The sequence below is a fragment of the Pseudoalteromonas sp. SR43-2 genome, assembly GCF_014163885.1.
In the GTDB taxonomy this organism is placed as follows: domain Bacteria; phylum Pseudomonadota; class Gammaproteobacteria; order Enterobacterales; family Alteromonadaceae; genus Pseudoalteromonas; species Pseudoalteromonas distincta.
Map to the genome: position 1 here is coordinate 1 of NZ_JACJED010000007.1, position 57,671 is coordinate 57,671.

Here is a 57,671-nt window from a genome sequence, read left to right on the forward strand (position 1 = left end):
GCCTGGTGATAACATCAAGATGACAGTAACTCTAATCGCACCAATCGCGATGGATGAAGGTCTTCGTTTTGCTATCCGTGAAGGTGGTCGTACTGTAGGTGCTGGTGTTGTAGCAACTATCGTAGAGTAATAATTAACTTTTAAGTTAATTGTTAGAAAAAGGTCACCCAGGTGGCCTTTTTTAATGCCTGAAGAAAAGTGATTTGCTCCTATATAGCTTTATTGCCGTAGCTTGGGTTGAGTTTTGCGAAGCCTGAGGAAAAAGGTTGCTGAAAATAACTGAGCTCTTAAATATAAGCACGGCTAGGCCGCGCTTATATTGAGTTAGCTCTTGGTCTTTTAGCCAATTACTAATATATGATAAAAGCTTTAGTGTTTCTTCGCGTACTCTTGCGCTTGCTTTAACACTCTTAATAAATTGCCACTTAAAATCTTTTTAATATCTTTGTCGCTATAATCTCTGTCCATTAAACCTTGAACAAGATTAGGGTAGCTAGATACATCTTTCAAGCCGATAGGTAATGAATCGCCAACTCCATCATAATCAGAGCCAATACCTACATAATCAATACCAATTAGCTCAACTACGTGATCAATATGGTCAAGTACTTGCTCAAGACTTGCAAATGGATACGGATTTTTAGCACGGTAAGCAGCATCAAAATCTTTACTTAACTTAGTGCCTTCTTTTTTAGCTGACTCTTTTGTACTTTTTAATTGCTTGCCCCAACTACCTGCTTTAGCGGTAACAAAGCTTGAGCCAAAATTGATTTGAATAACACCGCCATTTTCTTTAAGTGCTAATAACATATCGTCATTCATATTACGCTCAAAGCCAGGCGTGTATTTACGAAGTGATGAATGAGAGGCAATTACTGGTGTTTTAGAAAGCTCCATAACCTGATAAAACGCATCATCAGAAATATGCGATACGTCAATTAGCATGCCTATATTATTCATTTCAGTGACAAGCTTTTTACCAAATGGGCTTAAGCCTTTCCATTTACGGCGTATATCGTAAGACGAATCTGAAATATGGTTGCTTTGAGAGTGCGCTAGCGTGATGTAACGAATGCCGCGGTCGTAAAAGTGCTGAAGGTTTTTCATATCACCTTCGATTGGAGAGCCATTTTCCATACCCATGGCTATAGACAGCTTACCTTGTTTAAATTGCTCTTCAATATCAGAGCTTGAGCTCGCAATAGCAAACTTATCGGGTGCGCGCTGGACTATGGCTTCCATACTATCAATCATTTGATTGGCTAGCTGGTAGCTTTTTCCTTTACCTTCAAATTCCAAATGCGCAGGAATATAAATTGACATAAATGGGGCGTTTAAACCGCCTTTTACAGCGCGAGGATAGTCAAAATCGCCATCACTAGTTGCTTTGGTTACATCAACCCAGCTTTCGTGAATTCGATAAGGTACGTCAATATGGGTATCAATTAAAATGGTATCTTTAGCGAGTTTAATTGCCTTATCAGATGCTGTTATTGTTTGTTCTGCTTGGGCTTGGCTAGTTAAAGCTAGTGATATGGCTACCACTAGAGTGCTGAGTTTTATCATGTTTTGGCTCTTTGGGTAAAAAGCCATTGTGTACGTTCAATTCAAAAGTTACAAGTACTACGCCCTAATCAAACGACTGTGCTTGATGCTCTTCACTTTGCAGCGCTTTAAATTCACCTTTTGAAATTATAGTTACAGACTCGTGTAATTCTGAGAAAAACACCATCGCTTCGCCATTTTTAAGCTGCAGCTTTACTTGGTTAACTTTAGATTCGATGCTTGCTTCTACTTCACCATAATCGGTACCTTCGCGTAATACATAGCTTTCGATTAAGTTATAAAGAGTGTCTTGATCGAGTTGTTCAAAAGGGATAATCATTACTGCTTGTTACTCGCTTTATTTAATATGTGTTGGCCAAAATAATACGGCACGGCTTTCTCTAACCAAAATACAGGTTTAAAAGGGTTGTTACCGCTAATAAAACCTACATGGCCGCCTTTCTCTGAGACGCACAGCGTAACATGCTCACTGACATCTTGCCTACTCGGTACGGCTTTAATAGAGAGCATGGGGTCGTCTTTAGCGTGAATAATAAGCGTAGGAATAGCGATGTCTTTTAAATACGGCATAGCACTGGCTTTACGGTAGTAATCGTGTGCGTTTTCAAAACCGTGTAACGGTGCTGTAAGTTGGTTATCAAACTCTAATAAATCATCAATATTCATTAATTGATCGGTAGTTATAGGAATTTGCTGCTTAATTTGCGGCAATTTACGTTGCATCGACTTTTTCATTCGATCGAGCAGATATTTTTGGTAAATTTTACCTAAACTTTTACGAATAACATCACTTGATGACGACAAATCATAAGGCGCTGATACCACTGCAGCTGCATTGAGCGGGCAGTTTGTATTCTCTTCGCCTAAGTACTTAGCAAGCACATTACCACCAAGCGAAAAGCCTACGGCAACCATCGCTCTATTTGGGTATTGCTGCTTTAAATGATTAATAAAAAAAGCTAAATCGGCGGTATCACCACTGTGATAAGCACGTGGAAGGCGATTTACTTCAGTTGAGCAGTTTCTAAAGTGCATAAGCACAACTGCATAACCTTGTTTTTTTAAGGCCTTCATCATGCCTTTGGCATAAAAGCTATTTATATTGCCTTCGAGTCCGTGTAAAACAACGGCTAGTGGTGCGGTTTCGTTATGTGGAAGTGACCATGCAAGCTCAATAAAGTCACCATCAGGTGTATCAAGTTGCTCAAGTTCGTAGGACGTATTGTGAAATGGGCGGAAAAAACGCGGCATTATGGTCTGAACGTGACGATTGGTCATCCACCATGCTGGTTTGAACTGAGAGATCATGTTTGTACTACGCACTTTGTATTAAACGAAAAGCTAGTGTATCAAATTTTTCGCTTCAGAAAATAAAAAGCGCCTAACTAGTAAACTAATAAGGCGCTTTAGTGCGTCGTGCTTAATTTTGTTCGGGAATTTCTGCATCATGTATTTTTTTCAAAAAGAAAAAAGCAAAAAAGATACACAAAGAAACAACGATGGTTAAAAACCCAAAAGACATAAATAAAACTGGATCTGTAAAAAAGTCTCTAAAGAATACGCTCATGAGTTGCTCCCCTCGTTGTTGATGGGTTAATCATAGGCGGTGTTTGCAGGTCGCAACATGATCGAGATCAAGTTATTTTTCTAAGCAGGTGTAGGAGTGAAGCTAAGTTGATTTAGATCATGTTTTAAGGGTTGGTAAGTTATTACCACTGAGAGCTAAGAGAGTTTTTCCTTAAAAAGTAGTGAGTTGATCGTAACTCATTTTTCCACTTTATTTAAAAGCGTAGCGCTTTAAACATTTTTGAGTAAAACACTTAAAGATTTTTGCACAAAGAGAAAAAAAGAGAAGTAAACGAGGGGGAGAGCAATAAACTACTTGAGCCAAATAATTGCTCAATATTTATATTTTTACCTGGATAATCTAGTTTGTTTTCCTCTAAAAGCGAAACGCCTCTTAACCTCTTTGTGAGTAAATTACTTGAAGGTTTTTTGCATAAAGAAAAAAGAATGAGAAGTAAATGAGGGTAGATCAATGAACTACTTGATCTGACAGTTACCCATTTTTCATCTGGATAATTTAGTTTGTTTTCCTCTAAAAGCGAAGCGCCTCTTAACCTCTTTGTGAATAAATTACTTAAAGGTTTTTTGCACAAAGAAAATAAGAAGTGGAGGAGGGTATAAAAACTAATACCCTAAGTGGCTTTCACATATAGCTCAATGTTGTTTGGCTCTGAAAGCTTGACTAATTCAAGCTCATTTACTGTTTCAACCAACATATGTTGCTGCTGTTTTTCAAGCTTCAGCTCAGCGCTTAGCAACTCTGCGCGTATTGTGGCGTAATCACTAATCGCATTCTGGTTAGCTTTTAAATAGCTACGAGCGGCGCGCAGAGGTTGTAATGCGTGAGTATCAAACTCACTAACTACTTGCGTTAACTCATTTAGTTGTTGGGTATTAATACTTAAATTTAATGAGTCTAAATAAAGTAGCAATAAGCATAAATTAACGTTTTTTCCTTGCTGGTTTTGTAGTGCCAGCAAGGTGGTTTGTTGCTCAGGCTTTGCGTACAAGGTGCACGCAAACTGCCAAAAATGGTCACTATTGAGTAAGTTCATCGGCGAATGCCTGCTCTTTTTCTTCCATTTCTTCAAGTGCCATAAGTAACTCTTCTTCAACGTCGTTAAGTTTAGGCGTAAGGGTTGCTTGCTTGGCTAATAACTCTTTAAGCTTGGCTTTGTTGTCGTCGTTGTAGAGTTCGTTATCACCTAAGGTCACTTCAACTTCACTTAACTCGGCGGTGAATTTATCGAGTTGCTTTTCAAGCTTTTCAATTTGCTTTTTAAGTGGTTGAGTGGCCTTTCTAAACTCAGCCTCTAGGCGTTTTTGCTCTTTACGGTTAACACCTGGATTTGCTTTAGGCTCGTCGCTTTGCTGCGCTTTAACCGCTTCTTTATTGGCATTGAGTAACCACTGGTAATACGCATCTAAGTCGTAACCAAACTGGGTTACTTTGCCGTCATCTACTAAGTAAAACTCATCGGCGGTATTTTTAAGCATGTGGCGGTCGTGCGATACGGTAACCATAGCGCCTTCAAAGCCTTGCAGTGCCATAACAAGTGCATGGCGCATTTCTAAATCAAGGTGGTTTGTAGGCTCATCGAGTAGTAATAAATTTGGTTTTTGATACACCAACATGGCAAGTACTAAGCGTGCTTTTTCGCCGCCCGAAAATGGGGCTACAGGCTCAAGTGCTTTATCGCCAATAAAGGCGAAACCACCTAAAAAGTCACGTAGTGATTGCTCAGTGGCTTTTGGGTCGAGGCGTTGTAAGTGCATTATTGCACTGGCTTTTAAATCAAGAGATTCAAGTTGATGCTGCGCAAAGTAACCAATATTTAATCCGTGATGCTGAACAACTTCGCCCGCTTGCGGCTCTAAATCACCAGAAAGCAGTTTAATTAACGTTGATTTACCTGCGCCATTTCGACCTAATAAAGCAATTCGGCTACCTGGTACAAGGTTTAGCTCTATATTATTTAAAATAGTGACGTCACCATAACCCGCTTTGGCTTTATCTATTGTCATTAGTGGGTTTGGCAATGCTTTTGGCTCTGCAAACTCAAAGTTAAACGGCGAGTCGGCATGTGCTGGCGCTAGTTTTTCCATGCGTTCAAGTGCTTTCACACGGCTTTGTGCTTGTTTAGCTTTACTGGCTTTTGCTTTAAAGCGCGTTATAAACTGCTCAAGGTGAGCAATTTGATCTTGTTGCTTATCAAACATCGCTTGTTGTTGTAGCAAGCGCTCTGCTTTTTGGCGCTCAAACTGCGAGTAGTTACCTTTGTACACGTTAATAAGTTGCTTATCTACATGCCAAATTTGATCAACCACCGCATCTAAAAACTCACGGTCATGAGATATAAGTACAAGGGTGCCGGTATAAGCACGCAAAAAGCGTTCAAGCCAATAAACGGCATCTAAATCAAGGTGGTTTGTTGGCTCATCGAGTAGTAGTAAATCGGCGTCGCGTATTAATGCTTGGGCAAGGTTTAAACGCATACGCCAACCACCAGAGAACGAGCTAACTGGATTTTCTATAAGGTTATTGGCAAAGCCTAAGCCGTGTAATAGCTCACCTGCGGTTGATTCAATGCTATAGCCTTTAATGTTCTCAAGCTGAATATGTACTTTAGCTTGTGTGTCGCCATCGTTGTTTTTCTCGGCCTCACGCAGTGCTATACGCATTGCGTAGTATTCTGGGTGGCCTTGAAGTACATAATCAATCGCGCTTATTTCAAGGGCAGGTGTCTCTTGCTTAACAGAGGCGATAGACCAATCTTTTGGAATGCTGCAGTTACCGGCATCTAGTTGTAGTTCTGATTTTAGTAAACCAAATAACGTTGATTTTCCACAGCCATTAGCGCCAACAAGGCCGACTTTGTGTTCTGGAAATAACGTAGCTGATGCGTTTTTTAATAAGGCTTTACCGCCACGAAGTAGTTCTATTTCTGAGATTTGGATCATGAATGCGTTACTTTGCTGTGCCCTTGTTAAGTTGGCGCTATCATAACATAGAACTTAATGCTCTTATCAAGCGTATCAACAAGTGAAGTTATACGATAAAATAACGGCAGTTCAAACCACAGGAAAAATGTTGTGAGACAAAAGAAGCGATTTATTGCTGGTGCATCGTGCCCTGACTGCAAAGCCATGGATACCATGATGCTATACAGAGAACATGATGTTGAAAAAGTAGAGTGTGTTGAGTGTGGTCATAAAATGGCGCAACCCGATAACGCTGTTCAGGCGTCTACTCGCCAATTTGAACAAGTAATTGGTGTATTTAAACCGGGCGACTAACCCGGTTTTTTATTGCCTAATTTTTACCGGTTTTAGTAATGCGGTGGAGGCGGCTCAGGTACTTCAGACATCATAGACGATGATGACTGAGACTCTTTAATTTTTTCTGCTAGCAGCTCGGTTTGGCGTTTCATTTTTGCTAACAGCTGTTGGTGCACTTTTATTTCATCATTTAAGACTTCAATCGTTTCGTCTTGAAAAGCCACTTTGGCTTCAAGTTCCATTAAGCGATGTTCAATTGTGTTCATTATTCTCTCGTATAATAAATCGCTCTGCGATACCGCTGGAGCTTTCGGTTAACAACGACTTACCGTTATCTGTAAATGTCACATCTAGCACCACCGCCGATTTAGGCTTACTGCCTTCGCGCGGGGTAACCTGCCAAGTTTGAATTTTTTCACCGCTTGGTATTTGCCACAAATCTACACGCTTATTTGGCGAGCCGGTTGCAAGCAAAGTGCCTTGTTCGTTAAAACGCACAGCAGTAAAAATTTTCTGACGCGCAATATACTTCAGTTTACTCACAAGATCACCTGTAGTCAGCTTCCATACATTTGCTTGTGCCATACTATCGGCCGTAAACGCATAGCGACCTTGTGGATCGAGCGTTACTTGGGTAACACGCGTTGGGTGATTAAAACGATGAATTACTTGTCCGGTACGTGTATCCCAAAAGTAAGCAACATAATCGTTAGAACCACTTAAGGCAAAGCGTCCGTTAGGTGACAGGTCAACGGTGTTAACTTTATCTTGATGACCTAAAAACTCAATACGACGTCCGGTTTCTAGGTTTACAAATACGACAACGCCGTCGCTACGGCCATATAAAACACTACGGCCTTGATTGCTAATGGCAATATCGCGAATACTGGCTTTTTGTATTTTGTAATAACTTTTATTTTTGCCTGTGGTTATATCCCACACAGCAAATGTGGTTTTTTCGGCGGTAACAGCCACGCTGTTATCAAAAGCAATGGCAACAGCGTACACTAGGCTGTCTTGTGACTGCTGCTGAAACCATTGGTATTTTAGCACCTGCTGTTGATTATCCCACAGGGCGACCCCATGGTTGATAGAGGAGATCAAACTGTATTTACCATCGTTTGAAACTGTTGATGAAAACGCACCTTGTGCAGCATGTTCGTAACTTGCTACAGCGTGTTGTTTTTTATCGGTACAGGCGATGGCTAAAAAACAGCTAAATACGATTAAAAAAGTACGAAATATCGACATATTACAGGTATTTCCCCTTAACTCTTAGTGACTGAGAGGTTAGACTAGGACGCGTTAAATGCCTAGGTTGTTTGTCTAATCACTGGATATGTTTTTAGTTTAGCTAACAATATGGAATTTAGTCATTAAACAAGCAGCCTATCATGTGGGCCGTTAATCTTTAACTAGTAATAATACATTAAAATGACAACTGCAAAGTGTGTCGGAGATTTAAAATGAAAAAGACGATTAGATTGTCATTGATTGCAGCGTCAGTTTTAGCGCTTACAGCTTGTAATCAAGAAGCAAAAAAAGAACAAGCAGAAGTTAAATTAGACACTGTAGAACAGCAACAAGCATACGGTATTGGTGCATCTGTAGGTAACTTTTTAAATAAAGACCTAGCAGACAAAACAGAAATTGGTATTGAACTAGACCAAGCACTTTTAATTCGTGGTTTTGAAGATGCGCTTGCTGGCAATGCAAAAATTGACGAAGAAAAAATTCGCGAAGTATTAACTGCACTAGATACATCAGTACGTACTAAGCAAGAAGAAAAAGCTAAAGTAGAGTCTGAAAAAAGTAAAGAAGCAGGCGCTAAATACCTAGCTGACAACGCTAAAAAAGAAGGTGTTACAGTAACTGAGTCGGGTCTACAGTACGAAGTACTTAGCGAAGGCGATGGCGATGGCGAAAAGCCAGTGGCAACTGATGTAGTTAAAGTACACTACAAAGGGACTTTATTAGACGGTACTGAGTTTGATAGCTCATATGCACGTAACGAACCGACAACTTTCCCTCTTAACCGCGTAATTGCGGGTTGGACTGAAGGTTTACAACTTATGTCAGTGGGTTCTAAGTACAAGTTCACTATACCTTCAGAACTTGCTTACGGCGACCGTGACTTAGGTAAGATTCCAGCTAATTCAACACTTGTATTTGAAGTTGAATTACTTGAAATTCAAAATGAAGAAGCATCAGCACAATAATAAGCTTATTGTGTAAATGCAAAAAGGGACCTTAGGTCCCTTTTTTTAATACGTGTAAGTAACGTATTAATTCGTGTGATTAGAAAACAAGTTATCAATAAGCTCATCTTCAAGTGCAAAACGAGCTTCTAATGCCTCACCAATAACAGATAAGTCATTATCAAAGTCTTTCAATAAGTCTTCTTTGTCTACTTCTGCGTACTTATCATTAAAATCTAACGCCACATCGGTTGTGCTAGAAATACGCGGGTAAATAGAGTTTGCAAGCTCTTGGCTTTGTAAGCCCTTTTTTTCGCATGCTTTTGCTATATCGTCATATACTTCAAAATGGCCTGCAGATAGGTAATCCATTAAAAGCTGGCAAAATGATTCAATTAGTTTTGGCTCTGGCAATGCTTGATCTTGCTTTTCGTATGGCGTAAAGCCTGCAATTTTGCAGTAAAGTACAATAAGTTCTTGGCGTTCGTTTAGCCATTTATCAATTACTGTGTGGCTACCACCCCATTTTTGTTGAGCTTTTTCTACACGCGTCAGCATAACTGTTCTCCTAGCTGGGTTGGTTTTTAATTTAAATATAATAAGTTTATATACATCAAGATATATTTAATTTGCGCGTATATCAACAAGTAAAGTTAAGCTACTTTGAGGGGTGTACCTTTTTATATAAACCGAGGTGAGAGATTTTATTTTAGGCAAGAAAAAACCACCAGTTACGGTGGTCTAATTTCTTTCAGTGACTTGTTATAACAAGCTTTCTTATTTTTATGAGATGATTTTTATTGTTATTATTTTAAAACATTTATTTTTATTGTTTTAAGATTTTTATTATTGTTTTTGTTAACGCGGGACAAACAATAACAAGGTTTTTGCAATGTTGCAAACATATTAATAAAAAGTTTTAAATGTTATTTATTTTTGTTTATTTTATAGTCGAAAGGGATTAAAAAACTCCATTCTATTGATCTACCCCTAGGTAAAGCTGTTTTCGTCCCTAAGCAATAGAGGGTCGGAGAATATGGTGGTACAATCTTGCACAATTTATACAAGTCTTAGGATCATTTACGCCATGAGCGAATTAAAAAACGACCGTTATTTACGTGCACTTGCAAAACAACCTGTTGATGTAACTCCGGTATGGATGATGCGCCAAGCAGGACGCTATTTACCAGAGTATCGCGCTACACGTGCACAAGCGGGCGATTTTATGAGCCTGTGCCGTAATGCTGAGCTTGCATGTGAAGTTACACTGCAGCCTCTACGTCGTTACCCGTTAGATGCCGCTATATTATTTAGTGATATTTTAACGATTCCAGATGCGATGGGCTTAGGCTTGTACTTTGAAACTGGCGAAGGCCCTAAGTTTGAACGTCCTATTTCATCACTTGCTGATGTTAAAAAAATTCCAAAGCTAGACCCTACAGACGAGCTTGGCTACGTAATGAACGCAGTAAGCACTATTCGTCGTGAACTTAAGGGCGAAGTACCACTTATTGGTTTTTCTGGTTCACCTTGGACGCTAGCAACTTATATGGTTGAAGGCGGTAGCAGCAAAGTATTTGGTAAAATCAAAAAAATGGCGTTTGCAGAGCCGCAAACACTTCATTTATTACTCGATAAATTAGCTGATTCAGTAATTGATTACTTAAATGCTCAAATTAAAGCTGGCGCGCAATCGCTAATGGTATTTGACTCGTGGGGCGGTGTATTAAGTCCGCGCGATTACAACGAGTTTTCACTGCAATATATGCATAAAATTGTAGATGGTTTAATTCGTGAATACGATGGCCGTAAAGTTCCGGTTACTTTGTTCACTAAAAATGGTGGTCAATGGATTGAAGCAATTGCAGCAACAGGCTGTGATGCAGTAGGTCTAGATTGGACTATTAATATTAGCGATGCTAAACGCCGTGTAGGCGACAAAGTAGCACTACAAGGTAATATGGACCCGTCAATGCTTCACGGTACACCAGAGCGTATTCGCCAAGAGGTAGGTACTATTTTAGAAGACTTTGGTACAGGCAATGGCCACGTGTTTAACTTAGGCCACGGCATTACACCAGATGTAGACCCTGAAAATGCTGGCGTATTTATTAATGCAGTACATGAGCTAAGTGCTAAGTATCATAAGTAATAGTCACTTAAACGAGCTTTAAAACTGTTTAAAAGTAAAAAACCCGCTAAGTTGCGGGTTTTTTGTTACCTATTTATAAAGGCTTTTAAAACTACTTATTTAAGCGGTTATTTAAATAAGCGATTTAAGCCATTTAATGCCGCAACACGGTAGGCTTCAGCCATGGTTGGGTAGTTAAATGTGGTATTTACAAAGTAGTCGATATTATTGCCACCATTTTTTTGTTCCATAATAGCTTGGCCAATGTGAACAATTTCAGAGGCACGTTCGCCAAAACAATGTACGCCAAGTACTTCTTTGGTTTCGGTGTGGAATAATATTTTTAAACTACCTACTTCAGTACCAGCAATTTGCGCGCGAGCCAAATGCTTAAACTGAGCACGGCCTACTTCATACGGTACTTTAGCGGCTGTAAGCTCTTGCTCGGTTTTACCTACTGAGCTCATTTCTGGAATGGTATAAATACCAGCCGGAATATCAACAATCAGCCTGTCATCGCAGTTACCACATGCAATTGCATCAGCAGCTATACGACCTTGGTCAAACGCAGCACTTGCAAGGCTTGGATAGCCAATTACATCACCTACAGCGTAAACGTTATCAATTTCTGTTTGGTATGTTTCGTTAACTTTTAATTGGCCACGGCTATCGGCTTTTAAGCCAATGGCTTCAAGATTTAGTGTATCAGTGTTACCAGTACGACCATTAGCAAATAAAATACAGTCAGCTTTTACGCGTTTACCTGATTTTAGATGCATTATAACGCAGTCGTCACGCGTCTCAATTCGGTCAAACTCTTCGTTATGGCGAATAACAATACCGCTATTCCAAAAGTGATAGCTAAGTGCGTCAGATATTTCTGCATCCATAAAAGCAAGTAGTCGATCGCGTGTATTAACCAAATCAACTTTAGCGCCTAAACCTTTAAATATTGACGCGTACTCACAACCAATTACACCTGCACCATAAATCAGTACACGATGAGGGTCATGCTCAAGGCCAAGTATTGTGTCACTTTCGTAAATACGAGAATGCGTAAAATCTACCTCTGGTGGGCGATAAGGGCGTGAACCCGTTGCTATAACAATCGTTTTAGCAGTCAGTCGCTCAGTTGAACCATCATTTCGTTTTACTTCAATTGTGTGCTTATCTACAAAGCTCGCATCACCTTGAAACATATGAATGCGGTTACGATCGTAAAAGCTACTACGTAAATTAGATTGCTTAGAAATAACAGAACTTGCGTGACGTAAAATATCAGGAAATGTTAAGCGGCTAGGGCGCTCACCAACATTGAATAACGGATTTGCTTTGTATTCAATATAGCGGCTAACAGAGTGGCGAAGCGCTTTTGAAGGAATTGTTCCCCAATGTACACAACCGCCACCAACTGATTCTTGGCGTTCAATAACCGCTACTTTTTTATCGTTTTTTGAAAGGTTCATGGCGGTACCTTCACCGCCAGGACCCGTGCCAATAATTATTGCATCATATTGGTATGTCACGGGTACTTTTTTTTGTTCTGGTTGTTTGGCCACAGCCACTCCTAAATTAATTAAAAGAGGCTTTTAATAACCTCGCATTAAGTGCTAGCCATGCCTGTTTTTGATTTTCCCAGGCGGCTTCCAACTCATGGTATTGTGCCATTAATGCTGAGCGTTCACACTGCTTTGCCATGTTATTTTTTTTAACTTCTAACACTTGTTTTTGTAGTGAACAATAATTTTGCAGTTTTTTCAGCAGTAAATCGTACTCTTGTTGTAATAATGTAATCTTATCTTGTGCTAAAGGCAATTTTGCAAGACGCGTTTGCGTTTTGCTCATGAGCGTTTCGGCCTTCGCTTTTTCGATACGTTCAACAGGAGTACGCTTTAACTTATTGGCTAAACCAACAGCTGCTAAAGAGCGGATCATCCATTTTGTTGGATCGTAATGAAACCATTTAATACCGTTACGGTAGTCGCTTGCAAAAATATGGTGGAAGTTGTGATACCCCTCACCGTATGTAAATAACGCTAAAAAGCCGTTATCACGTGCCGTATTTTTTTCGGTGTATGGGCGAGAGCCCCAAATATGTGCAACTGAGTTTATAAAAAAGGTAAAGTGTTGACTCAGTACTAAGCGTAGTAAACCTGCAAGAATTAACATCCCCCACACATCACCAACCAATAAACCAAGTGCTAGAGGCAAGCCTACGTTCATAGCAATCACAAGCTTTAAGTAATGTTTGTGTTGCCACATAACTATTTTATTGCGCTGTAAATCACGACAATTACTATAATCACCGTAGCTATCGCCTTGGTAGTCACGTAACATCCATCCGATATGGCTATACCAAAAACCATTGGTCGCCGCGTAAGGGTCTTTTATTGGGTCGTCAACTTGACCGTGATGTATACGGTGATCGCTACTCCAATGCAAAGCACTGTTTTGTAGTGCAAAAGCACCGCCAAGCGCAAAAATAAATTCAACAGCAGGGTGTGCGTTATAGGTTTTATGTGCCCATAATCGATGGTAGCCGGCAGTAATTGATAAGCCCGCATAAAACATGCAGCCTACAAAAGCAATCCAATGCGCGCTGGTAAATCCGTAGCTAATGGCGTACCAAGGTACAAGTGTGGCAGCCGCCAAAAAGGTTAGGCTAAAAAATAGGACGTTTGTCCAAATAATCGGTGGTTTATTCATAATTCTCAATCTCAGCGTACAACTGTAAGCTAAAATAGTATTTCAAACTCTCGTCGTCAAGTATTAGACTGGACAATTGAGCTAATATCACTAAATATTCATATAAAATAATTCAGGGAGCTGTTGATGTCGGGTGTTAGAGCGCAACAGAAACAAAAAACACGACAGGCGTTAATTCAAGCGGCATTTAATCAGCTGAGTGCTGATCATAGTTTTTCGAATTTAAGTTTACGCGAAGTAGCACGAGAAGCCGGTATTGCCCCAACTTCTTTTTATCGTCATTTTAAAGACATGGATGAGCTAGGTTTAACCATGGTAGACGAAGCCGGCTTAACTCTTCGCCAACTTATGCGCCAAGCTCGCAGACGAATAGCGAACGATGGCGGCAGTGTTATAAATACCTCAGTGGTTACTTTTATGGAGTTTATTGATAACTCAAGTAACCAATTTAGGTTGTTGCTACGAGAACGCTCTGGGACTTCTAAAGCATTTAGAGCCGCAGTAGCACGCGAGGTAAAACATTTTATTTTAGAGCTGGCTCATTATTTAGAAAGTGAAACTAAGTGCAACGCTATGCATGCCTATATTCAGGCGGAATCTATGGTAACGCTCGTATTTAATGCGGGTGCAGAAGCGCTCGATATAGAAGGATTGCAACGCGACGAATTAATTGAGCGCGTTATTTGGCAGCTGCGTTATATTACTCGTGGAGCCGGGCATTACGTAAGAGAAACGAGTAAAGAAGCATAGCTTAAAAAAATTGTAAAAAGTTAATATAAGCACGGTATATTGCAGTGCTTATTAATTTAAGCGTCACTAGTCATGTATTTGTTATTTTAATTCTTAATAGGTGCCTTGGTTGAATTAAAAAACCCAATTGAATCGTTTTTAAATCTGTTTTGTGGAATTTTTATGCTTGCTTCCGTCGCTTTGTAATGTTAAAAATAGGCTTCACTGAACACACACACAAGAAAACAAGATGCATATTATTCGTTTAATTACACTAAAACTTAACCTCTTACTGCTATGGTCAGTGAGCGGGGATTAGTGTGTTTGCATCGAGTTGAACACTAAAAACCCCGCAATTGCGGGGTTTTTTTTATCTCGCGGCTGGGATTAATTGAAATTTGGGTAACATAGGAATGAGGGGCAGTTATGCAAGAGCAAGATAAAGTATGGATTTTTGATACCACCTTACGTGATGGTGAGCAGGCACTTAAAGCAAGCCTTACTGAAGATGATAAAATTCAATTAGCGCATACAATTAGCCGCTTGAATGTGGATGTGATGGAAGTGGGTTTTCCGGTTTCGAGCCCTGCTGATTTTCGCTCGGTGCAACGTATTGCAACCGAAGTAAAAGGTCCGATTATTTGTGGTTTGGCACGCTCTGTTGCCAAAGACATTGAAGCCTGTGGCGAAGCACTTCGCACAGCTCAGCAAAGCCGCATTCATACTTTTATCGCTACAAGCCCTTTGCACCTTGAACATAAATTACGTATGAGCTTAGACGATGCAACGGCAATGGCTGTTAAATCAATTAAATTAGCACGTAACTATACTGATGATGTTGAGTTTTCGTGTGAAGATGCCGGTCGTACGCCGCATTGGGATTTATGTAAAATTGTTGAGCAGGCAATTAACGCCGGAGCTTCAACTATTAACTTGCCAGATACCGTTGGTTTTGTAACGCCAGACGAATACGCCGCGATGATCCGCCATTTAATGAATAACGTGCCAAATATTGATAAAGCGCGTTTAAGTGTGCATTGCCACAACGATTTAGGTTTAGCAGTAGCAAACTCGGTGGCTGCAGTGCAAGCCGGTGCACGCCAAATTGAGTGTACTATCAATGGCATTGGTGAGCGGGCTGGTAACTGCTCGCTTGAAGAAGTGGCGATGATCATGAAAATGCGCAAAGACCATTTAAAAGTATACACAGATATTAAAAGTGAAGAAATTTACCGCGCATCTCGTCAAGTGGCTAAAATTTGTAATATGCCAGTACAACCAAATAAAGCGATTGTTGGCGAAAACGCCTTTGCACATAGTTCAGGCATTCACCAAGACGGTGTATTAAAAGCGCAAAATACTTATGAGATTATGTCGCCAGAAAGCGTTGGTGTGCCAAGTAACCAATTAAATATGACTTCGCGTTCGGGTCGCCATGTTATTGAGCATCGCCTAGAAGAGTTAGGCTATCAAAAATCTGATTACGATATGGATGGCTTATACAAAAGCTTTATTGAATTGGCTGACCAAAAGGGCACCGTATACGATTACGACCTTGAGGCGATGATTTACTTTAATCAAATTAACGACAAAGACGAAAAATACCAATTAGAATTTGTTAACTCAGCTTCTAACTCACAATCGGTAGCAAGCTCTACGATTGGAATGCGAATTGATGGCGAAGCTAAACAAGAAGCCGCGACAGGTAATGGCCCAGTTGAAGCTTCGTTTGCAGCCATTGAGCGCTTAACCGGTATGAGCGTTGAAATGATTGAATATAACTTAGAAGCGACAGGTCAAGGTGCAAGCTCATTAGGCCAAGTAAATATTATAGCTAAATACGATGGCCGACCTTACCACGGTGCGGGCATTGCAGCGGATGTGGTTGAAGCGTCGGTACGCGCCATGATCCGTGTTTATAACTTAATTTATCGTGCACAAAAAGTGTCTGATTTAAAACAACAAAGGAAAGCAGGATGAGTAAAACAAACTACAGCGTTGCCGTATTAGCTGGCGACGGTATTGGTCCAGAAGTGATGGCAGCAGCAGAACAAGTACTTGATGCTGTGAGCAATAAGTTTGGTTTTACCCTGAACCGTGAGCATTATGCAATTGGTGGCGCAGCCATTGATGAATTTGGTAAAGCATTACCAGAGAGCACACTTGCAGCGTGTGAAAACGCTGACGCTATTTTATTTGGTTCGGTAGGCGGTCCTAAATGGGAAAACCTACCACCAAACGAGCAGCCTGAGCGCGCATCGTTATTGCCGCTTCGTAAGCACTTTGGTTTGTTTTGTAACCTGCGCCCTGCACAGTTATTACCTGCATTAAGTGCAGCGTCACCACTTCGCGCTGATATTAGCGAAAAAGGTTTTGATATTTTATGTGTGCGCGAGCTAACCGGCGGCATTTATTTTGGCGAAAAAGGCCGTAGCGGCGAAGGCGCTGAAGAAGCTGCTTTTGATACGCAAACATACTCGCGTAAAGAAATTGAACGTATTGCTCGTTTTGCTTTTGAAGCTGCAAAATTACGTAGTAACCATGTTACCTCTGTTGATAAAGCAAACGTACTTGCATCAAGCGTACTATGGCGCGAAGTAGTCACCGAAGTAAGCAAAGACTACCCAGAAGTAAGCCTAGATTACATTTACGTAGATAACGCCGCTATGCAGTTAGTTAAACAGCCTAGCCAATTTGACGTACTACTTTGCGATAACTTATTTGGCGATATTTTGTCAGATGAGTGCGCCATGATCACAGGCTCTATGGGTTTATTACCTTCGGCAAGCTTGAATCAATCGGGTTTTGGATTGTACGAGCCAGCAGGCGGTTCAGCACCAGATATTGCAGGTAAAGGCGTTGCAAACCCAATAGCACAAATTTTAAGTGCCGCATTAATGTTACGTTACTCGCTAGGGCAAGACGAAGCTGCGCGCACCATTGAAAAAGCAGTAGCAGAAGCTGTAGAAGCAGGTGTAGGCACACCAGATATATATCCAAATGCCGGTTACAGCACAAGCGATGTGGCAGCAGCTATCGTTTCACGCATTTAATAACATATTAAAGTTGCAGCACCGTTATGCTGCAACTCAAACAGATTAGGGAATTAGCAAGTGGCCCAAACGTTATACGACAAAATTTGGCAAGCACATACCGTTGCCAGCATAAATGAGCAAACCGATTTACTTTATATTGACCGCCATTTAGTGCATGAAGTTACTTCTCCGCAGGCTTTTGCAGGTCTACGCGAAAAAAACCGTACTGTACGTTGCCCAGAAAAAACCTTTGCAACGATGGATCATAACGTATCGACTAAAAGCCGATCACTTGATGCCGCAAGCGAAGTATCTAAAAACCAATTAATGGCGCTTGATAAAAACTGTAAAGAGTTTGGTATTGTACTTTACGATTTAAACTCAATTAACCAAGGCATTGTGCACGTAATGGGGCCAGAGCAGGGTATTACTTTGCCAGGCACAACCATTGTATGTGGCGATAGCCATACTTCTACGCATGGTGCGTTTGGCGCATTAGCACACGGTATTGGTACGTCTGAGGTTGAGCACGTATTAGCAACGCAAACGCTACAGCAAAAAAAGGCGAAATCGTTAAAAATTCAAATTAACGGTGTATTGCGTCCAACGGTTACAGCTAAAGATTTAATTATGGCGGTAATTGGCAAGTTAGGTACTGCTGGTGGCACAGGCTATGTAGCAGAGTTTTGTGGTGTAGGCATTGAAGCGCTTTCAATGGAAGCCCGTATGACGCTATGTAATATGAGCATAGAAATGGGTGCAAAAGCGGGTTTAATTGCATCTGACCAAATTACTTATGATTATTTAAAAGGTCGTCCGTTTGCACCTAAAGGCACAGATTTTGATGCAGCCGTTGAATATTGGGAAACCTTAAAAACAGACGAAGGCGCACACTTTGATTTAGTTGTTGAGCTAAATGCTGACGACATTCAGCCACAAATTACCTGGGGCACAAGCCCAGAGCAAGTAATTGGTGTTGATGAGTGCATACCCGATCCAGATAAAGAGCCAGATTTAATTAAAGCCGATGCCATTCGCAGCGCACTTAAATACATGGGCTTAAAAGCGGGCGATAAATTATCAAGCGCAAAAGTAGACACGGTATTTATTGGCTCATGTACTAATAGCCGTATTGAAGACTTACGCGCAGCTGCAAAAATTGTTGAAGGCAAGCAAGTTGTAGCCGGCATAGAGGCGTTAATTGTACCGGGCTCTGGCTTAGTTAAAAAACAAGCTGAAGACGAAGGCTTAGCCGATATTTTTAAAGCGGCAGGTTTTGAATGGCGCGAGCCAGGCTGTTCAATGTGCTTAGCAATGAACGACGACCGCTTAGAAGCGGGCAAGCGTTGTGCATCTACTTCTAATCGTAACTTTGAAGGTCGCCAAGGTCGTGGCGGGCGTACCCATTTAGTTAGCCCTGCAATGGCTGCAGCCGCTGCAATACATGGTCACTTTGTTGATATTAGAGGAGAAGCATAATGAGCGTATTTTTTAGTGGCTTAATGGCTCCACTTGATAAAAACAATGTAGATACTGACCAAATTATTCCTAAGCAGTTTTTAACATCAACTAGCCGCGAAGGTTTTGATGCTGCCTTGTTTTATGATTGGCGTTACCTAGATAACGGTGAGCCAAACCCTGATTTTATTTTAAATCGCCCATGCTACCAAGGCGCACAAATATTATTAACGCGCGACAACTTTGGTTGTGGCTCATCTCGTGAGCACGCGCCATGGGCGCTGAAGCAATATGGCTTTGAAGTTATTTTAGCTGAAAGCTTTGCAGATATTTTCTTTAATAACTGTGGTAACAACCAAATGTTAGCCATAGCGTTACCTGCCGACACGCTTGAGCAATTGTTTGTACTTAGCGAGCAGCACGACGATATTAACATTGAAATCGACCTTGAAAATCAAACACTAACAAGCAGTAAGTTTGCACCAATTAGTTTTGATATTCGTAAAGACGTAAAAGAGCGCCTATTAAGTGGCTTAGATTTTATTGGTGTAACCGAAACACTAAGCCCACAGATTGATGCATTTGAAAAGCAACTAGCAGCTGAGCGCTCTTGGCAGTAATTGTTTAACTTGTATATAGTAAATTCACGTATTGAAAAGCACGGCAATTGCCGTGCTTTTTTGTGGGTAAATATTAGGTTCAGTACCTAAGGCTTAATGCCTAAAGTCAGCCATTAACGCAGGTATACCAGGTAACATGCCTACAATTGCCATTACAGTAGTAAGTAACACAAACATAATAAGTGGAATCACCCAGCGGCTCATTTTAGTTAGCTCTGCGCTGCGCTCTTTACAGCCAATAAGCCCTAGGTTATCAAGTAACATAGTAAGCGACCAACCAAAAGCCGGATTAACTAAGGTTGAGGCAAATACCACAATAGCGGCTGATTGCGTTGTTTTGCCTTCGCGCGTCATTTCCATGCCAGCTTCAAGTAGCGGAATAAACACACCTACAATAAGCGCTACACAAAGCACAGGTTGCCAAATGGCTAAATCCATAGGGTAACCCCATAAACCAGCAATAATACAAAATACGGCTGTTAAAATGGCGCCAGCCGGAATAGGGCGTTTAGCAATAGCAGCAGGTACAATGTAGGTTCCCCACGATGAGGTAAAGTTAGCACCACCGGCAAGTGAGCCAAATGTTTGTCTAACCGATGCGCTCAGCATGGTGTCGTCGATATTCATTTGTACTTTTTCAGTGCGTTGCGGATAGCTTATTTTTTGAAATACTTGATGACCTAAAAAATCAGGTGACCACATAGCAACGGCGAGCACTGCAAATGGGAGTACAACCACAAAGCTTTCAAGTGTTGGCAGGCCAAGCATCCAACCCGTGTTTTCGCCCCACCAGTAAGCAGGGTTCATATTTGGTAAACCGGGAGCTGTATGAAACTCAAACGGTGCACCTAAAGCAAAGGCAACCACGCCACCAATAAGGCAGCTTAACGGCACAGCTAACCAGCGCTTTTTAAAGTGCTCCAATAGCGCATACAATAAAATGGTGGCTAAAATAACAATAAACGCAATGTGTGCCATATCAATGGCCTCAGCCCAGGCAAACAGCTTTTTAACCTGCGAAATAGTACCAATAAAGCCTAAATAAATGAGTAGCCCGCCACATACACCTTTACTGGTTAGGCGCGCGAGCATACTTCCTCCTTTGGTTATGGCCAAAATAAAACCAAAGGCACCAATGAGTAAGCCAAACGCCATAGGGTGGCCGCCAGCTGCAACTACAATAGGAATTAACGGTATAAGCGGGCCATGAGTACCAGCCAAGTTAGCTGTTGGTAAAATAAAGCCTGAGAATAAGATGATAAAAATAGAAACAATGAGTAATTCGTAGCGCACGTTTTCTAAAACAAAGGCATCGCTTAATCCAAGAGGCGCTGCAAATGTTGCTGCAATAGCACCCACCATAACGACTTTACCAATAGTGCCCGCCATTGCAGGAATGGTGTCTTCAAATTCAAATCGGTAATCTCTAAACGGTAAATTAGGACGCCAGCGTTTAGGCTGCATAATCTGTAATTCATGTTCGAGATACTCGTCGCGAGTATTAAACTCTGAACTCGGTTTGTGAAGCTGCTCGTAGCTTTGAGCATTCTTGTGCGTGTTTGATGGTGCATCACCGGGTGGTGTAGTTTGCATGCGTTCTCCTGCAACATTGTTGCTTAATCAAATAAATACGGCTTTTGTTAAAGCAAATGAATATTGAATATGCAGGGTAAATCAGCTTTTAGGCTGGGATGTATAGGCAAAAGGTCGTGCATGGTTGTTTTTAATACAGTTAATAAAAAAACAGCTTTACACTAAAAGTTATGAAATTACAGAAGGTGATTAAAAGTTTTTATAAATCAAGCGTTTGGGTTTGTAATTAACGATGCGGAGCACTATTTACCTAATAGTATAGTGTTAACGGCAGGTTATTATCCTTTAGTCTTAGTGGCTGTGAAAGCCATTTTATTTCAAGCTATTTGCTTGCAGGAGCCGTTAATTTTGTTTTATTTGTGGTGGAATAATACTTCTGTTACTTTCTGATTGTTAATAACAATAAAGAATAGACATGCAACTCAACTCCCCTAAATCAATTGGTATTTTACTTGGTACGCTTTACGGCATATTTATGCGACTGTTTGTAGAGCTAGTCAATGCTTACAATTTAGGTAGCTTAGTCTCTATATCATTTATGTTTTTAGTGCCCGTTGCAATTGGTTATATTCGTGTTCACTTTGAGTACAATGAATCAAAAACATTAACTAAAAGGCAAATGGTCACGATTGCTTGGCAGCCTATTTTTGTTTTTTTATTTGTAAGTGTAATTACTTTACTTGAAGGCAGTATTTGTGTGGCTATGGCTTTGCCTGCTTTTATGTTTTTTGCCAGCATTGGTGGATTACTTGCGGGTTTTGTTAGAAAGCGTGAAATAAAAAAAGCGAATAGTTCTTTATTATCAATCGCGTTGTTACCTATATTGCTCTCACCTATTGAAGTTAATTTTTTAAATTTATCAAAAACATACGAAGTAACAAATTCAATAACTATTAACGCGCCCATCAATGCTGTGTGGCAACAGTTAGCTAATGTGAGTGATATAAAACCACAGGAAGTGCCTTTTTCACTCACTCAATTAATTGGTGTACCAAAGCCATTAAAGGCAAGTATGAATGCAAGCGGTATAGGCGCTGTTCGCACAAGTACTTGGCAAAAAGGGGTTATATTTAAAGAAGTTATTACGGATTGGCAACCAAATAAACAGATGCTTTATAGATTTGACATAGACCCAGATGCTATTCCCGATGACGCACTCGATAAACACGTAAAACTTGGCGGTGAATACTTTTCTCCACTTTACGGTGGTTATCAGCTAAGTGAAGATAAAAGCGGCAATACAATTTTAACTTTAAAAACGACCGTGCAAGACAATACAAATTTTGGTATTTATTCACGAATATGGGGAGAGATGATATTTCAAGATTTCCATCATTCACTTTTAGCGTTAATGAAAAACAGAGCTGAAAAGTCACTTATCGCAACTGTTTCTTATAATTAGCTTAAATCATCATATTTTTAAAAAAATATCACACACTAAAAGATAAAGCCTCTGCAATTGCAAAGGCTTATGTTTTAACTGCTAACTTTTACCAAATCATTTCTACAAATTCAGGATGGTCGATATACGGGTTACGATTACCTTGAAATTCAAAGGCTGCTTGGTTACGGTCAATTTCCATTTGGCTTACAGGATCACTGTTATGCCAGTTAAGCAGCATGGCTACTACCCAGCTTTCAAACACTTGGTTGCTTGAACCATTAAGCACTGCATTACTTGAGGTCGTTTTGGTTTGCCAAGTGCCTATTACATTTTCGTAGCGCGTTGCCATGTAAAAATAAGCGCGAGCAAAGTCACCTTTAAATTCGTCAATTGGCTCAAATACAGTACCTGAGTAATTTAATGAACTTGCGGCAGAGCCTAATTTACTTCCGTTGGTTGATGTAAATGAAGCGCTTGCTACTTCACCAAATGGGAAGTTACTACGCTTTGAGTTTACATAACCGTCGGTTGCGTAAATATGATGCACATCTGAGTTCATTGGCTCAATAGTGCCGCCAAACCAGCTTTTAGGAAATGAATGCTCACGGTTGTAACAGCCGCCTTCTCCACTATAGTTACCACATTGGTCACTCACCGCAGTATAATTGTAGCTATCTGAGCCGTTTGGTTTTTCGCTATACATATCTAAAATGCTGTTATCGTTTTCAAAGTATGTATCACGTGCGGATGAGTCGTAAAAATTCCAAATAGCTGAGTAACCCTGTGCATTATGATCTTTAATAATATTATAAAGCTCAGTTTTTAGTGCATAACCCGATAACCCTTGAGCAGTAACATAGTAGCCAGTGGGTGTTGGGTTGCTCCCGCCGCCATCACCAGAGCCACTACCTAGAGTAAATGCCGTGCTGTCTGTATTATTAAAACTTGCACCGCTAGCAAGTGTGGTAGAGCCTTGCTTAAGCGCATAACTGCCACTACCTATTGAACAACACATACCATCGCCGTAACTGTCGCTAATAACAAGTGTGTAAGTACCATCAGTTAGGCATATTTGCTCATCATACTGAGTGTTTGATTCGTAACCACTGCTGTTAGCAACAGCGCTACCTTGATTGTTATTAACGGCCCAGCTAGTTTCGCTACCGTAATTATCGGTGTTAAGCGTTAAGGTAAGGCTATTGTCGGTGCAACTTGTTGATGCGTTGCCATCAGTATTTGGTAAAAAGTTATCTACGTATACGGTTTCGCTGCCATCAAATCCACTTACATCGTAAAACCTAAGCCCAACACTAATTGTTTTATCACTGCTTGGCGTATAGCTATGGCTAATTGTTTGCCATTGGTTAGTTTGTGCTTGATTTGAATAGCCTTGATAGCCATCTACATATAAGCGCGCTTTAATTTTACCTTCGGTGTGGTAAACATCAGCCGAAAAGTTATAGGTTTTACCAGCTTCTACAGCAACCTGTTGTAGTAAATCAGTGTTACTTTGCGATCCTGTTGTTACATTGACAGCAGCAGAGCTACTACCGCTTTTAACTGTACTAGTTGAGCGCGTTAAGCTGATTCCGCTATCAATAGTGCTCCAAGAGCTAGGTGTATTACCTGACCATTGTTCAAATCCGCCATTAGCTACATTGGCCATTACAGGTAATGAGCCAAGTAACAAAGCAGTACTAAGTAGTTTATTTTTATATTTCCCGTGTAACATAGTTGTTCCTATTTTTATTTTGAATGAAGAATATACCCTACATTAGTTAGGTTACAAAATTGTTAATTTAAAATGCAGTAAAAGGCAATAATAAGTCTTTAATCTGTTTTTGAAGGTATTTTTATAAATTAATAACTAAATGGAATATCAAAGCAGATTCTATTCTTTTTTTATCTATGCTGAGCCCGTTATCCTACTAACTTAGAAAACCTCAACAGATACGCTCTGGATGAGGTAAAACTCATTTTTAACAATACACAAAGTGTATTGTGTTTAATTTTCAGGGTTATGGGGAATCGATTCATGTTGTTAGGTCAACTAAATGCTGCGGCAAGCCCGCTATCGCAAGATCAAGTACAAAAGCTGCAAGGTTTAGTGGCTGAACTTAATCCAATTCAACAAGCGTGGGTAAGTGGTTACTTAGCTGCAAATGCTAATTCGGCTGCGTTAGGTGCTCCTACGGCGGGCGTACCGGCTGCGGGTGATGCAGCAGCGCTAACTATTTTATATGGTTCGCAAACAGGTAACGCAAAAGGTGTAGCTACCAAAATGAAAGAGCAGGCTGAGTCGCGAGGCTTAGCAGTTAAGCTTGTGAGCATGTCAGATTACAAACCAACAGCCCTGAAAAAAGAAAAGTTTTTAACTATCGTTGTATCTACTTACGGCGAAGGTGAGCCACCAGAAGACGCAGAAACACTCCACGAATTTTTAGCCACTAAAAAAGCGCCAAAACTAGACGATGTGAAAATAGCGGTTATTGGCTTAGGTGATTCTAGCTATGAGTTTTTCTGCCAGACAGCAAAAGATTTTGAAGAGCGTTTAAATAAACTCGGTGCACAAACTATCTATCAACGTGCTGATTTAGATGTAGATTACGAAGATGAAGCCGCTACGTGGATCGCCGGTGCAGTTGATGCATTTGAACCTGATTTAAAAGCGCAGCAAGAGGCCGCTGGTGGTCAAGTTGTATCAATGCCATTTGGTGCTCCAACCGCTGCAGCAAGCCAATATACAAAACAAAATCCATTTGAAGCAGAGCTATTAACTGTTCAAAAAATTACCGGTCGCGACTCGACTAAAGATGTACGCCACGTTGAAATTTCGCTTGAAGGTTCTGACATTACTTACACGCCAGGTGATTCATTAGGTGTGTACTTTTTAAATGACGATGTATTAGTTGATGAAGTACTTACACTTACTCAAATAGATGCAACAAGCATTGTAAAAGTAGGTGATGAAGAGCTAAGCGTACGCGATGCACTTATTGAAAAACTAGAGCTGACTCAGTCGTACCCAGGTTTTGTAGAAAAATACGCAACAGCAACAGGTACGCCTGAATTATTAAAGCTTGTAGAAGATAAAGCTGCAATGCGTGCGTATATTGAACCTCGCCAAATATTTGATGTGATTCGCCAAAATCCAGCAAAAATTGATGCGCAAACATTAGTAGATTGCCTACGTAAACTACAAGCTCGTTTGTACTCAATTGCATCTAGTCAAGCTGAGGTTGAAGATGAAGTACATTTAACACTAGGTCTAGTACAGTTTGATGCATTTGATAGCGAGCATTTAGGTGGCTGTACTGGTTACTTAACTCGTCGTGCAGAGGAAGGTTGTAAAGTTAAAGTATTTAGCGAACACAACGACAATTTCCGTCTACCAACTAACGATGATACACCTGTGATCATGGTAGGCCCAGGTACGGGGATTGCGCCGTTCCGTGCATTTTTACAAGAGCGTGATTCGCGTCAAGCACAAGGCAAAAACTGGTTGTTCTTTGGTAACCCACATTTCACTCAAGACTTTTTATACCAAGTAGAAATACAAGGTTATTTAAAATCGGGTTTACTTAACAAAGTAGATGTTGCATTTAGCCGCGATCAAGCAGAAAAAGTATACGTACAAGACAAATTACGCAGTAACAGTAAAGACGTGTTTGAGTGGTTAGAAGCCGGCGCTCACTTTTATATTTGTGGCGATGCAAATCGCATGGCAAAAGATGTACACAACGCCTTGGTTGATATCGTTAAAGAAAACACAGGCAAGAGCAATGAAGACGCAGAGCAATATTTAAAAGATTTGCGTAGCGCAAACCGCTATCAGAAAGACGTGTATTAATCACGTTTCTTATTTTATTTAACAGCTAGCAGCCGTCACTGTAACAAATTTAGGATTTAAAATGAGCGAACAAGATAAAAACGTAAAACTTTCTGATAACGAACGTTTGAAAAGAGAAAGTAACTTTTTACGTGGCACCATAGAGCAAGATTTAAAAGACGAAATTACCGGTGGTTTTACTGCCGATAACTTTCAGTTAATACGTTTTCATGGCATGTACCAACAAGATGACCGCGATATACGTGGTGAGCGCGCTAAGCAAAAGCTAGAGCCGCTACATAATGTAATGTTACGTGCACGTATGCCTGGCGGTATTATTAAGCCAGAGCAGTGGTTAGCAATTGATAAGTTTGCTGATGAAAAAACAAGCTACGGCAGCATTCGTCTAACTACGCGTCAAACGTTTCAGTTTCATGGTGTATTAAAGCCGAATATTAAAGGCATGCACCAAATGCTTAACAGCGTAGGTATAGACTCTATTGCTACAGCGGGTGACGTTAACCGTAACGTGCTTTGTACTACTAACCCTGTTGAGTCTGAGTTACACCAAGAAGCTTACGACTGGGCTGCAAAAATTTCTGAACATTTATTACCAAAAACGAAAGCGTATGCTGAAATTTGGCTAAATGGCGAAAAGGCAGAAACCACAGAAGAGCCAATTTTAGGATCTAACTACTTACCGCGTAAATTTAAAACAACGGTAACCATTCCGCCTAATAACGAAGTTGATGTGCATGCGAATGACTTAAACTTTGTGGCAATTGCTGATAACGGCAAGCTTGTTGGCTTTAACGTACTTGTTGGTGGTGGCCTTGCCATGACTCACGGTGATACGGCTACGTATCCGCGTAAGGCTGATGACTTTGGCTTTATTACGCTCGAAGATACCTTAAAAATTGCAGAGCATGTTGTATCTGTGCAGCGCGATTGGGGTAATCGTTCAAACCGTAAAAATGCAAAAACTAAATACACATTAGACCGTGTTGGCGTTGATGTATTTAAAGCAGAAGTAGAAAAACGCTCAGGCGTTACATTTGCACCAAGCCGCCCGTTTGAGTTTACTCACCGTGGCGATCGTATTGGTTGGGTTGAAGGCATTGATGGTAAGCACCACTTAACGCTATTTATTCAAAGTGGTCGTATTTTAGACTACCCAGGCAAGCCGCTTAAAACTGGTTGTCGTAAAATCGCAGAAGTTCACCAAGGTGACATGCGTATGACGGCAAACCAAAACCTAATTATTGCTGGCGTACCTGCAGATCAAAAAGCCGTGATTGAAGAAATTGCACGTAGCCACGGCCTGATTGACGACAAAGATTCGCAGCAGCGTAAAAATTCTATGGCGTGTGTTTCACTGCCAACGTGCCCACTTGCAATGGCCGAAGCAGAGCGTTACTTACCAAGCCTAGTAGAAAAAACTGAAGCATTACTTGCTAAGCACGGTATACCAGATGACAGCATTATTATGCGCGTTGTAGGTTGCCCTAACGGTTGTGGCCGCGCAATGCTTGCAGAAGCTGGTTTAGTGGGTAAAGGCCCAGGTAAGTACAACGTTTACCTAGGTGGTAATTTAGAAGGTACACGTATTCCTAAATTGTACCTTGAGAACGTAGGCGAAGACGTTTACCTAGAAGCATTCGATAAGCTCATTGGGCAATGGGCAAAAGAGCGTAACGATGGTGAGTGTTTTGGTGACTTTGTTATACGCAAAGGCATAGTTGCTGAAGTAAAAGTATCAGTAACCGATTTTCACGCTTAATTAAATACCAGCGCCAAAGCGCTGGTGAGGTTTGGAATTTACCATGAGTGAATTTAAAAACATTTTACAGCTAGATAAACAAAGCCAAGCGGCTATGTTAGCTGATGCTAATGGTTTGCTAGCGAATATGAGCGCAGAACAGCGTGTTGCATGGGCGCTTGATAACTTGCCTAATACGGCTTTTTTATCATCTAGCTTTGGTATTCAAGCGGCAGTAATGCTGCATTTAATGACCTCACAACGTCCAGATATTCCCGTTGTATTAACCGATACAGGCTATTTATTTCCTGAAACGTATCAGTTTATTGAACAAATGAGTGAGCGTTTATCACTTAACTTAAAGGTGTATAGAGCGCAGCTAAGCCCAGCATGGCAAGAAGCTAAGTTTGGCAAGTTGTGGGAGCAAGGCGAGGACGGCATTAAGCAATATAACCAGCTTAATAAAGTTGAGCCGATGACCCGCGCACTTAAAGAGATCGAAGCGGGCACGTGGTTTAGTGGTTTGCGTCGCGATCAATCATCTACACGTGCTGATAAACAGTTTGTAGAAATAAGCCGTGGTACCGTTAAAGTGTACCCGATTATTGAATGGTCTAACCGCGACGTGTATCAGTACCTGACTAAGCATGATTTACCTTACCACCCATTATGGGAACAAGGTTATGTGTCGATGGGTGACGTACATACAACACGTAAGTTAGAACCAGGAATGACAGAGGAAGAAACTCGCTTTTTTGGTTTAAACCGAGAATGTGGACTACACATGGATGGTGACGGTATTTAACGTTACTACGATGTAGTTAAATCGCAAATAAAAACGCAGCTTCGGCTGCGTTTTTATTTTCTTTTATTCGGGTACAAAAAATTGCCTAATTAAGTATTTTTTATTAGACTCAAGACATTAAAGGATTAATTAAAGCAGGAACGCTATGAAATACTTTACCTACTTAGCTATATCAATCATGGCTATTGCAGTCATCTCTTTGTTTTATTTAAAAAAGCCCGATGGTCAAACATGGCTTTCTGCATCATCAATTAGCAGTGAATCTCAGCAAATTAAAGAAAAAATGGTCGCGCTATCTAGCAATACTTTGGACCAAGCAGTGTTGGGCGTTAAGCAAGCTGGCGATAAAATTGCGAGCAGTATTTCTGATGAACCAATTGCTGCAAATGCTACCTCAAGTGGTAAAATTTTTAAGTGGCAAGACGAAACAGGCCAATGGCACTTTTCTGATACACCTAACCCACATGCAAAAAGTATTGAAGTAAAACTCGATCCTAAAGATATTACTGTTATTGCTGCAGAAGACACGTCTATTTTAAATACCTCTTCAACTCCAAACACAACGTCGGCTGCACCAGAGGGGATCAGTATTTTGAACCCAGATTCGGTTAAAAAGCTATTTAATGACGCCGAAAACGTAAAAGACAAACTAGAAAAACGTAATAAAGAAATTAATAATTTAAGTGCACTTTAATTATTTAGAGTGAGTGCTTTTATGGTTTTTTAAATAACGTTTTTCGGCTTCCATCAATAATACTGTTAAATATATTTTAGTGGGAAGCGACAGCAGCACGCCTACAACAATGCATGCCGCTGCTATAATTATTCCTTTAATACCATGCTCGACGGTAAAGTAGTTCGACACAATTAACGTATGGCCAGTCACGATAAGGCACAACCCAAGCACTATTGATGTTTTAAGCAGCCTAATTATCATTGTTTGCGACATAGTTACCTCACTAAGAGTAATGCCTAGTGTAGGCAAGCTTTAAATGCTTAGCATTGATTTAAGACAACAAACAGCACACATAAAAAAGCCCAGCTTAGTAGCTGGGCTTTTAAATGCACTAATTACAGCGCGTATTAATCAAGCATATTACGCAGTACATATTGTAAAATACCGCCGTGTTTGTAGTAATCCCACTCTTTAGGGGTATCAATACGTACGTCTGCACTCAAGGTTACTTTTTTACCTTCGGCATTTGTAGCAATAACGGTAACTTCATCGGTTTTATCGTACAGGCCATCAATATCAAATTGTTCTTGCCCTGTTAACCCGTGTGACTCGTAGCTTTCACCTTCTTTAAATTGCAGCGGTAATACACCCATACCAATTAAGTTAGAACGGTGAATACGCTCATAGCTTTGTGCTACAACGGCTTTTACACCAAGTAATAGTGAGCCTTTAGCGGCCCAGTCACGAGATGAACCTGTACCGTACTCTTTACCCGCTAAAATAATGAGTGGAGTATTATTTTTTTGATACTCCATAGCAGCATCGTAAATGCTTGCTAAATCGTTTTCTGGTTGCGTACGTGTTACGCCGCCTTCAGTACCAGGGGCAAGTAAGTTTTTAAGACGCACATTAGCGAACGTTCCACGCATCATTACTTCGTGATTACCACGGCGTGAGCCGTACGAGTTAAATTGCGCTTTATCTACACCTTTCTCTTGCAAGTATAAACCTGCTGGCGCTTCTGCTTTAATAGCACCCGCTGGAGAAATATGGTCAGTGGTTACTGAATCTCCAAGTTTAGCTAAACAACGTGCACCTTCAATAGAAGGAATGCCCGGTGGTTCTACTTTCATACCATCAAAAAAGGGTGCTTTTTTAATGTAGGTAGATGCATCATCCCAATCGTAAAGTTTGCCATCCGGTATTTTAATTTGCTGCCAACGGCTATCGCCTTCGTAAACGTTAGCGTAGCTTTTTTCAAACATTTCCTTAGTTACGGTTTCTTTAACTAAGTCACTTACTTCTTTAACGCTTGGCCAAATGTTTTTAAGGTAAATATCGTTACCGTTAGCATCTTGAGCAAGGGGTTCGTTGTATACGTCAATATCGGTTCTACCTGCAATGGCATAAGCTACGACAAGCGGAGGTGAGGCTAAAAAGTTCATTTTAACATCTTGGTGAATACGCCCTTCAAAGTTACGGTTACCCGATAAAATAGAGCTCACTACTAATTTATGTTTTTGAATCGCGTCTGATATTTCAGTTGCAAGTGGCCCTGAATTACCAATACACGTGGTACAGCCGTAGCCAACTAAGTTAAAGCCTAGGCTTTCTAGGTCATCCATCAGGCCTGCTTTTTCTAGGTAGTCGGTAACTACTTTTGAGCCTGGAGCAAGTGATGTTTTAACCCAAGGTTTTACATTAATGCCTAACTGTTTCGCTTTTTTAGCAACCAAACCAGCAGCTAAAATAACACTTGGATTAGAGGTGTTGGTACAGCTGGTAATCGCGGCAATAACACAAGCGCCATCGTTTAGCTCAAACTCTTGGCCTTTAAATTTAACCTTAGCGGCACCCATAAACTGCGCTTCGTTAACTGGCTCATCTGGATTTGTTGTCGGTCCTTCACTCTCAATACGAGCTTGTTCTTCATCGCTTTTATCACGACGAGCCATACGTTCGTCTTGGAAGCCTTTTAAATGATCGCCAATAACTTTGCCAGCTTCGTTTAAGGCAATTCTATCTTGTGGGCGTTTAGGGCCTGCAAGGCTTGGTACAACGTCATCTAATTTAAGCTCAAGTGTATCGGTATAATTAGCTTCGTCGCCATCGTTACGCCATAAGCCTTGATGCTTAGCGTAATCTTCAATTACTTTTAAGTGTTTTTCGTCGCGGTTTGTTAAGCGAAGGTAGTTAATGGTCTCATCATCAATTGGAAAAATACCACACGTAGCGCCGTATTCTGGTGCCATATTGGCTATGGTTGCTCTATCGGCAAGTGGTAGGTCGGCAAGGCCGTCACCATAAAATTCTACAAATTTACCCACTACGCCATGATTACGCAGTATTTCGGTTACTGTTAACACTAAATCGGTTGCGGTAGTACCTTCAGGTAAACGTCCACTTAGCTTCATACCCACTACTTGTGGAATGAGTAAGCTAATTGGCTGACCAAGCATGGCTGCTTCAGCTTCAATGCCGCCTACACCCCAACCAAGCACACCTAAGCCATTAATCATGGTGGTGTGAGAGTCAGTCCCTACAAGCGTATCTGGGTAAGCGAATTTTTTGCCGTCGCGCTCTTCATTAAAAACAACGCGCGCTAAGTATTCTAGGTTTACTTGGTGAACAATGCCGGTTGCTGGTGGCACTACTTTTAAATTATCAAAAGCGGTTTGCCCCCAACGTAAAAATTCGTAACGTTCTTTATTTCGGTCGTACTCAAGTTTTGCATTTAAATCAAATGCACCATCGTCTCCGTAGCCATCTACTTGTACCGAATGGTCAATCACAAGTTCAGCAGGCGATAACGGGTTTATTTTTGCAGGATCTCCACCTAGCTTTTCCATTGCGTCACGCATCGCGGCTAAATCTACAATAGCGGGTACGCCGGTAAAATCTTGCATAACAACACGGGCGGGAGTAAAGGCAACTTCAGATGCAGGCTTTGCTTGAGGATCCCAACTAAGAAGGGCTTGAATGTCTTGTTCTTTTATATTTACGCCATCTTCGTTACGAAGAAGGTTTTCAAGTAGTACTTTTAAGGAAAAGGGCAATCGTTTCGCTTTGTCGCCAAGTCCTTTTAGAGAATGAATATGATATTGCTCACCATTTATTGTGAGCTGATGTTGGGTATCGAAACTATTATTCATTATTTGCCCCTTTATGAATTATAAAAATGTTTTGAAGAGTGACCTCTGTAGTGTTCGAGTTGCAAAGTACATACCAGTGTAAAAAATCGCGTTTAGAGAACGAATTTTATACAGTTATTATAGTAGAGATGATGCTGAAAAATTTAATTTCAAGAGATGATTTAAAAGAAGAGATAGGGTCAAAAGTTATTTCGACCCTTATTAATTACTGTAACCAGCCTTGTTGCTTACCTTTAATACTCAAGCAAAGTAAAGCGATGGCAATAATGATTACAAAAATAGGCATAAATACCGCACTTGCGCCAAGTAGCTCAATACTATTTATGACCACAAAATTATAATATTGCTGAATTAAAATAGCGCCGAGCGATAGCGCAAAAGTAGGTGTTGCCAGCGCGTTTTTAGCAAGTAAAAACAGACAACCCAAAGTGCTTCCAAATACAGCTACAGCAAATGCAATGGTTGACCAGAGAGGGATGTTAGAGTAGGCAGCTTGTTGATCTAACGGAAGTTTACCTATCATTTCGGGTGTCATCATCATGTGCATAGCAAATGCAATAACGCCAAGTAAATTCCATACGAGTGCCGCCCATACAACGGGTTTAAACCAATTTTTAGGTGTGTTTACAGACATTTTATAACCTTGTTTTTATTATTAATTAGGTTATTAAAGAGTAAAAAGGCCAACTATACAAGTTGGCCTTTTTATATAAAAAGAGTGCTTTTAAATGCTTAACCAAATGAAATAGGACGACGACCTGTTTTATCATCTACTTTTGGTTTTTTAGTTCGCTTACGCTTACTTTTAGCTGGTTGATTTGTTGGTTGTGGTACAGCTAGCTTTGACTCTGCTTGAGTTTGTACCGCAGGTTTTTCTGCAAGGATTGCATCTTCACTTAGTGAGAGTTTAAAAAACTCACCATCAAACTCTAGTACATCACCACTGTATAATTTTTTCCGTTTAATTGTACAAATTTCATGGTTAACACCCACATAGCCTTCAGTAATTAGGTTTTTAGCTTGGCCGCCACCTTCAACTAAGTTTAGTACTTTTAATAATTTACAGAGCTCAATCGGCTCTTCTTCTAATTCTATTTCTATGTATTCTTCGTTCATATTTGCTCTCGGTGGGGTAACGCACAAGCTGTAGTATAAAGGCTTGCAGCTACTTTTGCACCAAAGCAAGTAACTTTAGCTAATTGTAATAGGGAAATAACGACGAAAGTTTTTATGTATTTTATCTGTCTTTAAAAAAACTGAAGCAATTGAAGAGTAATCTTTGCTGCAGTTAGTTTTACGTATGGCCTGCTAATTGCTAAAACTTTGGCGGAATAAATATTTTTCATTAAATGGAGTAGGAAATGGGCGTAAGATTAGCAATGAAAAAAGAGCTAATGGGATTAGATAATTCAGGTATGTTAACTGCTGACGATGTTAGAGAGCACCTTGCTAATTCTGTAAAAAAGCAAGCTGATCAAGATGAGCGCGGTTTTTCTGTAATTTCAAAATTCAATGATACCCATAGCCGTTTAGTTAGTGGTGATGCCACGAGAAAAACAAAACTTGAATTTGAACGTCATCGTTTGTTTAAAGAAGTTTTATATACTCGCAAAAGTGTTGATGCTTGGTTAAATAGCCAAACAAATTAAATTGCGATAAATAGTTACCTTTAATAGACTACAATTGTAATCAAAAAGGGGTAACTATGAAAAGTGGAATTTTAATATGTGTGTTGGCATTACTATTAGCTGCGTGCCAACAACCTACCGTGTATGTATTTAGTGAAAACTTGCAAGATGAACAGAGCAATCAGCTCGATGCTGCGCTAAAAGTACAATCGCTCCCTTATGAATATGTAGAGCTGGCAATCCCACCTGATTTTGGTGAAGCCACATTACTCTTATCAAGTGATAAGATTTATCCTAAAGAAACTGAGCAACTTGCGGCTATAATGCAAGAGCTAGGTTACAAGCCACAAGTTAACTACACGACTCGTTCAAATCACTTTTATGGTGATGGTAATATAGGCTTTTATTTAAAGAATATAGCAGCGGGTACTACCTTTGTTATGCCTAAAAAGTTACGAACAACCCAATGCAGCGAAGAGAAGTACAATGATTTACTTGTCACATTTACAGATAAATATGCTGACTTTAGCTTACCCAGTGGCGCTGTTATAAGGTTAGGTTGGGAGTTTTTATACGGTTACGTTGTAATTTATTATAAAACCTATTCGCAAACTTATAGTCACTCGCAACCACTTATAAATACGCCCTTTGGCGCCAAACCATCCGATACTTACAGGTTTACAGCTCACGTTAATAACCCCAGCTGGCTTGATTGCTCATTGCAAATTGTTTATATGGATTGAACTAACCGTGGATTTCTATATGCTCGCTTAATTTGGCAATGCGCAGGCTCATACCTTCAATAATTCGGTCTTTAATTTTTTCGCGGATAACATTAGGTAAGCGGGTGAGTGCTTCAGGGGTAATGGCAAGTACTATGGTGTCGGTTTTAGCGCGAGCACTGGTACTGCGCTCTCGGTTATTTATAAAGGCACCTTCACCTATAAATTCACCGGGCTCTATAGTGCCAAGTTCTAGCAAATGGTTATGCTTAAATACTAATAATGCGCCGCTAAGTACAATGTACAAGCGCTTGTCGTTATCGTATTGCTTAAATAAAAATTGATGCTGACTTACTAAATATAACAGGCCGAACGACTCCAATAAGACTTGGCGCTCGCTGAGCGTAAATTCTTTAAAAAAGTGTAGCCTGTTTATAATTTCCATTTGTTTGAATAATGGAATATGTTCGATTAGCTTCATCAATAACCAAATGTGTTAAAAGCGTTTAATCAGCTAATATTGCGCTCTTTTAATTTTCGGGTCAACGTGTTGCGTCCCCAACCAATTTTTATAGCAGCATCTTGCTTATGACCAGAACAATTAGCCAGGGCTGTTTTTATTAAGCGAGTTTCTAGTTGAGCTTGAATGTCAGGCCAAATATTTTCTTTGCCTTTTTTTAGCTCTTGATTAAGCCATTGTTGGAATGCATCGAGCCAATCACCTTCTTCTTGGGTTGGTGAAGCATCCAGAATCTCCGGCGGTAAATCTTGCTCGCTTACAAGCTCACCCGGTGCCATAACTGTCAGCCAGCGACACGTATTTTCTAATTGGCGTACATTGCCTGGCCAATTAAATAAGCGTAATTGCTCAGTTGCTTTAGGGCTGAGTACTTTGCTTTCTACTTGTAGCTCTTTAGCGCTTTTATGTAAAAAGTGTTGCGATAAGCTTTCTATATCTTCAGTACGCTCTCGAAGAGCGGGTAAACGTAGGCGCACAACATTAAGACGATGAAATAAATCATCCCTAAACTTGCCTTGTTTAACTAAATCTTCCAGGTTTTGGTGCGTAGCTGCAATAATGCGTACGTCCACTTTTATACTTTGATGGCCACCAACGCGATAAAACTCACCATCGGCAAGAACGCGTAATAAACGTGTTTGCACATCAAGTGGCATATCACCAATTTCATCTAAAAATAGTGTACCGCCATTGGCTTGCTCAAAGCGGCCTTTACGTACGCTATCGGCACCCGTAAACGCGCCTTTTTCGTGGCCAAATAACTCTGACTCAACAAGCTCTTTTGGAATGGCCGCCATGTTAAGTGCAATAAATTGATTTTCTTTACGTGGGCTATGGTTGTGCAGGGCGCTGGCGACAAGTTCTTTACCTGTGCCAGATTCACCATTTATTAATACGCTCATGCTAGAGGCCGATAGTTTACCTATCGCTCTAAACACTTCTTGCATAGCGGGTGCTTCACCAATAATGTGGGCACTTTTTGGTGGAGCTTGCTTTCGCTTAGTTTTTTTAGTGGAATTTGCTCTGCATGCGCTCTCGACTAGCGCCACTGCTTCGTTTAAATCAAACGGCTTAGCTAGGTATTCAAAAGCACCTTTTTGGAATGCATTAACTGCAGAATCCAAATCTGAGTGGGCAGTCATTATAATAACTGGCAGCCCAGGGTTTTGCTCTGCTATAAGCTCAAGCAACGCCATGCCATCCAAACCAGGCATTCGTACGTCCGAAACTAAAACAGTAGGTTGACTAAACTTTAATGCGCTTAATACATCTTGCGCATTAGCAAAGCTTTCTGCGTTAAACCCTGCACGGGTTAGTGCTTTTTCAAGTACAAATCGAATAGAAGCATCATCATCTACAAGCCAAACTGTTTTCATGCAAACTCCAAACATTAATCTGCAAAGGGCAGATAGATATTAAATTCAGTATGTCCAGGCCAGCTATCACATTCTATATAGCCATCATGTTGATCTATCAGCGTTTGCGCTATTGAGAGTCCTAACCCTGAGCCATCTTCTTTATTGGTGATCATAGGGTAGAACAGTGTTTCACGTACACTGGGATCAATACCTGGTCCGTTATCAGATATTTGAATCAACAAGGCTTTTTTAGGTGCTTTACCTGGGCGACGATGTTGATGATTAATGCGGGTTTTTATTGTTATTTCACCGCCATCTACAAGCGCCTGCTGAGCATTTCGAACAATGTTTAATACTACTTGCTGAATTTTACCTTGATCAATGTATACATCAGGAATGCTTGGGTCGTAATCCTTAACCAAGCTAATGTTAGAACAATTATCTAACGTACTTAGTCGTGCAACTGATTCAAGTGATTGATGTATATTGCCATACGATTTTTGCGGAAGCTGATTTGGCCCTAAAAGCCTATCTACTAATTCACGTAATCGGTCGGCTTGCTCAATGATAAGCTCAGCACATTGGTCTCTTTCTTGTTGATCAACCTCATACTGCAATAACTGCGCCGCTCCGCGAATTCCACCTAAAGGATTTTTAATTTCGTGAGCTAAGCCTCTAATTAGATTTCGGGCTGCTTGGTATTGATGCATTTGATTAGACGCTTGGTCGTGCTTAATTTCGTCATCAGTTTGGCGCCACTCAAATAAAATATAAAGTGAGCCATCAAACTTAATTTGTCGTGTACTTACGGCTACTTTTGCATGGCGAGAATCGCTAAAAACCACGTCAGCTCTGTGCTGCTGGCAATCTACACCTTCAACTAATGAGTATTGTTCTATACGCTGCAAATCGATTGAATGGTAATTAAAAAGACTATCGAAAGGCTGATCTAATAGGCGCTTGTTACCAAGGCCAAGCAGTTCGCTAGTACTGGTATTGGCATAGACAACGGTGAAGTTTTTATCAAGCAACATGATAGCGGTTGTTTGATTTTGCCAAATAGCATCGAGTAGCTCAGGGCTAAAGTTTTTATTATTAATCATAGCTGCACCATTTTAGTGCGTGAATGTTTACAAGCAAGTTATATAGTAAAATACACTGCTGCACGTTTAGTAATGCCCCAATTTAGTTACTTAGGTTTAGCCCTTTTCGGTGCATAAAAAATATGCAGGGCTCACTTATAGCAATAACTTGGTTTTTACTATTAAAAAGCTTTAATTGTAGTGTGTGCTCACCACGTTCTACATCTCTTATTGCAAAGGTTGAACTGTCACTGGCTGGGCCATGTGCTTTGCCATCAATAAAAAGTTGTATAGTAAAACCAGTTTCAAAGCGTGGTTTTATTCGGCTAGTAACATAAACAGTGCCGGTATTTTCACGAATAGTCTGGTTATGATCAGGTGAGGAAATGGCAATACTAAAGGCCGCTTGTTGGGGCTGGGGTTGCTCGTCAAAAATGTCAGTATTTGTTGCAGGCATATTAAGATCTTGGCTGGTAAGCTTTACCTCTTTAGCACCTTTATGAGGGGTGTCAGAGAACACTAATACGCCATTTTTATCTTTCCAAGCGTATATCTTTGTTTCACCAGCGTAACCATAATTGCTTAATCCTAAAGCAATTAATAGTAATAAAATCTTGTTGTTCACTCTGCAGCCCTGCATTTTTGTCGGTAACTTAACTTTAGTGGAGATTGATTAATTTTACCATTAAAAAAGCCCGCAAAGCGGGCTTGAGAACACACATATTTTATACAGCTAAATTAACAGCTGTAGTACATTTCAAACTCAACTGGGTGAGTTGTCATGTTAAGCTTTTCAACTTCTTTAGATTTAAGTTCGATGTAAGCATCGATTAAGTCGTCAGTGAATACACCACCTTGAGTTAAGAATTCACGGTCTGCGCTAAGTGCAGATAGTGCTTCGTCAAGTGATGCTGCAACAGTTGGGATTTCTGCTGCTTCTTCAGCTGGTAAGTCATATAAATCTTTATCCATAGCATCGCCAGGGTGGATCTTGTTTTTGATACCATCAAGGCCAGCCATAAGCATTGCTGAGAAAGCAAGGTATGGGTTAGCTGTTGGATCTGGGAAGCGTACTTCAATACGACGACCTTTTTCAGATGGAACCACTGGGATACGGATTGATGCAGAACGGTTACGTGCAGAGTATGCAAGCATAACTGGTGCTTCAAAACCTGGTACTAAACGTTTGTACGAGTTAGTAGAGGCGTTTGCAAAAGCGTTAATTGCTTTAGCATGCTTGATGATACCGCCGATGTAGTAAAGCGCATCTTCAGAAAGGCCGCCGTACTTATCACCAGCAAAAAGGTTTACACCATCTTTAGCAAGTGACTGGTGACAATGCATACCAGAACCGTTATCACCAACAACTGGCTTAGGCATAAACGTTGCTGTTTTACCGTATAAGTGAGCCATGTTATGGATAACATATTTCATTTCTTGGATTTCATCCGCTTTTAATACCATTGTATTAAAGCGAGTAGCAATCTCGTTTTGACCTGCTGTTGCAACTTCGTGGTGATGTGCTTCTACTACTTGGCCCATTTCTTCTAGAACTAGACACGTAGCTGAACGCCAATCTTGGAAGTCATCAACAGGAGCAACTGGGAAGTAACCGCCTTTAATACCTGGACGGTGACCTGTGTTGCCATCTGCATATTCTTTATCTGAGTTCCAAGCAGCTTGCTTAGAATCGATTTTGTACATAGAACCAGACATATCTGATTTGTATTTAACGTCGTCAAATACGAAAAATTCTGGCTCAGGGCCAAATAAAACTGTATCTGCAATACCTGTAGAGCGCATGTAATCTTCAGCACGCTTAGCAACAGAACGCGGGTCGCGCTCATAACCTTGAAGTGTTGAAGGCTCTACTACGTCACAACGTACGATTAATGTTGATTCTTCAGTGAAAGGGTCTAGTTTGATTGATTCAGCAACTGGCATTAATACCATGTCTGATTCGTTTATGCCTTTCCAGCCTGCAATTGAAGAACCGTCAAACATTTTACCGTCTTCAAAAAAGTCTTCATCAACTTGGTGATGAGGAATAGATACATGTTGTTCTTTACCCTTAGTGTCAGTAAAGCGTAAATCAATGAACTTAACGTCATTTTCTTTAATAAAATCTAAAACCGATTGTGACATGTGTCCTCCAACTATTGGGTTTTGTTATTGCTGCATAATTGCTTTGGGATTTACTAAGCTGATTTTGTGCCATTTTTATAACTAGCTGTTTATAAATTAAAAAAATATCGTTGCATCAAAATGGAATGTACAAACGCACTATGTTGGTGCGTAAATTTTCCTTTTTGGTGCAAAATTTACAGGGCACAATTTGCTGCTAATTTAATCGCTCTGAAATAGCATAACCTAAATGCAAAAGAGTACCAAAAAGATCAGCAAAATAGCCAAAAAGGCTGTTTTTCAAAAAAAATTTGAAATTTAATTCATATAATTGTCATATATAAAACAGATACTTAGTAAAAGTATTGAGAAAGTTTTGAAATTTATATTGGATAAACTTTCATCCATGTCATTAATGAGGGATAATATGCGCCCTTTTAAATCCTATGCTGGGACATCTCGCGAAAGCGTGGATGAGTGCGTAGATCTTGCAGGATCAATGAGAATTTAATTTCTCTGAGTAAATATATGAGCATCGAACAGTTAAGAAATATAGCGATTATCGCGCACGTTGACCATGGTAAAACAACACTGGTTGACAAACTACTTGAGCAATCAGGTACATTAGAAACACGCGGCGGTAACGAAGAGCGCGTGATGGACTCAAACGACATTGAGAAAGAACGTGGTATTACCATTTTGGCTAAAAACACAGCCATTTCTTGGAATGACTACCATATCAATATCGTAGATACCCCGGGACACGCCGATTTCGGTGGTGAAGTTGAACGCGTACTTTCGATGGCTGACTCAGTATTATTACTTGTTGATGCTCAAGAAGGTCCAATGCCGCAAACGCGTTTCGTTACGCAAAAAGCATTCGCGCAAGGCTTAAAGCCAATCGTCGTTATCAATAAAATTGATAAGCCAGGCGCTCGTCCAGATTGGGTTATGGATCAAATCTTTGATTTATTCGACAACCTTGGCGCGACTGACGAACAGTTAGACTTTAAAGTAATCTACGCTTCAGCAATCAACGGTTGGGCAACACTAGATTTAGACGAACCATCAGACAACATGGAACCTATGTTCAAGATGATCGTTGAAGAAGTATCACCACCGGATGCAGATCCTGAAGGTGACTTCCAAATGCAAATTTCTCAACTAGATTACAACTCTTATGTTGGTGTAGTTGGTATTGGTCGTATTAAACGTGGTTCTGTTGCTCCTAACCAACAAGTTACTATTATCAGTGCTGATGGCACTACACGTAATGGTAAAATTGGTGCAGTACAAAGCTACCTAGGTCTTGAGCGTATCGAAACTGATAGAGCTTACGCTGGTAACATCGTAACTGTAACAGGTATTGGTGAGCTTAAGATTTCTGATACAGTTTGTTTCCCAGGAAACGTTGAAGCATTACCACCACTAAGTGTTGATGAGCCAACTGTAACAATGACATTCTCTGTAAATAACTCACCTTTCTGTGGTAAAGAAGGTAAGTTTGTAACGTCACGTAATATCCGTGAGCGTTTAGACAAAGAATTAGTACACAACGTAGCACTTCGCGTTGAAGATACTGCAAGCCCAGATAGCTTCCGTGTTTCTGGTCGTGGTGAATTACACCTAGGTATCTTAATCGAAAACATGCGTCGTGAAGGTTACGAGCTTTCAGTTTCTCGTCCAGAAGTTATCTTACGTACTGTAGATGGCGTTCTAGAAGAACCGTTTGAAACAGTGACTATTGACTGTCAAGAAGAGCATCAAGGTTCTGTTATGGAACAAGTTGGCCTACGTAAAGGTGAACTTACTAACATGACTCCAGATGGCAAAGGCCGTATGCGTTTAGACTTCATGATCCCAAGCCGTGGTTTAATTGGTTTCCAAACTGATTTCATGACGCTTACTTCGGGTTCTGGTCTTATGTACCATACGTTCGATCATTATGGTCCTCATAAAGGTGGCGCTATCGGTGTTCGTAAGAACGGCGTAATGATTGCAAACGCAACTGGTAAAGCACTTACTAACGCATTATTCAACTTACAAGAGCGCGGCCGTTTATTCATCGGTCACGGTGTTGAAGTATACGAAGGTATGGTTATCGGTATTCATAACCGTGATAACGACCTTACAGTTAACGCCCTTAAAGGTAAGCAGTTAACTAACGTACGTGCATCTGGTACTGATGAAGCGCAAACGCTTTCTCCGCACCTTAACTACTCACTTGAGCAAGCGCTTGAGTTCATCGATGATGACGAGCTAGTTGAAGTTACTCCACTAAACATTCGTATCCGTAAGAAACACCTTACAGAAAACGAACGTAAACGTGCGGGTCGTGCACCTAAGTCATAATCTATTAATTTAGAATAATGATTTTAAAAGCCGCTGTATTGCAAAATACAGCGGCTTTTTTGTGGATGAAAATAAGAGCTGTTAGCTATAGTTGTTAGTTGAAAGTATTTAGTTCAAAATTATATGACTACTGTTTTGAGATGAAATTTCCATAAATATATTTACCTCTAAAAGCGCAGCGCCTCTTAACCTCTTTGTGAATAATTTACTTAAAGATCTTTTGCACAAGGAGAAGGGAATGAGAAGAGAAAGAGAGAGCGGAAACAGCTGATAATGCGAAGTATCAGTGTTTTTTGGTGGGGGGTCGTTGGGTTTAGCTTCGCTCAACCCAACATACGTGTTCAATTATTTTATTGGTAGTAACTTACTTTTTAGGGAGTAGGGTTATTTTGCCAAATACGTCGGCATCTATAAAACCACGATTTCTGTCGCCATTTACTGGTTGTACTTCGTGTGAGCCCATAAAGTGCTCGCGCACGTCACTGCCATCGTTATCGCAATACGCTAACATAAACCCGATTATTTGCTTTTCGCTAAGTGTAAGTGGGGTGTTTTTAGCACCTTCTTTATAATTATTAGGGTAGAGTTTTATTGCTACTTCCCAGGTAATGTTAAAAGGTGCTGTGGTATTGCGCTTCCAGTTACTGACTAGGTGGTCGGTGTACAAATGGGCTTTTTTATCAGGTCCGTAATCGGCAGCTTGGTTATCAAGGCCAATGTGGTACGCCAAAGCGGTGTGATTAAATTGATGATTACCACCCGATGCATCGCTATCAATAAATACTTCAAGCGCATCGTCATCCCAATATTTATAGGTTGGATCTGCGTGTGTATCAATTAAAACGTCATCCACAATATCGGCTTGTAGGTATAAATAGTTTTGATCCCACAATAAACGATAACGCCCTTTAAAGTCGGCATCGTTTGATGGCAGTGTGCCATCCATTAAATAAGGCATGTCGTGCCAAGCGGCTTTATCCCATGCGCTTTCTGATACGCCATCAATAGTAATTGGAGTTGATGTATGTTCAACATCAATAGCCATTGCTGGCGTGCTTAATAAAAAGCTTAAGGCGAGTGCTAATTTCTTCATTAATCTCTCAATTTTATTGTCGATTTTTCTTAATCTAATAACAATCTTAAAACAGTTAAGTGAATAGTTACAGTGAAATACTTTCGCCTTCGTTTAAAATATACAGCGGCACTTTTGAATCCATTTTATTGTACATATGCAATAAGCGAAGTAAGGCTGAATGACTGCTGTGGTCGCCCATTTTCCAACTTGAGTTACCGTATCCCCACGGTATCATTACTTTGCAGTTAAGCTCTTGTGCTGCGTTGAGCGCGTCTTCTGGTGTGGTATGCACGTAACGGTACCAATTAGGTTCGTCTTTACTGTAGTAAGAAGCGATTGGCATTAAGCAAATATCGATATCGCCGTATTTTTGCTGTATGTCTTTAAAGTGTTTTGAGTAGCCTGTATCGCCTGCAAAAAATAAGGTGCTACCGTTTTGTTCAAGCAGCCAGCCATTCCATAAGTCTTTATTGTTATCTTCGTAAATAAAGGGCACCAATACGCGAGCGCTAAAATGATGAGCTGGCACGGCGTTAATAGCTAAGTCCTCAATGTTGGTTGTTGAGTACCATGGCATTTCGGTAATGTTAAAACCGCCGGTAGGGAAGTTGTCGGCCATACCGAGCGGTGTTAAATAGCGAAGTTTATTGCCAATACTTTGTATATCGGCTTTATTAAAGTGATCGTAATGAATATGCGAATACATTACCGCATCAATATTTTCGAGTTCTTGCTCACTAGGCCAAGCGCCTGCTTTACGATAAATACCACCGCCGAGTTTAAAGCCAAGTGCTACTGGAGAATCAAACTGATTTTTTACCGGATCAAACAGCACACTTTGACCATTTGGAGTGTTAATAACAAAACTAGCGTGACCAAGCCAGCGTACGGTGTAGCCAGTGCTAAGTTGTGGCCTAGTTTGCTTGCCTTGGTACTGGCAGTTTTCGCTGCCGGTTTTGCATAGTAAGTCTGGGTGAGCTGGGTAGCAGTTTTCAGTACAGGTAGTGGGATATGTTTTTTCACCTGTGTATAAATTTTTATAACGGCCGTTCTTATCATTAATAACAACAACTGAGTCAGAGCTGGTAATACGATTAATATTATTAGGTGCACCGCAGGCCGTTAATATACATAAGAGCATTGCTGCGATTAAAAAGCGTTTCATTGTAAATCCCTTTTAGTATTCCCTTTAACATAAAAAAGCCTGCAATTAAGCAGGCTTGTTAAAGTAACAAATGATTAGCCAGCGCTATTCATTTGCTCAATAAATTTATTTGAATCGGCAATCGATTTGTTCATGTCGTTCATCAACAATTGAATATCGCGCTTAAGGTTAGTGAATTCACCTTTAATAGCCGATACCGCTTGTGCATTTAAGTTATGCTTTAAGTATAAAACGTTATCATGAAGCGAGGTTAATACTGGCTCCATTTTACTCTCTGCGCTGCGCATTGAGCGTAATAGCTGATCAAATTGACGCTTAGTCGCGGTTAGCTTTTTGCTGCTTTCACGCTTAAGTGACGCGCTTTTGTATTGCTCTAGCTCATCGCCCCACTCATCAAACAGGGCTTCTGCCACGTCTTCTACTTTATTGATGTTAGTTGACACTTCGTTAGCGGCATTTAAGCTCGACTCGTAATCGTCGTTTAACTGATTATAAGTGTCTTGTAGTTCGCCACCATTAAAATCGATTAGAGTCGTTAAGCGCTCTAGTGCCGATTTAAATTCTTCTTGTGACTCTTGCTGAGAGTCTTTGGTTTCTTCTACGCGGTCAATAAGAATATCGCGTTTGTGAACACCCACTTTTTCCATCGCAGAATAATAAGCTGATTGGCAGCCAGTTAAAGTAAGTGTTACTACAAGCATTGAAACACTGAGTAATGTTTGTTTTTTCATTTGAATTCCTGTTTACGAGCGTTAGTGCTGTAAATTATGGCGCTGATTGTTATTATAATCAAAACTAAATAAGCACAAGTCAATTGTATGAATGATAAGCTCTCACATTACAAACAGCAAGTTAAGTCCTTTATACGCCAGCAGCCTGGTTGGTGGATGCAGTATTTTAATCGGTGTATAGACGATCAAATAACGGTTAATGCAGGTTACCTTGCTTACGTAACCCTTCTTTCGTTAGTGCCATTAATTGCGGTGGGTGTTGCTATATTTTCAGCTTTTCCGGGCTTTGAATCTACTCGCATGGAAATTGAGAGCTTTTTGTTTACCAACTTTGTCCCTACCTCTACCGATGTTATTAGAGAGCACATTAGCTCCTTTGCCGGTAACGCTAATCAAATGACGGCGGTAGGTATTGGCTTTTTAGCTGCAATAGCCTTGCTGTTAATACGTAATGTAGATGCCACATTAAATCGAATTTGGCGAATTAAGAAAAAACGCCCGATGATGATCTCATTTGCTGTGTATTGGATGGTTTTGAGCTTAGGGCCTGTATTACTCGGAGCGAGTATTGGGGTTACCTCTTATATTGTATCTTTGGTATCGTTTGCTGATCAGGGTATTCCTGGGTTTAGCGGGTTTTTGTTAAAGTTATTGCCGTATGGGATTTCGATGGTGGGCTTTATTATGCTCTACACCTTAGTGCCTAATACGCGTGTATCTTTCAGAGCAGCAATACCTGGCGCTTTTTTTGCGGCACTTTTATTTGAGCTGACTAAAAAAGGGTTTGCACTTTATATTAGCCATTTTCCTTCGTACGAAGTTATTTACGGGGCAGTAGCAACCATTCCTATTTTGTTTGTATGGGTGTATTTATCGTGGGTAGTTGTTTTGCTTGGCGCTGAATTTACAGCATGTATTAGCCCAAATGATATTCCAGAAACACCAGAACTTGAACTAGAAGATGATGAACCAGCAGTAAAGGACACAGTTTAAATGCAAGGTTTAATACAACGCGTAAAGCATGCCAAAGTAGAAATTAACAACCACGTGGTAGGCGAAATTAGCCAAGGTATATTGTTGTTGCTGGGCGTTGAAAAGCACGACGATACGCAAACGGCCGATAAGCTTTTACACAAGGTAAGTAATTATCGTATTTTTACTGACGAAAACGACAAAATGAACTTAAGCCTTAAAGATATTAAAGGTGAGTTACTGGTGGTTTCGCAATTTACGCTAGCGGCTGATACTAAAAAGGGTATGCGCCCTAGCTTTTCATCTGCGGCAACGCCAAGCCAAGCTAATGAGCTTTACGAGTACTTTGTTGCTCAAGCTAAAGAGTTGGGACTTACAATAGCCACCGGTGAGTTTGGTGCCGATATGCAAGTAAGCTTGTGTAACGATGGGCCCGTGACGTTTAACTTATCTGTTTAAACTTTTTTAGTAACCACGACAATATGATTTACATAGCCCGTAATTTTCTGCGGGCTAATGTTACAACCAAATACATCGAGTAATAGCTGTTGAAGTTGTTTTAATTGCGACTCATGCTGCGATAAAAAGTTAATAAATAGCACACCGTTGTTATTTAAAGCCGAGTAAATTTTTTTATAAAATGCCTCTTCAAATAAAAATCGAGGTGCATCTATTTGGCTAAACAAATCTAAAATAATCCAATCAATATTTTGCGCACTTTTTAAAATCTGTTGCGCATCGGCGCACAGCAATTGCTCATTCTTATTTGACGAAAAAAATTGGGTATAGCAATCAATAATATCGGCGTTTTTTTCAACCGATGTTATTTGTGCTTTAGGGTATTTGTGTTGTAAATAATTACGAATTGCTCCGCCGCCGAGGCCGAGTTCTAACACTCTTTGTGGCGGCTTAAGCGCCTGCCAATGCTTACCTAGGCATAATAAGTGTGGAAAAAGTAATAAATCCGGGTTATTTAAATCAATAACAGATTGAAGAGTGTCGTTAATCAGTAACCAGCGTAACTGCTCGTGCTCACGTACTTGAATGTGATCGCCACTGCATTTATGCCAATAGATTAACTGACCAATGCTGTGGCTATTTTCAATAAATTGATCGCCCAGCAAACCCGTCAGTGAATTTATATAATTGATTTTTTCCATCATATTCTCAGCATAAACTAGCAACGTTAAAGCGCAATGGCCTTTGCCATTATTTTTTACGTTATTTTACAGCCATCACCAAAGTCGTATTTGCAGTTTTTTTAAGATGGAGTATGGTATTTGCCATAAATAATACCAACGGACTTAATTATTTAAGCTTTTTAGTTTGGTAGGTAATCAATACTATTAGTATAGCGCCGTAGCCTTTTTTGACTTTTATTTACGGCTTATATAACAACAGGAGTATGTATGTTTCAGGTAAGCACCCCACAAAGTAGCGAAGATTGGCAAGCGTATTACCAATTACGTTGGCAGGTATTACGCGCGCCTTGGGGCGAGCCACGTGGCTCTGAACAAGACGATATGGAACAAGACTCTGAGCACCGCTTTATAAAAAATAAAGAAGGCGAAGTGCTAGGTGTAGCACGTTTGCACTTTAACAATCATGAGCAAGCACAAGTGCGCTATATGGCGGTTGCAGAGGGTAATCGTAACCAGCATATTGGTAGTCGCTTACTGCACGAGCTTGAAAAAATTGCATGGGTTCAAAACGCAGGTGAGCTTGTATTGTTTGCACGCGAACGAGCGCTTGAATTTTATAAACGCCACGGTTACGAATTAAAAGAAAAAGCGCACTTAGCTTATGGCGATGTACAACACTTTAAAATGGTAAAGCAAAAACCGTCTGAGCCAGGTTGGTTTCGTCACCCTAATTGGACGCAAGTACTACAAAATACGTGGCGTGAGTCTATTCCAATTAGTGACGCGATGGGGATTAAGGTAGAAAGCTATACCGATTGGCAATTTACAACCAGCGCCGACCTAGACGCTAACTTAAACCTACATAACACTATGTTTGCAGGTTCTATTTATAGCTTGGCCACGCTAACAGGTTGGGGCGCTACGTACTTAGCACTTAAAGAAGCTGGGCTTGAAGGTAATATTGTATTAGCCGATGCTAACATTAAGTACTTAAAACCGCTTACTACCGACCCACGTGGTTGTGTTGATATACAAACCTGTAAGGGCAAGTTAAGCGATTTAGAAACCGACGGTAAAGCAAGTTACGTAGTGCCAGTAACTATTTACGATGGTGATAACGTGGTTGCAGAATTTGAAGGGCAGTTTGTAGTAAAAAAATAACTGTTTAGCTGTTCAAAACACAAAAAAGCCAAGCAATGCTTGGCTTTTTTGTGCGTAAAACTTAGGGAAGTATTACAGCAGATCGGTTAATAATATACCGACACCAATACGTTCTACATCCGCATTGTAATCAATTAAGCTTTCGCCATAACCGTTAAAGTATTGTGCATAACCACGAACGCGACCCCATAAAGGAAACGACCAGTCGAGTTGAATTGCACCACGATTATCTGAATTTAAATTGTTACGCGTCATAAAGCTAAATTCATGGTCATGAAAACGATACGCGCCGCTAAATTCGAAGTAACCCATGTATTTGTATATGTCTGGGTTGTCGTCACCATTGGCTTCTAAAATATCTTCTTTTTCGTCCTCAGCTATTCGGTACCAAGGTTTAAAGCTAAAAACAAAGCCTCTGTTTTCCCAAATGAAGTCTGCGTAAATACGGTTCCACGAACGTGAGTTTGGTTGGCTTCGACCATTTGATTGATGCGAAATACCTAATGCGATTGCCATTTCGTCGCCCCATAATACGTTTTCTGGGTCGAGGTAATTTATCCAAAATATTTCTGGTTCGTAGTTGGTCTCACGAAATGGAGACGAAATTTCTGAGTTATAAATTTGCCAATATGATTGCAGTGTAAAGCCAAAAAATATGGCTTGGTCTTTATCCGAAAAATCATCGTAAAGAGGCACTTTTATCGATAGCTGATATTTGGCTTCTAGATTGTCGAGCGGTTCGCCGTCGTTATCATCTGTTAGTTCATCAAAACCATCAAAAGGGCGATCGTTTGGGTGTGATAAGTACGAAAGCGGTAAAATATAGTTACGCTTATGTGGCGTAATTACATTTCTATTTTTTTTACCTACTTCTTCACGGGCCTGGCGTTTATCAAGCGCGGTAAGTTGTTTATTTTCTTCAAGAGCTGAACACTTTTTACGAAGATCGTCTAATGTCTGTTTACCATCTCCGCCAATTACCTCATTTAAAATACACTGTTTTACAAGCTCGATGTCGTTATCTTGCTCGTTTGTAGCAACTTCTTCTTGTGCGAAGGTAGCGGTACTAATTAAAGCAGAAAGAGTTATCCAGTGGCGCCAGCTCATTGTAATTCCTTGTGAGTTTGGGTTGTTGTATGCGTTAATTTAATTATAACGTCTTTTTACATATGTAACGGTGAACTTTTACTGAATTTGTATTTATAACAAGGTCTATACGTATACAAAGTAAGTATAGATCAAAAGAAAAGCGGCCTAAGCCGCTTTTCTAATGCAAATTAACTATTTTAGTTAATTTATACCAACTTTATTAAAAACATGATTATTCTAGCGTATTAAATAGCTCACTAACTACGTTAAAAATTATTTATATAGAACAACTATGTACCATTATTTTAGCCTTGTTATTAAGCTATTTCCTTATCGCTATAATAGATCACTAATTTAATGCAGTTGGTATTACTCTCACGCAATGAGAAGGGTGAGCTAAAGCTCAAATATGTTAGTAAAAAACTTATAAAGCTCGGTACCTTGATTAACACTCGCTGAGGCAAAGTGCAAAATAGCAATTGCATCGCAATCAAGAGTAAGTGTTTGCAATGGTTGCTCACTTAAGTAGCGCTCCATGCGTAAAATATTGGCAATAGGCTCACCAGCTTTAATGTGCCCGCCAAGTGGGGCTAAGTATTCAACCATGCCGCCAATAGGGGCGTAATAGGCAAAGTAGTCATCTAAATTACATGCATAACGGGTCATATTAGCTGGCGTATGCGGTGCGTTTTGTAATACGCCTTTGTGATTTAAGTAACTTAAAATGCTGTTTGCATCGTTTAATGCTTCTTTTAAGTCTATTTTTTCTTGGCTGCCTAGCTCTACAGTAAATGCTTCTACAGGTATTGATAATTCGCGACCTTGTCCGCTAAGCGCATCACTTAAATGCCACCATGGGCAAAAGTTAGCTTCATCCATAGCGCCGTCAAAATCACTAGGAATAAGCAGTACATGTTCAATATTAAAGTAACGTGCGCTGTCGGTTGAATAGGTTGGGCAGTACAGATGCTTGCTTGAAATAGGGCCTGTGTGTAAATCGAGTACTATATCAGCCTGATGAGCGAGCTTTTGTAAGTTAAGCGCAATGCGTTTACCCGTATTGAGTAAATAAGCAGGGCCGTTAAGTTTGCTGTCTACTTCGTCAATAAGTGCCTGTTTGAAGTTACTTTTTAATGTAGCGTCGTCATACTGAGTATGATTTTGTGCAAACTGTGCCACTAAATTTTTATTGTAGTGATACATGCGATTCCAATTAGTGCCCGTAATCGGATCGAACCTGCCAAGGGTAAACTCGCCAGATTTTTGATTACAACCAATCGGATTGGCATAAGGTACAAGGGTAATATCGCCACTAAGGTTAAGGTGTTTTAATTGCTCAAGCAGCTGAAAAATAACTGCGTTACCTTGCACTTCAGCGCCATGCATATTGGCCTGAATGTAAACACTTGGCCCTGTGCCATTGCCTTTTAAACGATACACAGGAATTGTAAGCGGTAAGCCGTTTGCAACTTCCCCTACTACAATGTTCTCTTGGCTAATGTGTGTTGTATTACTCATACTTGTTACCTTAAATAATGGCTGGCATTTTCGGCTTGGCGAACACAGGTAAGTGTACCGTTTTGCAAGGTGTACTCAGCAGCTAGCTCATGGCATAAAAAATACGGCATACTTTCGGTAAAGCCGTAAGCACCGCATTGGCTAAACACTAGCCAGTCGTGCTCATTTAAATCGCTTGGTAAGTTATGTTCACCCAAGCAATCAAGCGCTGTACAAAGTGGGCCGTATAAAGTGACCGCTTGAGTTTTAGCACTGGATTCACGCAGTAATGCAGCAGGAAAGTCTTGGCTGGTAACAGCAGGGCGTAATAAGTGATTTATACCGCCGCTTAAAATTACTTGTTCTTGATTGTAGTTTTGTTTGCGCTCTACTACTGGGTTTGCGTAATGACCGCATTCGCCAACGGCATAGCGACCAAGTTCCATCCATAATTCTTCTACGCCAGCATCATTTTTAATTTTAGCGAGCGCAGCAATTAAGTCATCCCAATCAAGTGTTGCTTCATTTTGTGTATAAGGAATACCTAAACCGCCACCTAAATCGAGAATCTTAAGGCTAATATTTAAATCGCTGGCAAGTTGGCTAAGAGGTGCAATCATTTGTGACCACAAGTCGCTTAGTTTTTGCGTGCTAAGCATGTTGCCCCACTGAAAAATATGCAGGCCGTCAAATTTAAGCGCAGGGTAGTCAGCTACATTGAGTGCTTGCCATTCATTACAACCCAAACCAAACGGCGTAAGGCTGTCGCCGCCCAGTGGGTTTTTTTCACCTTCAGGCCAACGTAATTGTACACGCAGTAATACTTGTAACTGCGTGTTTTGTAGTTGCGCTTGTTGGTTTAACCAACGTACTTGATTGAGGCTTTCGGCTACGAATATACGCACGCCGCGCTCAATAAAGTGTTTTATTTGTTTAGGGCTTTTTGCAGGCCCTGTGTTGAGCACGCGCTGCGAGCTAATACCTTGTGCTAGTACTTGCTCAAGCTCACCTTTACTTGCTACGTCAAAATTAAAGCCAGCACTGTCTAAGCTTTGAATAATTTTAGACAGTGGGTTTGCTTTTACCGCGTACCACAGTTTTACATCGGTTTGCGCAACTAAACGCGCAAGATGCGTGTTTAGTTGATCTAAATCGTAAACAAAAAAAGGTGTATCAAGTTGTTGTGTAATAGTATTTACAGCGGTTTTGATAGGCGTGCTCAAAAAGCTCATTATCGTAAAACCTCTTCAAGCAATAACGATGCATCGCTTTTCTCGTCGCGGTATTTAACTATTAACGCACACGACATGCTTAGGCCTTGCTCGCGCGCCCACTCGTTAGACGCTGGGCGAGAGCCAGGTATTACAATGGCGTATTCTGGAATTGGCTCGTCTTTATCTAGTTGGCGCTCGTTTACGCAGTCGTATACCGGAATAGTTGCTGATAAACGCACACCAGGGGCAAGTACTGCGCCTTTTTTAATGACTACGCCTTCAACAATAATACAGCCTGCACCAATAAATGCATCATCTTCAACCACTACTGGGCTGGCACCAATTGGCTCAAGTACACCACCAAGCTGAACTGCAGCACTTAAATGTACGTTTTTACCTACTTGTGCACAAGAACCCACCAATGCGTGGCTATCTACCATTGTGCCTTCGTCGATATATGCACCAATGTTTACATACGCTGGTGGCATAATAATCGTACCTTTAGCAACATAAGCACCACGGCGAACACTTGAGCCACCTGGTACCATACGAACGCCATCATCAGTACTAAATTCTTGCGGAGCTAGGTTATGTTTATCAACAAAGCCGCCTGCAAACTCAGTATTAGTGCCATTTTTAAAGGCTTCTAAAATGCCTTGTTTTACTTCTACGTTAGCTTGCCATTGGCCGCTTTCGTTTTGTGATGCTGCGCGTACTGCGCCCGATTCTAAATTATTTAATAGTTCTAACCAGCTCATTATAAAAACCTGTATTTAATGCCAAGATAAAATGGTGTTGTTTGCAGTTGTGATGCAATCGGTTTGAGTTAACTCAAGATGTGTTAAAGGTGGACGAAGTTGCGGGCTGCTTAAGCGGCCTTGCAAATGCATCAGTACCTTTACGGGAATAGGGTTTGCGACAGCAAATAGGCTATTAATAGCGCTTGACCACTGGGCAAATAAATTAGGGTGTTGACCACTTAAACTGCGCTTAACAAACTCGTGAGTTTGTTCAGGCCATGCATTTGCAGCTACCGACACCAAACCTTTTGCGCCAGCTTGAGCAAAATAAGGCATTAGCGCATCGTCGCCACTAAAAATAGCTAAATTAGGCGCGGCTTGGCGGTAAGCTTCAAACTGAGCAATGCTGCCGCTCGCTTCTTTTAACGCCCATAAATTTTTATTGTTTTGTAAGTTTTGAATTGTTGCCACTGGGATGCTAACAGCGCTTCGACCCGGTACGTTATAAAGCATACATGGGTGAGCGCTTGCATTTAGCAGGCTTTCAAACCAATGAGTTTGACCTATAGCGCCAGGCTTTGCATAAAGCGGTGAGCCAAGTAAAAAGCTATGAATTGGGAGTGTATTACAGTAGTTAACCCACTCAATTTGTTGCTTTAAGTTACTACCGCCCACAGCTACCATGAGTGGTACTGTTGGTTTTAGCTGGCATACGTGCTCAACAATGGCTTGTTGTTCTTTTAGCGTTAGTGCTAAACCTTCGCCCGTACTGCCAAGTAGCAAAATACCGTTATGTGCCGCTTCTTGATCGCTAACCAACTTAGTTAACGTGTTGTAGTCGACATCGCCGTGTTGATCAAATGGCGTAACGAGCGCGGTCCACAGTGAGTAGTCGTTTAAATTGAAGTTGTTGATCATCTCTCACGAACTTATAATTTGTACCAATTTTATTAAAAACGTGATCATTTTAGCGATAACTAATTTAATGTAATTGGTATTATTCGAAGAGTTAAAAAGCTTTATGGAAGGAGCCGCATTAACGTCGTTCGAACTAATAATTCGAAGAGCGAATGGGCTTAAAATAATAGGGCGCACGGCCTTAATATTTAAGACCAGAAGCTCTCCACCAAACTAACAAGCTGCTTTTTATAAACAGCTATTGGTGACAGTCGCTAGGGTTCAACCTAGTCGCCCGAAATAAACACCTCGCAAAAGTGGTTACTTCTCGGCGTTAATTCCCCTCACGTATGCTTACTGGAGTTTGCGCTCCTAACATACGTTACCTGAATAACGCACCTCTTCTAGCCCTTTGCACCTGTTTGTAGAGTAAAACTTACAAACCTGTGCAATTTAAATAGGGTAATTACGGCGATTAAAGCATTTTAGCCGTCTAGGTGTCAAGCGACTAAATACAGATTAATTCATCGAAAAGAGGGGTGGTTACGTATTAGGTGCTTTTCTCGTACACTAGCAATATAAGTAGTGAGGTATTTAATTAGTATGGAAAAATTTAGCGATATTTATAAGCGAGCGGTAGAGCGAAAAGGCTCTGAAAAAATGCTTAAGTTATTACTTGCAAAACCGCTATCTAAAAAACAACTAAGCACGTTAAGTGACGACGATTGGCTTGAAGAATTTACTCGAAAAGTATTTCAAAGCGGCTTTTATTGGTCAGTCATAAATAATAAGTGGCCGGGCTTTAGAGAGGTTTTTTGGGATTTTAGCGTTGATAAGTTATTAATGATGCCACCTGATATGCTGGAACAAAAAGCAACGGATGAGCGAATTGTTCGTAACTATAAAAAAGTAAAAACAATTACCGAAAATGCTTACATGATCCACGAAATAGCAGGGGAACATGGCAGTTTTAGTCAGTTTGTCGCTAATTGGCCAACAGACGATATTATTGGTTTGTGGGCGTATTTAAAAAAACATGGTTCGCGTTTAGGCGGAAATACAGGGCCTTATGCGCTGCGAGCACTTGGTAAAGATACATTTTTACTATCACGCGATGTAGTCACACCTTCATAATTAAAGTGTTAACCACACCTTTGTAAAACCTTCAACTTGTTACTATAGTTTCATTTAATATGTGAATCGCATTCTCCAAGTATTAAGGGTTCTTATGGTTTCTATAGTAAAAGCAGATATAAATATGGGAGCACTGCCATTCTTTGATGGTGAACTAATAAATATCTCTGAAAGCCAACAGATACGCTCAATTAAATATCAACGCGAGTATATTACTGAAAATTTTTCGTTATTAGGTAGTGAAACTAGGCTAAAAGATTGTTTAGAGATAAATCTTTTTTTTGAATATCGATATAAAGGAAAATTCCTGCGTCCCAAAAAAGGAGGGCAACAAAACCTTTTGGGAGGAGTAACAGTAAAAACAATTAAGAGCATTGCCAATTCATTAAAACTATTTCTTAATTGGCTTGAAAGTCAAGGTATTGGGTGGAAAGATCTATATGCTGTATCAGAGTCTGAGAAAGCTAAAGAGTGGCTACCACCTTACCAGTTCCGAGCTCACTTGATTGATCGAGTGAGGCGTAGTGAGCTTTCTCTCAATACTGCTAACCTCTATATTTCACACGTTCGTCAATTCTATGAATGGGCTTGGCAAACAAATCGTATTAAAAAACTACCATTCACATATAGCGACAAAGTAATCAAGAAGAAATATTCTCGATCTGAATTTGATTTGATATTTACATCCTTTAATCATGATCGAGGTATTGTTGTTCAAACTAATAATTTAACTATTCCAAAAAAACACCAACAGAAGAAAATGATTTTAAACGATGGATTATCCCCTCTTGGTCCAAAAGAACTACTCAGCTTCTATTCATCTAATTACATGCAATCACAAACACGGAAGTTGTGGGCAGACTTAGCTTTATTATGCGGTTTAAGGGCTTTTGAAGTTACTTTACTTAACGAGTCTGAAATTATTGATACTACTCTTGATGAAACTAAGGTGTATGCTGTCGATATTATTGGTAAGTTTAATAAAAGCAGAAAGATACTGATTCCAAAGACCTTAATGACACGTCTGTGGGTTCATAAAAACTCTGGTGAACGGTTAAATCGTTCTGCAAAATGGGATAACGACAATAATTCGATTCGTAAACCACTATTTATTAATCGTTCAGGCAAGCGTTTAAATGAAGGCTCTATTAGCAATATAACTTCGAGAGTAGCAAAAGAGCTTTTAAACAATAAAGTTAAATTTACTTATTCGTTTCATGATTTACGCTCTACGTTTGCAACATCATTAGCCCGCTTTTTATTAGAGAATGATTTACCTCTTGGTTTTATTCAATACAAACTTATGTCGCTATTGGGTCATACCAACTTTTCAACTACACAAAAGTATATAGATTTGGCACGCATCGTTACTTACGATAAACGTATGAAATCCTGGGTTCTAGAAGTTTTTGGTGACCTGGAACAAGCATTGAGCATTGAAGCAATGGCATTAGAGTTAGGTGATTAATGAGATGCGATTAATTTTTACTGATACGGATGGTAATATAAAGCTTGATAAAATATTAAAGCACAGTGAGTGTTTGGCCAAAGATATTTACACTTGCTATCAACGTTATATGAATAACAAAGGTAAGTGGAAAAAGACAGAAAAAACCATTTCCTGTCAAATTAGGTATATCACAACTCGGTTTGATGAGCTGCTTGAAATACTTAATCCAGATTCTAAGCATAAACTTTTAAGCACAGGTCTTGTAGCGTTAAATGAGTCACAGGTATGGAATCATCTTGAATATGCATCACTAAATACATGTCTACGCACAGGAAAAGGGATTAAAAATGCTTTTATTACGTTAGTTAGATTATTTAACGATGATCTTTATTTACATCCCCCAAGCAGAGTAAATCTCAAAGGTTATATCACCGATATTTCCAAATTATATGAAGCCTCTGAATTACTTTTTGAACAATATAAAAATTTTTTAGTATACATTGTAGACAGTGACAGAGATCAACATAGGTTACGTCGTATTAAGGCATCCACTCATGCCACGTTAGTTCAGTTAATTCAAAATAAAGAATTTCAAAGTTCCCTTGGCGAATACGGTTTAAGAGCTTTCGCTGTAAATTCTGAATTAATCAAAGTAGCTAGTAAAGCAGATAGATACAACCCAATCCACTTTCAGCTAATGCTAGCACATTTCGATAGTAAAACTTTCTCACAAAAAATGATAAATATAAGGGGGCAATTCCAAATAGATTTTACGGACATACACAATATCTCTTCAAGACTTTATAACGATATCGAGTGTTATTCAAAGATTATAGGCAACACTGTTGATTCTCATCTAAAGGATAACAGTGTGAGAGATAAATTTTCAGGCTTTAAGCGCGCATTACCTGTGCTTCAATCCGCATTATCAACCCTACATAATAAAGAGCTAATTGATAAAGGAATAGCTACCCTTACTGATACTGAAGGTTTACTTAAACAATTGCATGATGATATAACGCTGCCCCGCTGGATATTCTTCTTATTTTATGAAATCAGTCAGTGTATTTATCCACAAAAAACTCCAAAGTTATCTCTATTTAGAGAAAACCTGCTTTTATTCCCTGGTATT

Annotated in this window: 51 protein-coding genes, 2 pseudogenes and 1 riboswitch (1 of these 54 running past the window's edge); of the genes and pseudogenes, 23 read left to right on the top strand and 30 right to left on the bottom strand. The window is 40.2% G+C overall.

The window, feature by feature from the left end:
* Positions 1-130 (top strand): annotated as a pseudogene (locus H5120_RS07790) (elongation factor Tu); the annotation flags it as partial.
* 239 nt (positions 131-369) lie between these two features.
* Here the strand turns inward: H5120_RS07790 and H5120_RS07795 are convergent.
* From H5120_RS07795 to H5120_RS07815, 5 genes are all read right to left on the bottom strand, one after another.
* Positions 370-1,566, bottom strand: a complete 1,197-nt coding sequence (locus H5120_RS07795; protein ID WP_024606595.1) for a dipeptidase — start codon at positions 1,564-1,566, stop codon at positions 370-372.
* Positions 1,567-1,630: 64 nt separating this feature from the next.
* Positions 1,631-1,885, bottom strand: a complete 255-nt coding sequence (locus H5120_RS07800; protein ID WP_182671841.1) for a YheU family protein — start codon at positions 1,883-1,885, stop codon at positions 1,631-1,633.
* Entirely contained in the window at positions 1,885-2,874 is a 990-nt protein-coding gene (locus H5120_RS07805; protein WP_149594417.1) for a hydrolase, read from the bottom strand. The genes H5120_RS07800 and H5120_RS07805 overlap by 1 nt, the downstream gene beginning before the upstream one ends.
* Positions 2,875-3,764: 890 nt before the next feature.
* Positions 3,765-4,187: a TIGR02444 family protein gene (locus tag H5120_RS07810; protein WP_182671843.1), complete on the bottom strand. Its 423-nt coding sequence runs from the start codon at positions 4,185-4,187 to the stop codon at positions 3,765-3,767.
* Positions 4,171-6,093: an ATP-binding cassette domain-containing protein gene (locus tag H5120_RS07815; RefSeq protein WP_182674031.1), complete on the bottom strand. Its 1,923-nt coding sequence runs from the start codon at positions 6,091-6,093 to the stop codon at positions 4,171-4,173. Before H5120_RS07815 ends, H5120_RS07810 begins: the two co-directional genes overlap by 17 nt.
* 132 nt (positions 6,094-6,225) lie before the next feature.
* On the opposite strand from H5120_RS07815, the gene H5120_RS07820 reads away from it, so the two are divergent.
* Entirely contained in the window at positions 6,226-6,429 is a 204-nt protein-coding gene (locus H5120_RS07820; protein WP_007378899.1) for a YheV family putative zinc ribbon protein, read from the top strand.
* Between the two features lie 32 nt (positions 6,430-6,461).
* Here the strand turns inward: H5120_RS07820 and H5120_RS07825 are convergent, their stop codons facing one another.
* Positions 6,462-6,677, bottom strand: a complete 216-nt coding sequence (locus tag H5120_RS07825) for a SlyX family protein (RefSeq protein ID WP_004335946.1) — start codon at positions 6,675-6,677, stop codon at positions 6,462-6,464.
* On the bottom strand, positions 6,664-7,662 hold the full coding sequence (locus H5120_RS07830) for a WD40 repeat domain-containing protein (protein WP_182674032.1): 999 nt from the start codon (positions 7,660-7,662) through the stop codon (positions 6,664-6,666). The genes H5120_RS07825 and H5120_RS07830 overlap by 14 nt, the downstream gene beginning before the upstream one ends.
* 215 nt (positions 7,663-7,877) lie before the next feature.
* Here H5120_RS07830 and fkpA point away from each other — a divergent pair, with 215 nt between their 5' ends.
* Positions 7,878-8,630, top strand: coding sequence for an FKBP-type peptidyl-prolyl cis-trans isomerase (fkpA, locus tag H5120_RS07835; RefSeq protein WP_182674033.1), 753 nt, complete (start codon positions 7,878-7,880; stop codon positions 8,628-8,630).
* Between the two features lie 66 nt (positions 8,631-8,696).
* Here the strand turns inward: fkpA and rsd are convergent, their stop codons facing one another.
* On the bottom strand, positions 8,697-9,167 hold the full coding sequence (gene rsd / locus H5120_RS07840) for a sigma D regulator (protein WP_138489928.1): 471 nt from the start codon (positions 9,165-9,167) through the stop codon (positions 8,697-8,699).
* Between the two features lie 529 nt (positions 9,168-9,696).
* Here rsd and hemE point away from each other — a divergent pair.
* The gene (gene hemE / locus H5120_RS07845; RefSeq protein WP_182671846.1) at positions 9,697-10,761 is read left to right on the top strand and encodes a uroporphyrinogen decarboxylase; all 1,065 of its coding nucleotides are present in this window, start codon (positions 9,697-9,699) and stop codon (positions 10,759-10,761) included.
* 107 nt (positions 10,762-10,868) lie between these two features.
* Here the strand turns inward: hemE and sthA are convergent, their stop codons facing one another.
* Together sthA and H5120_RS07855 are read right to left on the bottom strand one after the other, a co-directional pair.
* Positions 10,869-12,299 carry a Si-specific NAD(P)(+) transhydrogenase gene (sthA, locus tag H5120_RS07850; protein ID WP_007378904.1) on the bottom strand — a complete coding sequence of 477 codons (1,431 nt, stop codon included), beginning with the start codon at positions 12,297-12,299 and terminating at the stop codon, positions 10,869-10,871.
* Between the two features lie 13 nt (positions 12,300-12,312).
* Positions 12,313-13,446: a fatty acid desaturase gene (locus H5120_RS07855; protein ID WP_008138662.1), complete on the bottom strand. Its 1,134-nt coding sequence runs from the start codon at positions 13,444-13,446 to the stop codon at positions 12,313-12,315.
* Positions 13,447-13,572: 126 nt separating this feature from the next.
* Here H5120_RS07855 and fabR point away from each other — a divergent pair, with 126 nt between their 5' ends.
* The 5 genes from fabR to leuD all read left to right on the top strand — a co-directional run bounded on the left by fabR (position 13,573) and on the right by leuD (position 19,288).
* Positions 13,573-14,196, top strand: a complete 624-nt coding sequence (gene fabR / locus H5120_RS07860) for an HTH-type transcriptional repressor FabR (protein ID WP_002961087.1) — start codon at positions 13,573-13,575, stop codon at positions 14,194-14,196.
* Positions 14,197-14,601: 405 nt separating this feature from the next.
* A complete protein-coding gene (leuA, locus tag H5120_RS07865) occupies positions 14,602-16,155 on the top strand; it encodes a 2-isopropylmalate synthase (protein WP_002961090.1) in 1,554 nt (517 codons plus the stop codon).
* Positions 16,152-17,228, top strand: a complete 1,077-nt coding sequence (leuB, locus tag H5120_RS07870; RefSeq protein WP_002961092.1) for a 3-isopropylmalate dehydrogenase — start codon at positions 16,152-16,154, stop codon at positions 17,226-17,228. The genes leuA and leuB overlap by 4 nt, the downstream gene beginning before the upstream one ends.
* Before the next feature lie 60 nt (positions 17,229-17,288).
* Complete coding sequence (gene leuC, locus H5120_RS07875) at positions 17,289-18,689, top strand: 3-isopropylmalate dehydratase large subunit (protein ID WP_182674034.1); 1,401 nt, start codon at positions 17,289-17,291, stop codon at positions 18,687-18,689.
* Positions 18,689-19,288 (top strand): 3-isopropylmalate dehydratase small subunit, encoded by a 600-nt coding sequence (gene leuD, locus H5120_RS07880; RefSeq protein WP_182674035.1) that lies wholly within the window; start codon positions 18,689-18,691, stop codon positions 19,286-19,288. Before leuC ends, leuD begins: the two co-directional genes overlap by 1 nt.
* A 93-nt stretch (positions 19,289-19,381) precedes the next feature.
* On the opposite strand, the gene H5120_RS07885 is transcribed toward leuD, so the two are convergent.
* Complete coding sequence (locus H5120_RS07885) at positions 19,382-20,881, bottom strand: DUF3360 family protein (RefSeq protein WP_039488646.1); 1,500 nt, start codon at positions 20,879-20,881, stop codon at positions 19,382-19,384.
* A 415-nt stretch (positions 20,882-21,296) separates the two neighbouring features.
* On the opposite strand from H5120_RS07885, the gene H5120_RS07890 reads away from it, so the two are divergent.
* A complete protein-coding gene (locus tag H5120_RS07890; RefSeq protein ID WP_182674036.1) occupies positions 21,297-22,283 on the top strand; it encodes a hypothetical protein in 987 nt (328 codons plus the stop codon).
* An 88-nt stretch (positions 22,284-22,371) separates the two neighbouring features.
* On the opposite strand, the gene H5120_RS07895 is transcribed toward H5120_RS07890, so the two are convergent.
* Entirely contained in the window at positions 22,372-23,997 is a 1,626-nt protein-coding gene (locus H5120_RS07895) for an endonuclease (protein WP_182674037.1), read from the bottom strand.
* Positions 23,998-24,300: 303 nt separating this feature from the next.
* Here H5120_RS07895 and H5120_RS07900 point away from each other — a divergent pair, with 303 nt between their 5' ends.
* The 4 genes from H5120_RS07900 to H5120_RS07915 all read left to right on the top strand — a co-directional run bounded on the left by H5120_RS07900 (position 24,301) and on the right by H5120_RS07915 (position 29,352).
* Positions 24,301-26,115, top strand: a complete 1,815-nt coding sequence (locus H5120_RS07900) for an assimilatory sulfite reductase (NADPH) flavoprotein subunit (RefSeq protein WP_182674038.1) — start codon at positions 24,301-24,303, stop codon at positions 26,113-26,115.
* A gap of 61 nt (positions 26,116-26,176) precedes the next feature.
* Entirely contained in the window at positions 26,177-27,874 is a 1,698-nt protein-coding gene (cysI, locus tag H5120_RS07905) for an assimilatory sulfite reductase (NADPH) hemoprotein subunit (RefSeq protein WP_002961104.1), read from the top strand.
* 43 nt (positions 27,875-27,917) lie between these two features.
* Complete coding sequence (locus tag H5120_RS07910) at positions 27,918-28,658, top strand: phosphoadenylyl-sulfate reductase (protein ID WP_002961106.1); 741 nt, start codon at positions 27,918-27,920, stop codon at positions 28,656-28,658.
* A gap of 145 nt (positions 28,659-28,803) precedes the next feature.
* Positions 28,804-29,352, top strand: a complete 549-nt coding sequence (locus H5120_RS07915) for a DUF4124 domain-containing protein (protein WP_182674039.1) — start codon at positions 28,804-28,806, stop codon at positions 29,350-29,352.
* Here the strand turns inward: H5120_RS07915 and H5120_RS07920 are convergent, their stop codons facing one another.
* The 4 genes from H5120_RS07920 to H5120_RS07935 form a co-directional block, all read right to left on the bottom strand.
* Positions 29,353-29,607 carry a hypothetical protein gene (locus H5120_RS07920; protein ID WP_182674040.1) on the bottom strand — a complete coding sequence of 85 codons (255 nt, stop codon included), beginning with the start codon at positions 29,605-29,607 and terminating at the stop codon, positions 29,353-29,355.
* A 134-nt stretch (positions 29,608-29,741) separates the two neighbouring features.
* A complete protein-coding gene (gene acnA, locus H5120_RS07925; protein WP_182674041.1) occupies positions 29,742-32,486 on the bottom strand; it encodes an aconitate hydratase AcnA in 2,745 nt (914 codons plus the stop codon).
* Between the two features lie 205 nt (positions 32,487-32,691).
* Positions 32,692-33,120, bottom strand: coding sequence for a hypothetical protein (locus H5120_RS07930; RefSeq protein ID WP_182674042.1), 429 nt, complete (start codon positions 33,118-33,120; stop codon positions 32,692-32,694).
* A gap of 98 nt (positions 33,121-33,218) precedes the next feature.
* The gene (locus H5120_RS07935; RefSeq protein WP_182674043.1) at positions 33,219-33,602 is read right to left on the bottom strand and encodes an RNA-binding S4 domain-containing protein; all 384 of its coding nucleotides are present in this window, start codon (positions 33,600-33,602) and stop codon (positions 33,219-33,221) included.
* 245 nt (positions 33,603-33,847) lie between these two features.
* Between H5120_RS07935 and H5120_RS07940 the strand changes: the two genes are divergently transcribed.
* Positions 33,848-34,135: a hypothetical protein gene (locus tag H5120_RS07940; protein WP_182674044.1), complete on the top strand. Its 288-nt coding sequence runs from the start codon at positions 33,848-33,850 to the stop codon at positions 34,133-34,135.
* A gap of 56 nt (positions 34,136-34,191) precedes the next feature.
* Positions 34,192-34,857, top strand: a complete 666-nt coding sequence (locus H5120_RS07945) for a hypothetical protein (RefSeq protein WP_182674045.1) — start codon at positions 34,192-34,194, stop codon at positions 34,855-34,857.
* A gap of 1 nt (position 34,858) precedes the next feature.
* Here the strand turns inward: H5120_RS07945 and H5120_RS07950 are convergent, their stop codons facing one another.
* The 5 genes from H5120_RS07950 to glnA all read right to left on the bottom strand — a co-directional run bounded on the left by H5120_RS07950 (position 34,859) and on the right by glnA (position 39,941).
* Entirely contained in the window at positions 34,859-35,317 is a 459-nt protein-coding gene (locus tag H5120_RS07950; protein ID WP_182674046.1) for a cyclic nucleotide-binding domain-containing protein, read from the bottom strand.
* A gap of 29 nt (positions 35,318-35,346) precedes the next feature.
* The gene (gene ntrC / locus H5120_RS07955) at positions 35,347-36,732 is read right to left on the bottom strand and encodes a nitrogen regulation protein NR(I) (RefSeq protein WP_182674047.1); all 1,386 of its coding nucleotides are present in this window, start codon (positions 36,730-36,732) and stop codon (positions 35,347-35,349) included.
* Between the two features lie 14 nt (positions 36,733-36,746).
* Positions 36,747-37,817 (bottom strand): nitrogen regulation protein NR(II), encoded by a 1,071-nt coding sequence (glnL, locus tag H5120_RS07960; protein WP_002961118.1) that lies wholly within the window; start codon positions 37,815-37,817, stop codon positions 36,747-36,749.
* 82 nt (positions 37,818-37,899) lie between these two features.
* A complete protein-coding gene (locus tag H5120_RS07965; RefSeq protein WP_182671859.1) occupies positions 37,900-38,421 on the bottom strand; it encodes a DUF4124 domain-containing protein in 522 nt (173 codons plus the stop codon).
* A gap of 113 nt (positions 38,422-38,534) precedes the next feature.
* Complete coding sequence (glnA, locus tag H5120_RS07970) at positions 38,535-39,941, bottom strand: glutamate--ammonia ligase (protein WP_002961121.1); 1,407 nt, start codon at positions 39,939-39,941, stop codon at positions 38,535-38,537.
* Between the two features lie 507 nt (positions 39,942-40,448).
* Between glnA and typA the strand changes: the two genes are divergently transcribed.
* Complete coding sequence (gene typA / locus H5120_RS07975; protein ID WP_002961123.1) at positions 40,449-42,272, top strand: translational GTPase TypA; 1,824 nt, start codon at positions 40,449-40,451, stop codon at positions 42,270-42,272.
* Positions 42,273-42,636: 364 nt separating this feature from the next.
* Here typA and H5120_RS07980 read toward each other — a convergent pair whose 3' ends face one another.
* The 3 genes from H5120_RS07980 to H5120_RS07990 all read right to left on the bottom strand — a co-directional run bounded on the left by H5120_RS07980 (position 42,637) and on the right by H5120_RS07990 (position 45,243).
* A complete protein-coding gene (locus H5120_RS07980; RefSeq protein ID WP_182674048.1) occupies positions 42,637-43,365 on the bottom strand; it encodes a CBM9 family sugar-binding protein in 729 nt (242 codons plus the stop codon).
* 67 nt (positions 43,366-43,432) lie between these two features.
* Positions 43,433-44,512: an MBL fold metallo-hydrolase gene (locus tag H5120_RS07985; RefSeq protein WP_182674049.1), complete on the bottom strand. Its 1,080-nt coding sequence runs from the start codon at positions 44,510-44,512 to the stop codon at positions 43,433-43,435.
* A gap of 74 nt (positions 44,513-44,586) precedes the next feature.
* Complete coding sequence (locus tag H5120_RS07990) at positions 44,587-45,243, bottom strand: DUF2959 domain-containing protein (RefSeq protein WP_149594446.1); 657 nt, start codon at positions 45,241-45,243, stop codon at positions 44,587-44,589.
* An 87-nt stretch (positions 45,244-45,330) separates the two neighbouring features.
* On the opposite strand from H5120_RS07990, the gene H5120_RS07995 reads away from it, so the two are divergent.
* Together H5120_RS07995 and dtd are read left to right on the top strand one after the other, a co-directional pair.
* Entirely contained in the window at positions 45,331-46,236 is a 906-nt protein-coding gene (locus tag H5120_RS07995) for a virulence factor BrkB family protein (RefSeq protein WP_002961130.1), read from the top strand.
* Positions 46,237-46,674: a D-aminoacyl-tRNA deacylase gene (gene dtd / locus H5120_RS08000; RefSeq protein ID WP_002961132.1), complete on the top strand. Its 438-nt coding sequence runs from the start codon at positions 46,237-46,239 to the stop codon at positions 46,672-46,674. It abuts the gene before it with no gap.
* On the opposite strand, the gene H5120_RS08005 is transcribed toward dtd, so the two are convergent.
* Positions 46,671-47,378 carry a spermidine synthase gene (locus tag H5120_RS08005; RefSeq protein WP_182674050.1) on the bottom strand — a complete coding sequence of 236 codons (708 nt, stop codon included), beginning with the start codon at positions 47,376-47,378 and terminating at the stop codon, positions 46,671-46,673. The genes dtd and H5120_RS08005 overlap by 4 nt on opposite strands.
* Positions 47,379-47,624: 246 nt before the next feature.
* Between H5120_RS08005 and H5120_RS08010 the strand changes: the two genes are divergently transcribed.
* The gene (locus H5120_RS08010) at positions 47,625-48,518 is read left to right on the top strand and encodes a bifunctional GNAT family N-acetyltransferase/hotdog fold thioesterase (protein ID WP_002961136.1); all 894 of its coding nucleotides are present in this window, start codon (positions 47,625-47,627) and stop codon (positions 48,516-48,518) included.
* Between the two features lie 72 nt (positions 48,519-48,590).
* On the opposite strand, the gene H5120_RS08015 is transcribed toward H5120_RS08010, so the two are convergent.
* The 5 genes from H5120_RS08015 to dapA form a co-directional block, all read right to left on the bottom strand.
* A complete protein-coding gene (locus H5120_RS08015; protein WP_182671863.1) occupies positions 48,591-49,625 on the bottom strand; it encodes a phospholipase A in 1,035 nt (344 codons plus the stop codon).
* 378 nt (positions 49,626-50,003) lie between these two features.
* Positions 50,004-51,125 carry a succinylglutamate desuccinylase/aspartoacylase family protein gene (locus H5120_RS08020; RefSeq protein ID WP_182674051.1) on the bottom strand — a complete coding sequence of 374 codons (1,122 nt, stop codon included), beginning with the start codon at positions 51,123-51,125 and terminating at the stop codon, positions 50,004-50,006.
* Between the two features lie 5 nt (positions 51,126-51,130).
* Complete coding sequence (locus H5120_RS08025) at positions 51,131-52,336, bottom strand: PLP-dependent decarboxylase (protein WP_024597213.1); 1,206 nt, start codon at positions 52,334-52,336, stop codon at positions 51,131-51,133.
* On the bottom strand, positions 52,336-53,076 hold the full coding sequence (locus H5120_RS08030) for a 2,3,4,5-tetrahydropyridine-2,6-dicarboxylate N-succinyltransferase (RefSeq protein WP_149594452.1): 741 nt from the start codon (positions 53,074-53,076) through the stop codon (positions 52,336-52,338). Before H5120_RS08030 ends, H5120_RS08025 begins: the two co-directional genes overlap by 1 nt.
* Positions 53,077-53,091: 15 nt before the next feature.
* Positions 53,092-53,976 carry a 4-hydroxy-tetrahydrodipicolinate synthase gene (dapA, locus tag H5120_RS08035; protein ID WP_182674052.1) on the bottom strand — a complete coding sequence of 295 codons (885 nt, stop codon included), beginning with the start codon at positions 53,974-53,976 and terminating at the stop codon, positions 53,092-53,094.
* 190 nt (positions 53,977-54,166) lie between these two features.
* Positions 54,167-54,367: riboswitch (Lysine riboswitch) on the bottom strand.
* A gap of 191 nt (positions 54,368-54,558) precedes the next feature.
* Between dapA and H5120_RS08040 the strand changes: the two are divergent.
* The 3 genes and pseudogenes from H5120_RS08040 to H5120_RS08050 all read left to right on the top strand — a co-directional run.
* A pseudogene (locus tag H5120_RS08040) lies at positions 54,559-55,074 on the top strand (DNA-3-methyladenine glycosylase I); the annotation flags it as partial.
* A gap of 109 nt (positions 55,075-55,183) precedes the next feature.
* Complete coding sequence (locus H5120_RS08045) at positions 55,184-56,557, top strand: tyrosine-type recombinase/integrase (protein WP_182674053.1); 1,374 nt, start codon at positions 55,184-55,186, stop codon at positions 56,555-56,557.
* 4 nt (positions 56,558-56,561) lie between these two features.
* A protein-coding gene (locus H5120_RS08050) for a hypothetical protein (protein ID WP_182674054.1) crosses the window boundary here: on the top strand, positions 56,562-57,671 show its 5' portion. It continues 1,602 nt past the right edge of the window; only the first 1,110 of its 2,712 coding nucleotides appear in the window; it begins with the start codon at positions 56,562-56,564; its stop codon lies beyond the right edge, outside the window.

Coding starts and splice junctions, on each gene's coding strand:
- leuA (WP_002961090.1), top strand. CDS start 14,602: ATGCAAGAGCAAGATAAAGTATGGATTTTTGATACCACCTTACGTGAT.
- H5120_RS07985 (WP_182674049.1), bottom strand. CDS start 44,512: ATGAAACGCTTTTTAATCGCAGCAATGCTCTTATGTATATTAACGGCC.
- H5120_RS08010 (WP_002961136.1), top strand. CDS start 47,625: ATGTTTCAGGTAAGCACCCCACAAAGTAGCGAAGATTGGCAAGCGTAT.
- typA (WP_002961123.1), top strand. CDS start 40,449: ATGAGCATCGAACAGTTAAGAAATATAGCGATTATCGCGCACGTTGAC.
- dapA (WP_182674052.1), bottom strand. CDS start 53,976: ATGATCAACAACTTCAATTTAAACGACTACTCACTGTGGACCGCGCTC.
- H5120_RS07830 (WP_182674032.1), bottom strand. CDS start 7,662: ATGTCGATATTTCGTACTTTTTTAATCGTATTTAGCTGTTTTTTAGCC.
- H5120_RS07990 (WP_149594446.1), bottom strand. CDS start 45,243: ATGAAAAAACAAACATTACTCAGTGTTTCAATGCTTGTAGTAACACTT.
- H5120_RS07935 (WP_182674043.1), bottom strand. CDS start 33,602: ATGAACGAAGAATACATAGAAATAGAATTAGAAGAAGAGCCGATTGAG.
- H5120_RS07915 (WP_182674039.1), top strand. CDS start 28,804: ATGAAATACTTTACCTACTTAGCTATATCAATCATGGCTATTGCAGTC.
- H5120_RS07890 (WP_182674036.1), top strand. CDS start 21,297: ATGCAACTCAACTCCCCTAAATCAATTGGTATTTTACTTGGTACGCTT.
- H5120_RS07895 (WP_182674037.1), bottom strand. CDS start 23,997: ATGTTACACGGGAAATATAAAAATAAACTACTTAGTACTGCTTTGTTA.
- H5120_RS07800 (WP_182671841.1), bottom strand. CDS start 1,885: ATGATTATCCCTTTTGAACAACTCGATCAAGACACTCTTTATAACTTA.
- H5120_RS07885 (WP_039488646.1), bottom strand. CDS start 20,881: ATGCAAACTACACCACCCGGTGATGCACCATCAAACACGCACAAGAAT.
- H5120_RS07945 (WP_182674045.1), top strand. CDS start 34,192: ATGAAAAGTGGAATTTTAATATGTGTGTTGGCATTACTATTAGCTGCG.
- H5120_RS07910 (WP_002961106.1), top strand. CDS start 27,918: ATGAGTGAATTTAAAAACATTTTACAGCTAGATAAACAAAGCCAAGCG.
- H5120_RS08030 (WP_149594452.1), bottom strand. CDS start 53,076: ATGAGCTGGTTAGAACTATTAAATAATTTAGAATCGGGCGCAGTACGC.
- leuB (WP_002961092.1), top strand. CDS start 16,152: ATGAGTAAAACAAACTACAGCGTTGCCGTATTAGCTGGCGACGGTATT.
- fabR (WP_002961087.1), top strand. CDS start 13,573: ATGTCGGGTGTTAGAGCGCAACAGAAACAAAAAACACGACAGGCGTTA.
- H5120_RS07900 (WP_182674038.1), top strand. CDS start 24,301: ATGTTGTTAGGTCAACTAAATGCTGCGGCAAGCCCGCTATCGCAAGAT.
- acnA (WP_182674041.1), bottom strand. CDS start 32,486: ATGAATAATAGTTTCGATACCCAACATCAGCTCACAATAAATGGTGAG.
- H5120_RS08015 (WP_182671863.1), bottom strand. CDS start 49,625: ATGAGCTGGCGCCACTGGATAACTCTTTCTGCTTTAATTAGTACCGCT.
- dtd (WP_002961132.1), top strand. CDS start 46,237: ATGCAAGGTTTAATACAACGCGTAAAGCATGCCAAAGTAGAAATTAAC.
- H5120_RS07920 (WP_182674040.1), bottom strand. CDS start 29,607: ATGTCGCAAACAATGATAATTAGGCTGCTTAAAACATCAATAGTGCTT.
- H5120_RS07805 (WP_149594417.1), bottom strand. CDS start 2,874: ATGATCTCTCAGTTCAAACCAGCATGGTGGATGACCAATCGTCACGTT.
- H5120_RS08020 (WP_182674051.1), bottom strand. CDS start 51,125: ATGAGTAATACAACACACATTAGCCAAGAGAACATTGTAGTAGGGGAA.
- H5120_RS07980 (WP_182674048.1), bottom strand. CDS start 43,365: ATGAAGAAATTAGCACTCGCCTTAAGCTTTTTATTAAGCACGCCAGCA.
- H5120_RS08045 (WP_182674053.1), top strand. CDS start 55,184: ATGGTTTCTATAGTAAAAGCAGATATAAATATGGGAGCACTGCCATTC.
- H5120_RS07825 (WP_004335946.1), bottom strand. CDS start 6,677: ATGAACACAATTGAACATCGCTTAATGGAACTTGAAGCCAAAGTGGCT.
- glnL (WP_002961118.1), bottom strand. CDS start 37,817: ATGATTAATAATAAAAACTTTAGCCCTGAGCTACTCGATGCTATTTGG.
- H5120_RS08025 (WP_024597213.1), bottom strand. CDS start 52,336: ATGAGCTTTTTGAGCACGCCTATCAAAACCGCTGTAAATACTATTACA.
- leuD (WP_182674035.1), top strand. CDS start 18,689: ATGAGCGTATTTTTTAGTGGCTTAATGGCTCCACTTGATAAAAACAAT.
- glnA (WP_002961121.1), bottom strand. CDS start 39,941: ATGTCACAATCGGTTTTAGATTTTATTAAAGAAAATGACGTTAAGTTC.
- fkpA (WP_182674033.1), top strand. CDS start 7,878: ATGAAAAAGACGATTAGATTGTCATTGATTGCAGCGTCAGTTTTAGCG.
- H5120_RS07795 (WP_024606595.1), bottom strand. CDS start 1,566: ATGATAAAACTCAGCACTCTAGTGGTAGCCATATCACTAGCTTTAACT.
- H5120_RS07930 (WP_182674042.1), bottom strand. CDS start 33,120: ATGTCTGTAAACACACCTAAAAATTGGTTTAAACCCGTTGTATGGGCG.
- rsd (WP_138489928.1), bottom strand. CDS start 9,167: ATGCTGACGCGTGTAGAAAAAGCTCAACAAAAATGGGGTGGTAGCCAC.
- H5120_RS07950 (WP_182674046.1), bottom strand. CDS start 35,317: ATGAAGCTAATCGAACATATTCCATTATTCAAACAAATGGAAATTATA.
- hemE (WP_182671846.1), top strand. CDS start 9,697: ATGAGCGAATTAAAAAACGACCGTTATTTACGTGCACTTGCAAAACAA.
- H5120_RS07855 (WP_008138662.1), bottom strand. CDS start 13,446: ATGAATAAACCACCGATTATTTGGACAAACGTCCTATTTTTTAGCCTA.
- cysI (WP_002961104.1), top strand. CDS start 26,177: ATGAGCGAACAAGATAAAAACGTAAAACTTTCTGATAACGAACGTTTG.
- H5120_RS07815 (WP_182674031.1), bottom strand. CDS start 6,093: ATGATCCAAATCTCAGAAATAGAACTACTTCGTGGCGGTAAAGCCTTA.
- H5120_RS08005 (WP_182674050.1), bottom strand. CDS start 47,378: ATGATGGAAAAAATCAATTATATAAATTCACTGACGGGTTTGCTGGGC.
- ntrC (WP_182674047.1), bottom strand. CDS start 36,732: ATGAAAACAGTTTGGCTTGTAGATGATGATGCTTCTATTCGATTTGTA.
- H5120_RS07810 (WP_182671843.1), bottom strand. CDS start 4,187: ATGAACTTACTCAATAGTGACCATTTTTGGCAGTTTGCGTGCACCTTG.
- H5120_RS07940 (WP_182674044.1), top strand. CDS start 33,848: ATGGGCGTAAGATTAGCAATGAAAAAAGAGCTAATGGGATTAGATAAT.
- H5120_RS07995 (WP_002961130.1), top strand. CDS start 45,331: ATGAATGATAAGCTCTCACATTACAAACAGCAAGTTAAGTCCTTTATA.